Below are 54,044 nucleotides of genomic sequence, written 5' to 3'. Positions count from 1 at the left end.
ACGCCACCTGCTGCTCGGCGTTGAGCCACCGGGTCTCAGTCGTCATCGTCACGGGAACAGTGTACCGGGAATGTAGTTGACTTTTAAACCGTTGATGCCTACTGTCGTAGTCAACAGGTTGAAATTTGAACTTCCCAGCGACTGCGTCGCCCCCGACCAGTACGTCCCCACGTAAGACCCGAGAGGAACCCATGAGCGAGACCGTCACCACCGGCACAACCCCGACCAGCACCATCCCCGGCCTGGTCGCCGGTACCTACGCGATCGACGCAGCCCACAGCGAGATCGGCTTCACCGTCCGGCACCTGATGACCAAGGTCCGCGGCACCTTCCAGGAGTACACCGGCGAGATCAACGTCAAGGACACCCTGGAGGAGTCGACCACCAACGTCAGCGTCGAGCTGGCCTCGGTGCACACCCGTAGCGAGCAGCGCGACGGCCACCTGCGGTCCGGTGACTTCTTCGACGCCGAGAACAGCCCGAAGATGACCTTCGTCAGCACCGCCCTGAAGCCGGAGGGTGACGACTACATCCTGGCCGGCGAGCTGACCATCAAGAACGTGACCAAGCCGATCGAGCTCGCCGTCGAGTTCCTCGGTGTGGACCAGAACGCCTACGGCCAGACCATCATCGGCTTCGAGGCCTCCGCCCAGATCAGCCGCAAGGAGTGGGGCATCGACTTCAACGTGCCGCTCGAGGGTGGCAAGCTGCTGATCGGTGACAAGGTGGACATCCACCTCGACGTCCAGGCTGCGTTCCAGGCCTGACCTCACGCATCAAGGCCCCGCACCTGACCGGTGCGGGGCCTTTGCTATGCCTGGACCATCCGGTGGGCCAGGTCGGCGTACAGCTTGCCCAGCGCCTCCGGGTCACCCCGGTGTGGCGTGTACCACCGGGCCACGTCGATCGACAGCGACAGTACGGCGAGCGTCGTACCGGGCAGGTCGTCGACCGCGAACGACCCGTCGGCGACGCCGGCGTGCAGGACCTCCTCGATCTGGGCGGAGATCGCGCGCCGGATGGCGGCCACCTCGGCCAAGTGGTCGGGTGTCAGGGCTGCCAGCTCGTACTGGACGACTCGCGCGATGGTGTGGTGCTGCGCGTGCCAGGCCGTGAAGGCGGACACGAGAGAGCGCAGCCGATCGGCGGGCGTCGTGTCGGTGTCGGCAGAGCGCAGTACGTCGAGAGCCGCTTGGTGGCCGTAGCGGCTGATCTCGAAGAGCAGCCGCTCCTTGGACGGGTAGTGCACGTAAAGCGCGGCCGGGCTCATCCCCGCCCGGGATGCGATGTCGCGGGTCGTGGTGGCCTGGAAGCCCCGCTCGGCGAACGCGTCGATGGCGCCGGTCAGCAGCCGGCGCGCGGCGGCCGGCTGGACATGCTCCCAGACGAGTGGGCTGGTGACTGCGGACACGTTGACACCCTGCCTCAAGTTCGCGAAGCTAAGCAAGCGCTTAGCCATTTGTCTCAAATCCACGGGAGGCCCCATGGAACGCGTCATCTTCACCGAGGACCACCACGCCTTCCGGGCCAGCGCGAAGGAGTACTGCGACCGCTCCCTGGTGCCGCGGATGGAGCAGTTCCTCGAGGAGAAGACGATCGACCGGTCGGCCTGGCTGGAGGCCGGCAAGCAGGGCTTCCTCGGTCTCGACGTCCCCGAGGAGTACGGCGGTTCGAGTGTCGGCGACTACCGCTTCAACGCGGTGTTCGCCGAGGAGGTGTCCAAGGTCTCCGCGTCGCTGTCGAGCTGCTTCGGCATCCACTACGACTGCGCGGCGCCGTACCTGGTGGATCTGGGCACCGAGGAGCAGAAGCAGCGCTGGCTGCCGAAGTTCTGCGCCGGTGAGTCGATCGCCGCGATCGGCATGACCGAGCCGTCCGGCGGCTCCGACCTGGCTGCGCTGAAGACGACCGCGAAGCGGGTGGACGGCGGCTGGGTGGTGAACGGGTCGAAGACCTTCATCACCAACGGCGACATGGCCGACCTGGTGATCACCGCGGCCCGGACCGACCCGGCCAAGGGCGCGAAGGGCATCAGCCTGTTCGTGATCGAGGAGGGCATGGACGGGTTCGCCCGCGGTCGGAAGCTGGACAAGGTCGGGCAGACCGAGTCCGGGACCTCGGAGCTGTTCTTCGAGGACGTGTTCGTGCCGGACGCCAACGTGCTCGGCGAGGTGGACCGCGGCTTCATCCACATGATGGAGCGGCTGGCCCAGGAGCGGGTCGGCGCCGCGGTGTCGAACATCGCGCAGGCCGCCCAGATCCTGGACGAGACGATCGAGTACGTGAAGCAGCGCAAGGCGTTCGGCCAGTCGGTCGGCTCGTTCCAGTACAACAAGTTCCTGGTCGCCGAGCTGGTCACCAAGGCCGAGGTCACCCAGGCCTACGTCGACAACGCGATCGTCGCGCACGACGAGGACCGGCTGTCGGCCGTGGACGCGGCGAAGGTGAAGTGGTGGAGCGCCCAGGTGCAGAACGAGATCCTGGACGCGTGCGTCCAGCTGCACGGCGGCTACGGCTACATGAACGAGTACCGGGTGGCACGCGCCTGGCGGGACGCCCGGGTCACCAAGATCTGGGCCGGCTCCAACGAGATCATGAAGGAACTCATCGGCCGCGACCTCGGCCTGTAGGAAGGACCTGGCAATGCCTGAAGCAGTCATCGTGTCCACCGCGCGTTCGCCGATCGGCCGCGCGTACAAGGGGTCGCTGACCAGCATCCGGCCGGACGACCTCGCCGTACAGATGATCAAGGCGGCGGTCGACAAGGCCGGGCTGACCGGGGACCAGATCGAGGACCTGGCGGTCGGTTGTGCGGAGCCGCACGACGAGCACGGCGGCAACATGGCCCGCCGGATCGCGGTGCAGCTCGGCTGGGACAACACGCCGGCCACGACCGTCAACCGGTTCTGCGCGTCGTCGACGCAGACCGCGCGGATGGCCTTCCACGCGATCAAGTCCGGTGAGGGCGACATCTTCGTCAGCGCCGGGGTCGAGTGCGTGTCGCGGTACAAGAACTTCGGCTCCGCCGGGGTCGGTGACCCGAGCTCGTTCAACGAGGCCTTCGCCGAGGCCGTGCAGCGGACCGAGAAGTACGCCGAGACGAACGACACCTGGCACGACCCGCGCGAGGACGGGCTGCTGCCGGACATCTACATCGCGATGGGCCAGACCGCCGAGAACGTCGCGACGCTCAAGGGCATCACCCGGGCCGACCAAGACGCATTCGGGGTTCGCTCGCAGAACCTGGCCGAGAAGGCGATCGGCAACGGCTTCTTCGAGCGCGAGATCGTGCCGGTGACGCTGCCGGACGGCACCGTGGTCAGCCAGGACGATGGCCCGCGGCCGGGCACGACCCTCGAAGGCGTCAGCGGACTCAAACCGGTCTTCCGCCCGGACGGCACGGTGACCGCCGGCAACTGCTGCCCGCTGAACGACGGCGCCGCCGCGGTCGTGATCATGAGCGACACCAAGGCCCGCGAGCTCGGCCTGACCCCGCTGGCGCGGATCGTCTCGACCGGCGTCAGCGGCCTGTCGCCGGAGATCATGGGCCTCGGTCCGATCGAGGCGTCGAAGCAGGCGCTGGCCCGGGCCGGGATGAGCATCGGCGACATCGACCTGGTCGAGATCAACGAGGCCTTCGCGGTCCAGGTGATCGGCTCTGCGCGGGAGCTCGGCATCGACGAGGACAAGCTGAACGTGCACGGCGGCGCGATCGCGCTCGGCCACCCGTTCGGGTCGACCGGTGCGCGGATCATGACCACGCTGGTGAACGGGCTGCAGTTCGAGGACAAGCAGTTCGGGCTGGAGACCATGTGCGTCGGTGGCGGCCAGGGCATGGCCGTGATCCTGGAGCGCCTCAGCTGATGTCGTTGCAGGACCGTACGGCGATCATCACCGGAGCATCCCGCGGGATCGGGCTGGCCATCGCGCAGCGCCTGGTGGCCGATGGCGCTCGCGTCGTCATCACCGGCCGTACCCAGGAGACGCTCGACGCTGCCGTCGAGTCCCTGGGTGGCCGGGAGCACGCGATCGCGGTCGCCGGCAAGGCGGCCGATCCCGAGCACCGGGCCACGGTGGTCGCCGCTGCGGTGGCGACGTACGGGTCGGTGGACCTGCTGGTGAACAACACCGGCATCAACCCGATCTACGGCAAGCTGCTCGACGTCGACCAGGCCGTCGCGGCGAAGATGGTCGACACGAACGTGCTGGCCACGATCGCCTGGGTGAAGGCCTGCCGGGACGCCTGGATGCGCGCCCACGGCGGGTCCGTGGTCAACCTGTCCTCGGTGGCCGGCCTGGCGCCGTCACCGGGGATCGGCTGGTACGGCGCGACCAAGGCGATGCTGTCCCGGGTGACGGCCGAGCTGGCGGTCGAGCTGGCCCCGGAGATCCGGGTCAACGCAGTGGCTCCGGCGGTGGTGAAGACCAAGTTCGCCGGAGCCCTCTACGAAGGCCGTGAGGACAAGGTCGCGTCGACGTACCCGCTGAAGCGGTTGGGCACACCGGAGGACGTTGCCTCGCTGGTGTGGTTCCTGCTGTCGGACGAGGCGTCCTGGATCACCGGCCAGACCATCACGATCGACGGCGGCCTCACCCTCAACGGCGGGATCGTCGGCTAGAACCTACGGCTGACGTCCTTGCCACCCGGCAAGGCGGTCGTACGGCGACGCGTCGTCGGCAACCGGTACGACGGGGCCGAACGGGACATGCCCGCCACGCGTGTCCGCCGGGATGAACTGCTGGACGAGCGGCATGCAGTGCAGCGCCAGCGTGTCGTCGAGCAGGCTGGTGCGGTCCGTCGCCTTGGCCAAGTCCCATGAGTGGGTCGTCAGCTCGCCGGTGTAGGCGGCGATGGCGGCGGCGCCGGGCAGCGTGCCCCAAGGGAGCTTGCAGATCCGCGTCAGAACAGTGTCGTCCGAGAGGGTGGCGTCGAGTGCGGTGCGGCGTTCCTTCCAGGTCGTCGGGACATCGTCGACGCCGGTGGTGATGTGCGGGATCTCCAGTGGGTCGCCGCCGGTCAGCGCACGGTCGATGCGGGCTACAACGGTGAGCAGATGGCCGAGCAGGGTCCGGACGTCGTACTCCGGGCACGGGGTGGGGAGGTCCAGCTCGTCGGGTCCGACGGTGGCGATCATGCGCTGGGTCTGGTCCAGGGCACGGGCGAGCATCGGGCGTGGGTCGTTCACGAGATTGGTCATGGAGACAGCCTCGCGGGGGATATAGGACATCTCCTGTCGCATATTCTGAAGTCGTGCGAGCCGACCGGTTGTTGCAGATCATCCTGCTGCTGCAGCGGCATGCGCGCCTGAGTGCACGAGAGTTGGCTGAGCGGCTGGAGGTCTCGACGCGGACGGTCATGCGTGACATGGAGGCGTTGTCGGCCGCCGGCGTACCGGTGTACACCGAGCGCGGGCGGAACGGCGGCTGCGTGCTGCTGCCCGGGTACCGCGCTGACGTAAGCGGTCTGACGCCGCGGGAGGCGCAGGCGTTGTTCGCGTGGTCGGGGCGGGCCGCGTTGTCGGAGGAGCTTGGGCTGCGGGACGCGTTGCAGTCCGCGATGGGCAAGCTGTCGTCCACGTTGCCTCTGGAGTTGCAGGGCGATGCGGAGGCGTTGTCGGGGTCGATCGTGGTGGACCGGCGGCGGTGGTTCGCAGAGGCCGAGGACACCGGGGCTCTGCCGGTGCTACGGCAGGCGGTGGTGACTCGTCGGCGGGTGCGGCTGTTGTATGCGTCCGCGAGTGCGGGGCGGCCTCAGCGCCGTACTGTCGATCCTTGGGGGCTGGTCGAACAGGCTGGGCGTTGGTATCTCGTGGCAGCGCATCGTGGAGTGGCCCGGATGTATCGCGTGTCGCGCGTGCAGGAGGTCGACGTACTGGAGGAGGTCGCTGACCGGCCGGCGGAGCTGGACGTGCAGGCGGAGTGGGAGCGGCTGCGATCCGGCTTGGAGCAGAACATGCCGGTCGGGGTCGAGGTGGTCGTGCGGGTGCGGCCCGAGGCGGTCGATCAGGTACGGCGGATCGCCTCACCGATGCTCGTGAAGGGGGAGCAGGCGCGAGACGTGCCGTCGGACGACGGCTGGCCGCGTCTGGCAATGCACTTCCGAGTGCGAGAGGCGGCGTGTGGAGTGCTGCTCGGGTTCGCCGACAACGTCGAGGTGCTGGAGCCGCCAGAGATTCGCGCACGGATGCTCGAGCTCGCCACGGCGGCGGTGCGGACCTACGGCTGAGCCGGCCGGGTGGCGACGAAGCGCTGCCGGACGATGATGTTGCCGTCGGCATCCTCGTCCTCGTTGCGCCAGTGGAAGCCGGTCTCGGTGATGCCGGTGAAGATCCAGCGAGTCTTGGTGGCCAGGGGTTCGCGGGACTCGAGCCGGATCGAGTCGGCCTCCGCGCGGGCGATGAACGTCATCACGAACGCGGCCTTCGGACCCATCCAGGTCGAGCGGAACGCGTCCAGCTCGGGATCGTGGATGCGGATCGACAGGCCCCACTCGCCGTCGCCGTCGGTGGCCCGGGCGGCCCGGCTCGGCGTGATCCAGATGTCGGCGACCGCGCGCCCGTCGAGGACCCAGGCGAAGTGCCACTCACCCTTGGTCTGCCGGGTCAGGTTGCCGTCGTCGTCGTACCAGGTGACGTCGAGGTCCCAGCTCCCGATCAGCGGGGCAAAGGGCTCAAAAGCCTTCTCGTACTCGTCTCGCGGGCCGTCGGACACCATCAGGCCGGCGAAGACCTCGGCCGCGGTCGCACCATCTGTCACGCGCATAGTGGCTATTTACGCCTGACGCCCAACGGTCCGTCAAGGGCCTGCGGACTGCCCGCCGCCGGTGACCACGTCGTGTCCCAGCACGATGGCACTTCCGGCGGTCGGGGCGATCAGTCCGACAGCACCGAGCCACTCTAGTGCCAGTCGGCTACACGGCAGAATCACAGCGAGCGCGCAGCTGTTGCGATCGCGTTGCTGTTCGCCTCAGGTGGTTAATCCGTGGCGGGTGACCGGTGTGCTGGTTAGGGTCCGGGCATGGCGAACCCCGTGAGGATCAGGCCGGCTGTCGGCGACGACGCCGACGGTGTGACGGCGGTACGGCGCGCGGTCTACGAGTACAAGGTGATGTCGCCGGCCGCGACCCGGCACCTGATCACCGTGTCCGCGCCGGCGGAACGCTTCCTCGCCCTGGTCGCGGAGATCGACGGCGAGCTGGTCGCCTGGGGATCGGCCGCGTTGAACATCTGGACCAGCGAACCGGGCCAGAGCCACACCTCGATCTTCGTGCACCCGAAGCACCGCAACAACGGCATCGGAAGTGCCTTGGCCGAGCGACTGCACCAGCACCTCGGCGAGGTCGGCGCCGTCCGGACGCGAGCCTTCGTGCATCCCGACGGCCTCGAGTTCGCGCGGAACCGTGGGTACGACGGGACGCGCCAGATGCACTACTCCCGCGTCGATCCGCGCGTGCTGCCCGAGCTGCCGCCGACGCCGGACGGCATCGAGCTGGTGTCGATGGACCAGCTGGACCCGCGGCAGGCGTACGTCGCCGACTCGGTCGCCACGCTGGACGAGCCGAGTGACTCGCCCCTGGACTCGATCGACTACGACCAGTGGCTCGAGGAGATCTGGAACGGTCCGGCTCTGGACAAGGCGCTCAGTGTCGCGGCGGTTGCCGGTGACGAGGTGGCCTGTTTCACCGCGGTCGAGACCGACAGTGATCGCGCGTGGTCGGGCATGACCGGGACCATCCCGCCGTACCGGGGTCGGGGGTTGGCCAAGCTGGTGAAGTCGGTCGCGCTGCGTCGCTGCGCGGCGGCCGGGATCACCGCTGCGTACACGTCGAACGACGACGAGAACGGCCCGATGCTTGCCGTCAACAACTGGCTCGGCTACCGCCGGATCCAAACGGAAATGGGACTCCTGCGTCCACTTGTCGGTTAGGCCGCGCCTGCTGGCCCCGTGCCTACGGCGCGGGACCAGCAGATACGACCAGGTGATCAACGCGTTAAGAATCCGCGATGAGACAGAGCTGTAACGGCTTTCCGGATTCGGTGCGTGCCGGGATCGGGTTATCTTCCGGGGAACTTCGCCGAAGGAGTTCGCATGGAGATCAGGCCTGCCGAACCGGGGGATGTCGAAGGCGCGATCGCGTTACATGACGCGCATGCGCCGTACCTGGTGGTCACTGCGTCGGCGCTGCGGCGCGGACTCTCCGCTGCTCCCGTGCCGGGCCGGGGCACCTTCGCCGCGGTGGAGGCCGGCGAGGTGGTCGGCTGGGCGTCGACCGGGCTGATCGCGGGATCGGACCCGCTGGACGGCGAGTTGCGCATCCTGGTCCGGCCGGACCACCGCGGCCGGGGGATCGGGACGAAGTTGCTGACGGCAACGCACGAGGAGCTGCGCTCGGCCGGGGCGAGGAGCGCCCGGGTGTTCGCCGAGCCGTCGACCGCCGAGTGGGCGGCCCGCTGGGGCTACCGGCAGACGCGGCAGGTGCACTACGCCGGGATCGACCCGCGGAAGGCGCCCGACCTCCCCGGCGTGCCGTCCGGGGTGGAGTTGGTGCCGCTGAACGAAGTCGACCCGCGCAGCCTCTACGAGGCGGACGTGGTCGCGCAGCGCACGAAGCCGGGCGACGCGAAGATCACCTCCCGGCCGTACGACGACTGGCTCGACGGAGTGTGGACGTCGCCGGCTGTGGTGCTCGACCTGAGTATGGCGGCGGTGTACGACGGCCGGGTGATCGCATTCACCCTGGGCATCGGCGACCACACCAAGATCTGGTCGCGGATGACCGCGACGATGCCCGAGTTCCGCGGCCGCGGCATGGCCAAGCTGGTCAAGTGCGCCGCCCTGCGCCGCGCCGCCGACGCGGGCGTGCAGGCCGCCTACACCGCCAACTACGACGGCAACACCCCAATGCTCGCGGTCAACGAGTGGCTCGGCTACTACCGCGTCGCCACCCACGCCGTCCTGATCTGCCCCCTCTAAGGCACCAGCAGTACGACGGTTTCCGCGACGCAGGCGGGCTTCGTCGAGTTCTCCAGCTCGATGACCCAGTTCAGCGAGACCTGGATCCCGGCCGGGGTCTCGGACGTGTTCGAGATCGACGCGCTCGCCCGGACGCGGGAGCCGACCGGGACCGGCGCCGGGAACCGGACCTTGTTCACGCCGTAGTTGAGCTTCGCGGTGACGCCGCTCACCGAGAACAGTTCGTCGCCGAACCGCGCGATCAGGCTGAGTGTCAGGTAGCCGTGCGCGATCGTCCCGCCGTACGGGCCCTTCTTGGCGCGCTCGACGTCGACGTGGATCCACTGGTGGTCACCGGTCGCCTCTGCGAACTGGTTCACCTGCTCCTGGGTGATCTCCAGCCACTCGGTCTCGCCCAGCTGGGTGCCGACCGCGTGCACGACATCGTCGATGCCGGTGAAGGCCTGTGCCATCTGTTCGCCTCAGTTCTGCGTTAGTTGCGAGGTCCGCCGGCGACGTACAGCACCTGGCCGGACACGAAGCCGGCCTCCTCGCTGCAGAAGAACGACGCGGCCGCGGCGATGTCCTCGGGCTTGCCGGTCCGGTTCACCGGGATGGTCGCGGCGGTGGCCTTCTTGAACTCCTCGAAGTCGACCCCGACCCGGGCCGCGGTGGCCGCGGTCATGTCGGTCTCGATGAACCCGGGCGCGATCGCGTTCGCGGTGACGCCGAACTTGCCCAGCTCGATCGCCAGCGTCTTCGCCAGCCCCTGCAGGCCGGCCTTGGCGGAGGCGTAGTTCGCCTGGCCGCGGTTGCCCAGCGCCGAGGTCGAGGAGAGGAAGACCAGCCGGCCGTACCCGGCCTCGACCATGTGCGCCTGGACCGCGCGGGACATCAGGAAGCTGCCCTTCAGGTGCACCGACATGACCGTGTCCCAGTCGTCATCGGACATCTTGAACAGCAGGTTGTCGCGCAACACGCCGGCGTTGTTCACCAGGATGGTCGGCTTGCCCAGCTCCGCGACCACCCGCTCGACCGCCGCCGCGACCTGGTCGGCCTTGCTGACGTCGCAGCCGACCGCGATCGCCGTACCGCCCGCCTCGGTGATCGCCTTCACGGTCCCGGAGCAGGCGCCCTCGTCCAGGTCGAGGACGGCAACCGCGTTCCCGTCCGCGGCGAGCCGTTGCGCCACGGCCGCGCCGATTCCCCGGGCCGCCCCGGTCACAATCGCCACCCGCTGGTCGGTCATCCACGTGCTCCTAACGGTCCATGGTCGTGCCGGGGATGACATTACCCACGCTGTGTCACGCCGGAAGTACCCCGGATGCAATGATCGCCGTGTGGATCATCACAACCGCCACGTCTACCACTGCCCGCTGCGCTGGGGTGACCAGGACGCGCTCGGCCACGTGAACAACGGCCGGTACGTCGACTACCTGCAGGACGCCCGGGTCGACTTCCTGTTCCGGACCGCCAAGGAACTCGGCGCCGACGACCTGGAGACCGGCCTGCTGGTGGCCCGGCACGAGGTGCAGTACCGCGCGCCGCTGCACTTCCGGCCCGAACCGGTCCGGATCGAGCTGTGGATCAGCGAGATCAGGGCCGCCTCGTTCACGGTCGACTACGAGATCCTGGACGCCGAGCCGGAGCGCCGGACCTACGTCGAGGCCCGCACCAAGCTGGTCCCGTTCGACTTCGCCGCCAACCGCCTCCGCCGGATCAGCCCGGTCGAGCGCGCGGCCCTCTCGAAGCTGGTGGGCTCGTGACCTTCACGCACCCGGTTCTGGTCCGCTGGTCCGACATCGACTCCTACGACCACGTCAACAACGTCCGGTACTTCGACTACCTGCAGGAAGCCCGGATCGCGTTCCTGTCCGAGATCATGGGCACGACCGGCGACTTCTTCGCCGATCACCCGGTCGTCCTGGTCAGCCAGACCGTCGACTACCTACGCCCGATCCTGCTCCGGCACCCGCCGTACGACGTCGACGTCTGGGTGGAGTCGGTCGGCGCGTCGTCGTACACGCTGGGGTCCCGGATCGTCGACCGCAGCGGCAGCGGCGAGGACGTGTACGCCAAGGCGGTCTCCGTGCTGGTCACCGTGGACGGAAACACCCACGCCAAAAGGCCCATCGCGACCGCAGAACGGCATGCCCTGCTCGAACACGTTGTGACCACTTGAGACACTGGGACGGTTATGACTGAGCAACTGAGCTTCTACGACGCTGTCGGTGGGGCCGAGACGTTCCGCCGGCTGGTGGCGGCCTTCTACCGCGGTGTCGCCGCCGACCCGGAGCTTCGCCCGCTGTACCCGGAGGAGGACCTCGGCCCGGCCGAGGTGCGCTTCCGGATGTTCCTGGAGCAGTACTGGGGTGGCCCGCGGACGTATTCCGAGCAGCGCGGGCACCCCCGGCTGCGGATGCGGCACGCCCCGTTCGCCGTCACCCCGAGCGCCCGGGACCGCTGGCTCGGCCACATGCGTGCCGCGCTGGACGAGATCGCGCTGCCACCAGATCGGGACGAGGAGATCTGGACCTACATGGTGATGGCCGCGCACAGCATGGTGAACACCGACGAACCGCAGTACCCGGGCGCGATCGACGTGTCCGGCCGCTGAATCTCTCTTTCGAAGGAGACAACACGAGCATGGCCGCTACCCGTACCGCCAAGGCCCACTGGGAAGGTTCGCTGCTGGAGGGGGCCGGTCAGACCAGCCTCGAGTCGTCCGGGCTGGGCACGTTCGACGTGACCTGGGCCGCCCGGACCGAGCCGGAGGCCAGCGGCAGGACCAGCCCGGAGGAGTTGCTCGGCGCCGCCCACTCGGCGTGCTTCTCGATGGCGCTGTCGCACGCCCTGGCGCAGGCCGGCAACCCGCCGGCGTCGCTGGACACCCAGGCCGACGTGACCTTCCAGCCGGGGGAGGGCATCACCGGTATCAAGCTGACGGTGGTCGGCAGCGTGCCGGGCCTGACCGCCGACCAGTTCGCCGAGTTCGCCGAGGGCGCGAAGAAGAACTGCCCGGTCTCCCAGGCTCTGGCCGCGACCCCGATCACCCTCGAGGTCAGCTTCACCGCCTGAGAACCACCGCACGCCGCCCGCGCACTGCGTTGCGCGGGCGGCGTGCTGCTGTGTGGGGCGAGTTGTCGTGATCCCGCCAGACCGGGTCTGACCGCGGGGCGCATACTGCGGCTGTGCTGGACGATGCGGTGCTGCTCGACAACCACCTGGCCTTCCTGGCCGCCCATCGAGGTCACATCAGGCGTGCGGCCGACGGGATCGAGGTGGTCGGCGCGGACGACTTCTTCTCCTGCTGGATCCCGCTGACCGCAGACGTGGACGTCCCGGAGGGTACGGCGGCGGTGCGGCTGGTGCCGTGGAGCGGCGAAGGCTGGGAGGAGCGCCTGACCGCGGCTGGGTTCGAGCCGGCCGAGGTGCTCGTCCACATGGAGGCGCCGGCCGATGAGGCGACCGGCGAGCCGCTCGAGGCGATCGCGTCGGACGAGGACGCGGAGGCCTTCGCGGAGGTGCAGGCGGATGCGTTCCTCGGTGAGGACGACGCGGACGTGGACTGGTGGCGGCAGGAGCTCCGCAAGATGGCGCTGCGCAACTACCGCGCGCCGGACCAGTCCCTCTACCTGCTGCGGGTCGACGGCGACCCGGCCTCGATCACGCTGGTGTTCCGCACGGCCGACGTCTTCGGCATCTACGCCGTCGCGACCAAACCGGCGTACCGGGGTCGCGGCTTGGCCTCGGAGCTGCTCGGCCAGGCGCGCCGGGACGCGGCCGGCGGGCGGCTCACCTTGCAGGTGGTCGAGGGCTCTGCGGCTGAGCGGCTGTACCTGAAGCTCGGCTTTCGGCCGGTGTTCCGGTCTCCGCACTTTCGTCGTCCGGCCTAGCCTCCTCGGCCCGCTCGGTGGCGCTGCCGACCCCGGACGGCGCCGAGCTGCCCGGGTCGCGGGTGGTCAGGTTGCCGACCCGGAGCACCTCGCCGTTACGGACGTACCAGGTGGTGCCGTCCTCGCCGCGCAGGGTGGTGATCCGCAGGCCGACCGCGACGACCACACCGGTCGCCTTCTCCATGTCGATCAGGTCGCCGACGCCGTACTGGTCCTCGAAGATCATGAAGACGCCGGCCAGGAAGTCTTTCACCAGCGTCTGGGCGCCGAAGCCGAGGGCGACGCCGATGATGCTCGCCGAGGCGATCACCGGCAGGATGTTGAAGCCGAGCTCGGCCAGCACCATCACCACCAGGACGGCGGTCAGCACGATCGTCACCGTGCTGCACAGCAGCGAGGCGATCGTCTCGGCGCGCTGCGACCGGCGCTGGCTGGCCAGCGTGTTCTCGACGAACTCCTGGCCGATCTTGGACTTCGAGAGCACTCCGGCGACCGCGCCGTTCCCGGTCCGGCGGGCGAACCGGCGGATCACCTTGTGCAGCACCCAGCGCAGCACGAGGAAGCCGATGATCAGGCCCGCGATCCGGGCCGGGACCATGACGATCTGGTCGGTCACCTCCAGCCTGCCGTCGTTGCCGTACCGGAAGAAGGTCGGGAACTGCTCGGGCAGCGAAAACAGGGGGTGACTGAACAAGGACACAAGGTAGCTGGTCAGAATAGGCATCTCGCCGCCCGATCTTAGTGAGAAAGACAAGGGAGACGCGATCGCATGCCCAGCCGGCTGGATGACGAGCTGCTCAGGCTCGTGAGCGCGGGCGTGCTGCGCCAGTACCAGGCCGAGGCGCTGCGGGATGCCGCCGACGCCGAGGTCGCTGCGGCGCTGGCCGACCCAGGCCGGGCGCGGCCGCAACCACCCGCCGAGCAGCCGGCCGCGAAACCCAAGCCGCCGCCGACGGCGAGCCACTCCAGTGCGCTGATCGAGGTGCTCGGCTACATCGGCGGGGCGTTACTCCTCGGCGCGGTCGCGCTGCTCACGGTGGCGAACTGGGGTGAGATGGGCCGAGCCGCCCGCGTGAGCACCGGGACCAGCGCGGCGGTGGTACTGCTCGGCGCCGCGGCCGTCCTCGGCGTCCTGCGCCGACGCGAACAGCTCAGCTCGGCGCTGGCCTCGCTGGGGTGCTGCGTCGCCGGCTTCGCCACGTACGTCGCGATCGAAGGCGAAACCGGCCGGATCGTCGGGGTCGCCGTCGCGCTGGTGCTGGCAGGAGCCGGACTCTGGTGGCTGGCGGGATCTTCGTTGCTGGTGGCAACTTTTGGGATCCTGGCCGTCGGTGTGCTGGTGATCACGGCAGATGTCCTGACTCCGGACACCGGCGGGTCCTCGAACACCGCCGGGATCGCCGGGACCGGGTTCATCCTGGTCGCTTTCGTGATGGGGATGCTCGGCCTGGTCCGCGATCAGATGACCGCGTGGTCGCTGGCCGGGGCGGCGATGTTCAGCTCATCGATCTGCTGGCTGATCCAGGAGCGGGGCGAGATCATGGCGCTCGCCGTCGGCACGGCCGGTCCGGCAGCTCTGCTGGTCGCGTACGGTCGCCGGCAGGCGTCGGCGTACGCAGTCGTCGGTTGCGCCATCCTGCTGGTCATCTGGCCGACTGCCCTCTACCAGCTCACCGACAACATGGCCGGCGTCGCCATCGGCCTGGTGATCGCGAGCGCTGTGCTGCTGGTCGCCGTACTGCTGCTCAGTCGTCGCCGCGCGAACGGGTAAACGGGTAACAGTCCGGCGCGCGGCGTTGCGCGGAAGGGCGGGTGATGCGGCAGACTCGCTGAGGTGACAGCTCCTACTCCGGCCCTTGTCGAGCTAGCGGTTGCCCATGGCGTGGCGACGGAGTACTGGAACTGGCAGGGCGAGCATGTGATCGTCTCCAGCGAGGTGGTGGCCGCCGTACTCGCGGCGCTCGGTGTGGACGCGTCCACGCCGGAGAAGGCTGCGGAGGCGCTGGAGGAGCACCGGCAGGCGCGTTGGCGTCGTACGTTGCCGCCGACTGTGGTGATGCGGGAGGGCTGGACGCCCTGGTTCGCCGTACACCTGCCGCACGGGTCCCCGGTCGAGGTGTGGGTGGACCTGGAGGACGGCGGTCACCGGCGAGACATCACGCAGCAGGACCGCTGGATCGAGCCGGAGTGGATCGATGGCGCGCAGGTCGGTGAGGCCACGTTCCAGTTGCCGGGCGACCTGCCGACCGGCTACCACCGGTTGTGCGCGCGGGTCGGCAGCAGTCCGGAGATCTCGGTCAGCACGCTGATCGTCACCCCGCGCAAGCTGGAGCCGGAGAAGCTGCACCGCACCTGGGGCTGGGTGCTCCAGTTGTACTCCGTCCGCTCTCGCCGCTCCTGGGGTATCGGCGACCTGCACGACCTCGCAGACCTCGCTGCCTGGTCCGCGACCGACCTGAGCGCCGGCTTCGTGCTGGTGAACCCGCTGCACGCGGCGGAGACCGCGGGCCGGATGGAGCCCTCGCCGTACCTCCCGGCCTCGCGGCGGTTCGGCAACCCGATCTACCTCCGCATCGAGGACATCGACGAGTACGGCGACCTCGCGCCGGCCGAACGGGATCGGGTCCGGGCGCTGAGCCTGCAGACCCGGGCGCTGAGCGAGGACCCGACCGCACTGGACCGGGACAGCGTGTGGGCGGCCAAGCGGGAGGCGCTGCAGTTGCTGTTCGGTGTCCGGCCGTCGATCGGGCGGATCGCGGAGTACGGCGCCTACTGCGACCGGGAGAGCCAGGGGCTGATCGACTTCGCCACCTGGGCCGCGATCGCCGACGTGCACGGGCCGGAGTGGAGCAAGTGGCCCGAGGAGCTGCGGGACCCGACCTCACCGGCCGTTGTTGCCTTCCGCAACGAGAACCCGGATGCGGTGGAGTTCCACTGCTGGCTGCAGTGGCAGCTGGACGACCAGCTCGCCCGCACCCAGGCCCGGGCGAAGGCGGCCGGCATGTCGCTGGGCGTCGTACACGACCTGGCTGTCGGTGTGCACCCGGACGGTGCGGACGCGTGGGCGCTGCAGAGCGTGCTGGCGCCAGGCATCCACGTCGGTGCGCCACCGGACGCGTTCAACCAGCAGGGGCAGGACTGGTCGCAGCCTCCGTGGCGCCCGAACGCACTGGCCGACACCGGGTACGCCGCCTGGCGGGACCTGGTCCGTGCGGTGATGCGGCACGGTGGTGGGCTGCGGATCGACCACATCCTCGGCATGTTCCGGCTCTGGTGGGTGACGTCGCCGGAGCGACCGACCGAGGGCACCTACGTCCGGTACGACCACGAGGCGCTGGTCGGCATCCTCGTTCTGGAGGCGATGCGGTCCGGCGTGGCTGTGATCGGGGAGGACCTCGGCACGGTCGAGCCGTGGGTGCGCGACTACCTGACCGAGCGCGGCGTGCTGGGCACGTCGGTCCTATGGTTCGAACGAGACGCAGACGGGGTTCCGCTGTCGCCTGAGCGCTGGCGTGAGCTGTGTCTGGCGACCGTGACCACGCATGACCTGCCTCCGACCGCCGGCTACCTCGCTGGGGACCACGTGCAACTGCGCAACGAGCTCGGTCTGCTGACCAGGCCGTTCGCCGAGGAGCTCGAGGTCGACGAGGCCGAGCGGGACTCCTGGCTGAACGCATTGCGCGAGCGGCACCTGCTGAGCAACACCGACGGCGACGTGGAGCGCATCGTCGAGGCATTGCACCGGTACGTCGCTCACACGCCGGCGAAGCTGGTCGGTGTAGCGCTGACGGATGCCGTGGGCGAGCGCCGTACCCAGAACCAGCCGGGGACCACCGACGAGTACCCGAACTGGCGGGTCCCGCTGAGCGGTCCGGACGGCTCGCCGATCCTGATCGAGGACCTCCCGAACAACCAGCGCCTGCGCCGACTGATCGGCGCATTGAACATTTAGTCACCACTCGATCACGAGCTGTTGACAATAGATTTGAACGGTTGTTTTCTATTTATCGAGAAGGCGCCTTCCTTCACTGTCTTTCCGCCCCAACAGTCGAAGGAGTTGTCCGCATGCTCCGACTACGCAAACTCAGCCTCGCCGGAATCGCCGTCGGCGCCTTGGCGCTGACGGTCAGCACCTCGGTCCCGCTGGCGTACGGCCACGGCTACACCACCGGACCGACCAGCCGGGCCAAGCACTGCCAGAACGGCACCGTCCAGAACTGCGGCCAGATCCAGTGGGAGCCGCAGAGCGTCGAGGGCCCGAAGGGCTTCCCGGCGGCCGGGCCTGCTGACGGCAAGCTCTGCTCGGCCGGGCTGGCCCAGTTCGCCCAGCTCGACGACCAGCGCAACGGCGCCTGGCCGGCGGAGCAGCTCACGGCCGGCCAGAGCAACAACTTCCGCTGGTACCTGACCGCACCGCACGCCACCACGGACTTCAAGTACTACATCACCAAGCAGGGCTGGGACCAGAACGCCCCGCTGACCCGCTCGGCGCTCGACCTGAACCCGTTCCTGACCGTCACGATGAACGGCGGCCGGCCGGCCAACAACGTCAGTCACCCCGGCACCGTGCCGAGCGGCCGGACCGGACGGCACATGATCCTCGCGGTCTGGACGATTCACGACACGGCGAACGCCTTCTACCAGTGTTCGGATGTTCGTTTCTGATTCAGCCGGACGTTTCGTCAATATCTTTCCTGGGAAGTGCACTCCCTGAAATATCCGCCCCGTATTTCAAGGAGTGTCCCCATGAAGACTGTGCTCCGACGCGTGCTCGTACCGCTGGTCGCCGTACTGGCCGGACTGCTGCCCGGTGTGGTCGCGGTCGAGCAGGCCGCCGCGGTCACCAAGATGACGCACGCGCAGGCGACGTCGATCTTCCGGGCCGCCGGGATCACCTGGTCGTCCAGCGGCAACTGCTCCGACTGGAACAACCCGACCTGCACCTCGTTCACCAACATCAACGACACCACCGTGTACGGCGTCCGCACGCTGAAGCAGGCGAGTGGGTGCGCGATCAACCTGACCGGTGGCACCGAGGTCGGCCACGCGAGCGGGACGTACAGCCACCGGAACGGCTACAAGGTGGACTTCTCGCTCTACACCTGTGTCGGGAACTACATCCGCAACACCTTCACCCGGATCGCCGACCGCGGTGACGGCGCTGCCCAGTGGCGGAGTGCGGCCGGCAACATCTACGCCCTCGAGAGCAACCACTGGGATGTGACCTACTACAACTGCGGCGGCTGCTGAAAGCAGAAGGAAGGCAGCCGCGCTTCGCGCGGGGTAGGAGGTTGTCGAGAGGCCCTCAGCGAGTGCGGGGAGCCGGGGGACTAGGCTCTGCGGTGTGATCACTGAAGTTTCCGGCCACACCCTGCTGGTGTTCGTCGGCATCCCCGCACTGGTCATCGCGGTGGTGACGCTCCTGGTCTTCGCGTCGTCGATCGCGAGCGGACCGCGTTACCGCCCAGGCCTGTCCTGGTGGGCCCCGCCGGTCTGGATCAACGGGCCGACCGCCACCAAGCCTGACCCCGCCCACCTGCCCGAGCTGCCCGGCGCTCCGGGGACCACCGCGACCGCCGGCGCCGGCGTCGCCCGTTCGACCGGAGGCGCAAGTGCCAGCTGGTGACGCTTTCACCCCTGATCAGCTCTACGACATCGAGCGGGCGGTCCGGCACGCCGAGGAGGTCTCCGGCCTGCGCTTCTCCGTGTACGTCGGCGGCGCCGACTCCGAGACTCGGCCGTTCGCGCTGGAGCTGCTGAACGAGCTCGACGACCCGGACCGCACCGTCCTGGTGTACGTCGACCCGGCCGGCCGCCGGCTGGAGATCGTCACCGGGTCACTCGCGAAGCGGCAGCTGTCCGACGCGTCGGCCGGCCTGGCTGCGCTGGCCATGCAGACGTCGTTCGCCACTGGTGACCTCACCGGCGGTCTGGTCACCGGCGTACAGCAGCTGGGCGAGCACGCGCACCAGGCTCCGCTCCTGCACGCGAACGAGCCGCACAAGCAGTGAGCCCGGTGCTCCAGCCGACTCGCATCGCGCTGGGCGATCTGGTCCTGCGACCGTTCGTGGCAACGGACGAGCCGGCGGTCGCCGAAGCACTGCGGGATCCGGGTGTCCTTCGCTGGACCGCGGGTACGGCGGTGATCCGCACACCCGCGGACCTGCGGGCGAAGCGCTGGCTGGAGTCGCGCATCGACGGCTGGTCGCGTGGCAGCGCGGTGTTCGCGATCGCGGACGCCGCGAGCGACTACGTGCTCGGCACAGTGTCGGTCCGCGACGTCAACCGGGTGCCGGACCAGGCCGTGGTCGCGTACTGGGTCAGCCCGGCCGCACGCGGCCGCAGGCTTGCGGCACGGGCACTGGACGCAGCATCCCGCTGGGCCTTCGCCAAGGACGGACTAGGGCTGCACCGCCTGTCCCTGGACCACGCCTTGGTCAACGAGGGCTCATGCAGGGTCGCAACGCGCGCCGGCTTCCAACTGGAAGGCACCATGCGCGACTATTTTGTCGAACCCACCGGCCAACGCCACGACTCCCACCTGCATGCCCGGTTGGCGACCGATCAGCCCGCGGGCGTGCCGGCCGGTTCGTAGGTGGGGCAGGCGGAGTTGCTGTAGACGCGCTGGGTTCGCGGGTCGGAGCACAGGTCCAGCATCTGCGCCGACGACGTACCGGGGCCGAGGTAGACCATCCAGGTGTCGGTGACCGGCTCCATCGAACTGTTCGCGATCCCGCGGTACTGCCCGTTGACCAGCATCGCCTTGGCTGGGATGCCGGCGGTGATCAACTTGACCGCGGTCGCCTTCGCGAGGGGCTCGGCGTCGAGGCCGCCGTCGGTCCCGTACTTCTCCATCACCACGATCCACTGGCCACGCTTGAAGACCGGTGAGGCGGGACCGGTGTCGGGTGTCGGGCTCGGCGCGATCGCCTTGGCCTTCGGTGCGGAGGTGGCCGGCGGTTTGCGGTCCGCCTTGGCCGTGTTGCCCGACGCGGACGGATCCGAAGTCTGTGCCGGCGCGCTCGCGGCCGGCGCCCCGGCTCCGCCGTCCGCCCTCCCGCTCCGGAGCGCGTCGTCGGCGGGTGGTGAGGACGATCCTCTGGTCAGGATGAACGCGAACACGGCGACCATCGCGGCGGCCGCCACGATCGCCGCGCCCACCGCGCTGTGCGATCGCTGGGGTTTGCGTGCGTGGCCCTGCTGAGGGTCGGTGCGCTGCCGGGAAGGGCTCTTGTGTTGTCTCCGGGCGGCGCGGGCGGGCGGCCTCCGGTGATCCACGGGTGTCACGGCAAGGGTCCCTCCCCAGATTCCCCTGTGGCGGTTAACTGCGTGCAGCTTAAACCGAACCAGCAAGTAAATGAGTACTGCTCACGTGATCAGAATCTCCTTCTGCAGAAGCGAATCGCGGCCCGCAGTCGGCTCCTCACTGTACGCCGAAGAACAATCGTTTGACCTTCACGGGTAGCGTTCGCGCTACCACTGTCCGGGACCGCGGGCGATGGTGAACGATCCCCGGCGCTGACAGCCTCCAGGCAAGTGCTTGACCTACTGGAGGGCGGCGGATCGTCCGTCCGCTGAAGCTGAAGGACACCTACTTCCCCGGGACGGACCCACGGATCGCCGGGCCGCAGGCCCGCGGGTACACGCGGTTCACGCCGGGGGAGTACACCGACACCACCGAGCTGATCGACGCGGACGCGTCCGGCGGCTACATCTCGACCGTGAAGGATCTCGACGTCTTCGTGCCTGCCCTGTTCGGCGGACGACTGCTGAAGCCGGCGCAGCTCCGGGAGCTGATGCGGACGGTCGGTGTGGACGAGACGGCTGAGCAGATCTGGCCGGGGGCGCGGTACGGACTGGGCCTGTTCTCGCGAGACTTGCCGTGCGGCGGCTCGGTGTGGATCCCGGGCGGCGACCAGATCGGTACAAGACCCGGCTCGGGGCGACCGCGGACGGCCGGGAGAGTGTGGTCGTCTCGATGTCGACCCAGCTCAACGACTCCATGGAGGCCCTGTTCAGCCAGGAGCGGACCGCGAAGACGCTCGTCGACAACGCGATCTGCGACTAGGTCCCGGAGGGGATGCCGTCGTGTTTCGGCTGCGGGCGGGTGTCGAGGGCGTCGTCGAGCCAGGAGTCCACGTCGACCTCGGCGCCGAGGATGTGGTTCACGTAGGCCGCGCGTTCGTGGCTGAGCACCTCGAGCTCCCACACGCACGGGGCCGCGCCGATCGGGGCGGGCCGCAGATCGTCGACATCCATCCCGCTGAAGATGCTCAGCCGGGACTGGAAGTCCTTCGCCCAGCTCTGCACGACCAGGTAGATCCCGTCGTCCCCGAGGTGCAGTACGACGACGCCGAGCCCGACTGCTCCCATCGCGTCGTCGAACTCGAGCTGCCGGGTGGCCGTGGCTTGCGCGACCTCGACCATCTGGTCGTCCCATTGCCGTCCGCGCGCGGTGATGACGTACGGCTTCACCAACCGGTGCGGGTAGCGCCAGGGCATCAGTGGGGTGACAGGGCGAGGACGGTACGCCTCTGCGAGTCCGGTCAGCGCTACGGCTGCCGCACCTGCCAGGGCGGGGTCAGAAGCGGGCACCGACCCAGTTTTACCGGTAGCCGGTCCAACACAACACCGCCGGTCTCACCCAGACCGGCGGTGTTGTGGTCGAGACCTCAGCTGGCGTCGCGAGCCTGCGCCGCCAGCGCGCGGGTCAGGTCGGCCTGGGCCTCGCTGACATAGCGCAGGGTCGGAGCGTCCACCGCAGACGACTCAGTCGACAGCCAGGACGACAGCGCGTCGAGCGTCGGCTGCTCCGGGAGGTTGCGCGGCGACAGGTAGACCAGCACGTTCTCGCCCATCGACGAGCCGAGCCGCGTGTACACGTCCTTGGCCGCGCTCAGGTACTTGTCGACGTACGGCCGGAGCAGGTCCTCCTGGCCGGGCTGCTGGAAGCCGAGGATCGTCCGGAACTGCGTCTCGTTCGGGGTGTCCCCGGACTCGACCGCGATCCGCCACGCCTCTTCCTTGGCCTCGGCGGTCGGCCGGGCGGCCCGTGCCTGCGCGGCGCGCTCCTGCCCGGTGATCGTGGTGTCGCGGGTGAGCTCGTCCTCGATCTCGTCGGCGCCGATCCGGCCGAGCCGGGCCAGCGCGACGATCAGCGTCCAGCGCAGGTCGGTGTCGACCACCAGACCGGTCGGCAGCTCCCGGTCGTCCAGCCACGCCACCAACCTGTCTGCACCGGAGTCGGAGAACACCGCGGAACTGTACGCGCGAGCGAACGCGAGCTGGTGGTCGCTGCCCTGCTCGGCGCCGGACAGCAGCTCGGCGAGCGCCTGCTCGAACTGCGCCCGCAGCGCCGGCCGGTTGTCCGGGGCTGCGTACAGGTTGATCGCGTTGGTCGCCTGGGCGAGCAGCGAGCGGACACCGGTCAGGTCGGTCTCGGCCTTGATCCCGCGCAGCACGATGCCGACGTACTGGCTGGCCGGCATCTCCGCGTCCCGGGTCATGTCCCAGGCAGCGCCCCAGGCCAGGGCCCGCGGCAACGACTCGGGCAGTTGGTCGATCGACTCGACCAGCGTCGCCCGGGACCGCTCGTCCAGCCGGATCTTGGCGTAAGTGAGGTCGTCGTCGTTCAGCAGCACCAGGTCCGGCTGGGTCGCGCCGACCAGCTCGGCGAGCTCGGTGCGCGGCCCGTCGATGTCCACCTCGAACCGCTCGGTCCGCACGAGCCCTTCCCCGGTACGGCGGTACAGGCCGACGGCCAGCCGGTGCGGTCGCAGGACCGGGAAGTTCTCCGCGGCGGTCTGCTCGATCGCGAACGACGTGAAGGCGCCCTCGGAATCGACCGCGAAGTCGGCCCGCAGCGTGTTGACGCCGGCCGTCCGCAGCCAGCGCTCGGTCCAGTCGTCCAGGTCCCGCCCGGACGCCTTCTCCAGCGGCTTCAGCAGGTCGGTCAGCTCGGTGTTGCCGAACGCGTGGTCGGAGAAGTACTCCTTCAGCGCGGCGATGAAGGTGTCCTCACCGACGAACGCGACCAGCTGGCGCAGCGTCGAGGCACCCTTGGCGTAGGTGATGCCGTCGAAGTTCACCTCGACCGCGTGGAAGTCGACCATGTCCGCCGCGATCGGGTGCGTCGAGGGCAGCTGGTCCTGGCGGTAGGCCCAGTTCTTCCGCGCGTTGCAGAACGTGGTCCAGGCGCCGGCGTACTTGGTCGTCGCGACCGCCTGCGCCCAGTGGCTGGCCCACTCGGCGAACGACTCGTTCAGCCACAGGTCGTCCCACCAGGTCATCGTGACCAGGTCGCCGAACCACATGTGCGCGAGCTCGTGCAGCACTGTGTTGGAGCGGGCCTCCATCTCCGCGTGCGTGGTCCGGCTGCGGAACAGGTACTCGTCCCGCAGCGTCACGCAGCCCGCGTTCTCCATCGCGCCCATGTTGTACTCCGGCACGAACGCCTGGTCGTACTTGTGGAACGGGTACGGCGTCCCGAACGCCCGCTCGAACAGCTCGAAGCCCTGCTTGGTCACCTCGAACAGGTCGTCGATGTCGAGCGCGTCCTTCAGCGACGGCCGGCACAGCAGCGACAACGGGTAGCTGCCGTGCGGACCGTCGTACGAGTCGGTGACGACGTGGTACGGACCGGCCACGACCGCGGTGATGTACGTCGAGATCCGCTCGGTCGGCGGGAACTCCCAGCGCGCCAGCTCCTCGCCGTTCTCACCCTGGTACGGCGTGGGCTCGGGCGTCGGCGCGTTCGAGATGACCACCCAGCGCGCCGGGGCGGACACGGTGAAGGTGAAAGGGGCCTTGAGGTCCGGCTGCTCGAAGGTCGTGAACACCCGGCGGGCGTCCGGCACCTCGAACTGGGTGTAGAGGTAGGTCTCCTTGTCGGCCGGGTCGACCGAGCGGTGCAGCCCTTCACCGGTACGCGAGTAGGTGCAGTCCGCAACCACGACCAGCTCGTTGCGCTCCGCCAGCCCGTCCAGCTGGACGCGGGCGCCGTCGTACACCGTGTCCGGGTCGAGTGAGCGGCCGTTGAGGGTCACCTCACGCACCTTCTCCGCGATCAGGTCGGCGAAGGTGTCCGCGCCGGCCTCGGCGGCGAACGTGAGGGTGGTGACCGACCGGAAGGTCGGAGCGCCGCTCGGGGCGTTGGTCAGGTCCAGCTCGACCGCGTAGCTGACGTCGCTGACCACCCCGGCACGGGTACGCGCCTCGTCGCGCGTCAGGTTGGTTCCAGGCATGTCGGCATCCTATGCACCTGGCTGCCGGGATGGCTGAGGGTTTCCCCGCGACATTGGGTATTGGATACCAAGCCGGTATCTGACGCCGGATCCCGTTCCTTCAACTTTGTATGATGGTGAATATGACTGCCTCCGCCGATTTCTGGTTCGACCCGGCCTGCCCCTGGGCCTGGATGACATCTCGCTGGATGCTCGAGGTCGAGCAGGTCCGCGATGTGACGACGACCTGGCATGTGATGAGCCTGGCCGTCCTGAACGATGGCCGTGACCATCTCGACGAGAAGTACAAAGCCAATCTCCGCAACCTCTGGGGCCCGGTCCGGGTCCTGATCGCCGCCGAGCAGGCGCACGGCAACGAGGTGCTGCTGCCCCTCTACACCGCGCTCGGCAATCGAATCCATGTCGACGGCCGCGGCGTGGGCGACGGCAAGGGTGACGTGGTGCAGGAAGCCCTGGCCGAGGCCGGCCTGCCGGCTTCGCTGATCGAGGCCGCCGAGACCGACCACTACGACGACGCCCTCAAGAAGTCGCACCACGCCGGCATGGACCTGGTCGGGATGGAGGTCGGCACCCCGGTCATCTCGGTCGAGGGCGCCGCCTTCTTCGGCCCGGTCGTGACGCCGGCGCCGAAGGGCGAGGCCGCCGGCAAGCTCTGGGACGGCGTCCGGCTGGTGGCCGGCACCGAGGGCTTCTTCGAGATCAAGCGGACCCGGGACCGCGGCCCGATCTTCGACTGATTTCGGTCTGTGGTTCAAGGCTTGTTTGCGGCCGGGCCAGTTGGTGAAGGTTGCTCACCGATGACTTCGTCCACCTGGTGAGTAGGTTTCCGATGACGTTGACCGTGCCGACCGGAGTGACGGCCGGTGTCGCCGTGTACGACCGCGACACCGGCCTGTTCCTGCAGCAGCACAACGCGGACCACCGGTTCCGGTCCGCGTCCGTGGTGAAGTTGCTCATAGTGCTCGACTACCTCTGGGACCATGCTCCGGCGTACGGCGTGCCGGCGAGCGACCGGACTCGGCTCGAGGCGATGCTGCGCAGCAGCGACGACGACGCGGCGAGCCACTACTGGGACGAGCTCGGTGGCGGCTCGATAGTCGACCGGATGGTGAAGCGGCTCGGCCTGACCCACACGGCCGGGCCGCCGGCCACCCATCCGGGGTTCTGGGGGTACGTCGCCATCACGGCCGCGGACACCGTCCGGATCTATCGATACATCCTGGAGCAGGCGCCGGCGCCGGTCCGGGAGTTCGTGATGGACCTGCTGCACCGGGCCACCCGGTACGGCACGGACGGCTTCGACCAGTACTTCGGGATCGCGTCGGTGTTCGCGCAGGACTTCAGCATCAAGCAGGGCTGGTCCGGGTTCCTCGGGTCGAGCGGCTACCGCAGTGACAAGGCCAAGCCGGTGGACAGCCCGGTGGATCTGGTCAGTGACGCGTTGCACACCACCGGGACGGTCGGGCCGGGCGACCGGACCATCGTGGCGGTGTTCACGCTGCATCCGGCGGGGACGCCGTACGAGCAGGCGTACGCCGAGGTGACCCGGCTGACCGGGGCGCTGACCGTGCCCGGCGTGCCGGACCGTCGGTAGCAGGTGCAAGACTTCTGGCCATGCGAGTGCACATCGGCTCCGACCATGCCGGCTTCGAACTGAAGAACCACCTGGTCCAGCACCTCACGGCTGCCGGGCACGACGTCGTCGACCACGGCCCGGCCGTGTACGACGCCGTCGACGACTACCCGCCGTACTGCCTGCGGGCCGGTGAGGGGGTGGCGAAGGAGGACGGCAGCCTCGGCATCGTGATCGGCGGCTCCGGCAACGGCGAGCAGATCGCGGCCAACAAGGTGAAGGGGGTCCGGGCGATCCTGGCCTGGAGCACCGACACCGCGCGGCTCGGGCGCGAGCACAACAACGCGAACGTGATCAGCGTCGGGGCGCGGATGCACACCGAGGACGAGGCGACCGGGTTCGTCGACACCTTCCTGGCCACCGACTACTCCGGCGAGGACCGGCACACCCGCCGGATCGCCATGCTGTCGGACTACGAGTCGACCGGCGAGCTGCCGCCGCTGTCCTGATCCTTGTCGTCGCCATGATCCTTGTCGTCAGCCGCCGGCGGCAGCACCGGCCGGCGGTTGACCGGCTGTCGCCGGCGGGACACGTCCCGGGCCCGCATCGAGCGGCCGGTGCCGACGACCGCCGGAGTGGGCGGACCGCTGCGGCCGCCGCCCTTCGCACCACCTGTCGTCCCCATAAGAGGAATCATGCCTGAAGGTCACACCCTGCACCGGCTGGCGAACGACGTCTGGGACGCGTTCGGCGGCCGCCCGGTCCAGGCGTCCAGCCCGCAGGGCCGGTTCGCCGACGGCGCCGCGCTGCTGAACGGACACGTTCTGCGCCAGACCGAGGCCCACGGCAAGCACTTCCTCGCCGATTTCGAGGGTGCCGGCTGGCTGCACATCCACCTCGGGCTGATCGGCAAGGTCGACTTCGGCCCGGCGCCGGTCCCCGAACCGGTCGGCCAGGTCCGCCTCCGGTTGCAGAACGAGACGTCGTACGCCGATCTGCGCGGAGCGACCGTGTGTGAGGTGCTGACCGATCCCGAGCGCGAGACGTTGCTCGCGCGGCTCGGCCCGGACCCGCTGCGCGACGACGCCGATCCCGACCTGGCCTGGAAACGAATTCACCGCAGCAAGCTGCCGATCGGGCAGTTGCTGATGGACCAGGAGGTCCTGAGCGGTGTCGGCAACGTGTACCGCGCCGAGGTGCTGTTCCGGGCGAAGCTGCACCCGATGACGCGCGGTCACCTGGTGAAGAGGCGCGAGTGGCAGGGTATGTGGGACGACCTGCTCGAGCTGATGAAGTACGGCGTCGAGACCGGGCGGATCGACACCGTTGCCGACGACCACACTCCCGAGGCGATGGGGCGGGACCCGCGCCAGGACGACCACGGCGGCGAGGTGTACGTCTACCGCCGGCAGGGGCAGCGCTGCCATGTCTGCCACTCGGTGATCCGGACCGAGATATTGGCCGGGCGCAACTTGTTCTGGTGCCCCAGGTGCCAGCGCACCGGCCTCACTCGCAAGAGCTGACAGCCATCAGTTGTGTTACGAGTGGATGCGCGGACCGGGGAGTCCCGTTATCTTCTTCACACCATGAACAGGAGCCGCGGTCTCGCTGAGGTACGACGGCTCAGCCGCAGGGCTGAAGCACTGGCACGGCGCGCGCGCCGTTCGCACCAGATGGCGTTCGTCGTTTTGCTGCTGACGGCACTCGTCAGCAGCGCTTGCAGCCTTGCGTGGCCGAATCACGTGCCGGCCTCGCTGCTGGTCGTCCCGCTGCTCCTCGGCGGTCTGCTGCTGCGCTTCCGGCAGTTGGTGGCGCTGACCCTGATCACGTTGGCCGCCGGTTCCTACATCGTGATGTCGCGGCCGCCGGACCTGCCGAAGACCGGGTTCGTCCTGGTGCTCGGGATCGTCGGCTGGATCGTCATCACCTCGGCGAAGGTCCGCAGCCGGCTCGGCGTCCCGGGGACGCGCAGCGAGTCGATGCTGACGGAGTTGCGTGACACGCTCACCGCCCAGGGCGTGCTGCCGGACCTGCCGTCCGGCTGGTGGGCCGAGGCCGCGATCCGGCCCGCGGGGACCTCGACGTTCTCCGGCGACTTCGTCGTCTCGACGACCCGTGGCGACGTGCTGGAGGTCGCGCTGGTCGATGTCTCGGGCAAGGGAATCGACGCGGGTACGCGAGCGCTGCTGCTGTCCGGTGCGTTCGGTGGACTGCTCGGCGTCGTACCGGTGGTGGAGTTCCTGCCGTCGGCGAACCGGTACATGCGGCGGCAGGACTGGGACGACGACTTCGCCACCGTCGTCCACGTCGCGGTCGATCTGAAGAGCGGGGACTTCGACGTGCGGACGGCCGGTCATCCGCCGGCGATCCAGTTCGACGCGTGGTCGGGGCGGTGGCTGACGAAGGAGTCCGACGGGCCGCTGCTCGGGCTGCTGGAGGCGCCGGAGTTCGAGGTCAACCACGGGCAGTTGAAGCCGGGCGACGCGTTGTTCCTCTACAGCGACGGGATGGTCGAGACGCCGCGGCGCGACATCGGGCGGGGCACCGACCGGCTCGCCGGGCACGCGGAACGCCTTGTCGCACAGGGCTTCGAGGGCGGCGCGGCCGAGCTCGTCGCGGCGGCCGGTGGTCCGGGTGACGACTCCGCGATCGTGATCATCCACAGGACGGCGCACGGCTAGCGGGGGCGGTCCGCCGATGGCGTAGCCTGCTCGGTCGTGACGATGGACAAGGATGTCTCCTTCGATGCGAACTCGGACCTGAGTGCGCCCGACGTCTCGTTCGAAGAGCTGCTCGCGATGATGCCGGACTCGGTGCGCGAGGTGTTCCCGCCGTACCGCTGGCAGCTGGAGAAGCTGTGGGAGCTCGATCTCAAGGTCGAGCCGGTCGAGGTCGCCGACCTGGCCTGGATGTTCGACCTGCCGCTGTGGCAGCTCGACGGCGAGCGGTTCAAGGTCACGCCGAACCAGGTCGCGGCCACCCCGATGAACTTCCGGGCCCACTACCAGCGGGTGATGGACGCCGACCTCGACCACCCGGTCAACCTGGTCGCCTACCGCGGCCGCCTGGTCGTGCTGGACGGCGCCCACCGGTTGCTGAAGGCCCACTTCCTCCGCCGCCGCTGGGTCGAGGCCACCATCGCCACCGCCACCCAGCTCCAATCCTGCGCGGTCTGAGCGTGATGTGCAAGTCGTGACTTGCACATCGATCGGTTGAGTGGCAGGGTGGAGGTATGGACAGCAGGGTGGAACGTGAGGTGTATGTCGATGCGCGGCCCGAGGTGGTGTGGGCGGCGGTGACCCACCCGGAGAACTTCGCCCGGTGGTATGCGTTCGGCGGTGCGGAGATCGACCTGCGGCCGGGTGGGCGGCTGGTGATGCGCTGGGACGAGCACGGGGAGTATCGCGGGTTCGTGGAGAAGGTGGAGCCGGGCCGGCGGTTCGCTTACCGGTATGCGGTGGATCCGGGCGTGGATGTCGCGCTGGGGAACTCGAACCTCGTCGAGTTCACCATCACGCCGGAAGGTGAGGGGACCAGGTTGCACGTGGTGGAGAGCGGATTCGATCGGCTGGACGTGTCGGTCGAGGAGCAGGCGAAGCGGGCCGAGGAGTCGGCGCAGGGTTGGGACGGTGGTCTCGCTGCGCTCACTGAGTTGGCGCCGACGCTGTGACCGCCGTACATGTCGAAGGGGTGCTCGAGGCGTTGGGTGACCCGACACGGCGGGTCGTCGTGGAGTTGCTCGCCGCGACGGGTGGTGGGACGGCCACCTCGCTGGCGGGGCAGTTGCCCGTGACCAGGCAGGCGGTCGTGCAACATCTCGCCGTACTGCGGGAGGCCGGTCTGGTGGAGAGTCGGCGTGAGGGTCGTGAGGTCCGCTTCGAGCTTCGCCCCGCCGCTCTGACCGCGACCGCAGAGTGGATGGCAGACGTCGCGGCCCAGTGGGACAATCGGCTGCGGATCATCGCCGAGATCGCCGAGACCGCGCAGGTCGAGGCCCAACTCGACGCGCCGAGGACTATTGATGGGTGACGCGTCACCATTAGAATTGATGACATGACATCGAACAACGACGAGTACGCGCCGAGCCCGACCGACTGGGTGCGCACCCAGGTGGAGAAGGTCGAGGCGGCCGGGACCACCGAGGTGGTCGACATCATGGGGATGCGGGTCGTGCTGCTGACCATGCGCGGCGCCAAGTCGGGCAAGATCCGCAAGGTCCCGCTGATGCGGGTCGAGCACAACGGTGTGTACGCCGCCGTCGCCTCGCTCGGCGGCGCGCCGAAGAACCCGGTCTGGTACTACAACCTCAAGGCCGACCCGAAGCTCACGCTGCAGGACGGCGAGGTCGCCAAGGAGTACGTCGCCCGCGAGATCGAGGGCGCGGAGTACGACGAGTGGTGGGAGCGGTCGGTCGCGGCCTACCCGCCGTACGCCGAGTACCAGACCAAGACCAGCCGGAAGATCCCGCAGTTCGTCCTGGAGCCGGTCGGCTAGTCCCCGTGCTCTGTGCGCGGACGGTCGGTTAAGTCCGCGCACAGATCCGGCCCGGATGGGCAGGTGGTCACCGGGACAGGCCTCGGCTTGTGAGACGCTGGCCGGGGTAGTCCGGCGCGCTGCGTCGACCGAGTTCTGGGAGTCGTCCTGACCACACACGACGCGGTGCAGGAACCGTTCGTCGGGTCGACGCGGTTGCGTCTGGCCGGACTGGCACTGCATGCCTATACCGCGAGCGGAACGGTGCTCGCGCTGCTGATCGTCATCGCCGCCATCGACGGCGACGCCGTCCGGGCGCTCTGGCTCGGCCTGGCCGCGCTGGTGATCGACGGAACCGACGGGATGCTCGCACGCCGGCTGCGGGTGAAGGAGACCATCCCGTGGTTCGACGGCGCGATGCTCGACAACATCGTCGACTACCTGACCTACGCGTTCGCTCCGATCGTGCTGCTCTGGACCGGCGACTACCTGCCGTCCGGCGCCTGGGGCGCGGTCCTGGCCGCGCTGCCGTTGCTTGCCTCCAGCTACCAGTTCTGCCGGGTCGACGCGAAGACCGACGACCACTTCTTCCTCGGCTTCCCCAGCTACTGGAACGTGGTCGCCTTCTACGTCGTCATCCTCGGCCTCAGCCCGGTCACCACCGGCGTCATCCTGGTGGTCTGCTCGATCCTGGTGTTCATCCCGGTCAAGTACGTCTACCCGTCCCGGACCAAGGCGTTCCGGTCCATGAACCTGCTCACGACGGCGGTCTGGCTGGCGGCGTACGCCGTACTCCTCGCCCAGATGCCGGACCCGAACGCGATCGTGGTCGCGATCTCGCTGTCCTACCTGCTGTACTACGCCGTCCTCAGCCTGTACCTGACCTTCTGGGTGCCTCGGCGCAAGGCCGTGTGAGTGGTCCTAGGTCTCGGCGCGGCACTCGGTGCCGCCTTGCTGTTCGGTATCGCGTCGATCCTGCAGGCCGTCGGTTCGCGTGCGGTGCCGACCGAGTCGGAGCTTGACCCGCGGCGGCTCGGTGGATTCGTCGTCGCACTGCTCAAGCAGCCTGCGTTCCTCGCGGCGCTGCTGCTGAACCTGGCCGGCTTCGCGCTGCACTTCGTTGCCCTGCGCCTGCTTCCGCTCTACCTCGCCCAGGCCGGCATCGCCGTCAGCCTGGTCGTCACCGCCCTGCTCGCGACCCGGCTGATGTCGGACCAGCTGAGCGCGCTCGAGTGGTCCGCCGTGGTCGCAGTCTGCGTCGGCCTCGGCCTGCTCGCCGTCTCAGCCGGTCATGCGGGTGACAGCACCCGTCACCAGGGCCTCACGATCGGCCTCATCGTCGGCCTCGTGGTCATCGCCGTACTCGGCGCCATCGCCAGCCGCTCCCAGCACGGCGTCTCCACAGCGCTGCTGGGCCTGCTCGCCGGCCTCGGGTACGCCGGAGTCGCCATCTCAGCGCGGTTGCTGCAGGACGGCTCGATCGCCGAAGTCCTCCGCAGCCCGACCACCTACACCCTGGTCCTCAGCGGCGCGCTCGCCTTCATTCTCTACTCCCTGGCCCTTCAACGAGGCTCGGTAACCCTCGCCACCACCCCGATGATCGCCCTCCAAACCATCACCCCCGCCGCCGTCGGCGTCTTCGTCCTGGACGACGCCGTCCGCGCCGGCTGGTGGCCCGGAGCCGTCACCGGCTTCGTCCTGTCCGCCATCGGCTCGGTGATCCTCGTCCGCTTCGAATCCGTCAAGGACTGATCCGGGCCGGACCCCGCGGGGGTCCGGCCCGGATGCCAGGGCGACGGTCAGGTCGTCAGTTCACGATGATCCTGTCGACCTCGATCGTGATGCCCTTGACCAGTGGCGTGGAGGTGCCGGTCGTCACCGTGCCGGTACCGCGTTGCACACCCTTGATGTTCATCGAGTAGGTCATCGAACCGCCCGGAGCCCCAGGCGTGCTAGTCACCCGGTAGTCCGTGACCGGCGGGCCGGTGATCTGGCCGCCGGCCGTGCCCTCGAAGTTCTCGGCGCCGACCGTCAGGCCGTAGCCTGCGGGCGGACTGCCGGGAAGGTTGGCCGGGTCGTAGGCGTACGTGATGTCCTCGGTGCCGTTGACGCCGATCCACTGCTGGAACACCTTCAGGCTGGTCGTTCCGAACAGGTTCACCCGCCACTCCAGGACGACCCAGTCGCTCACCCCGTCGGTGAGGATGGTGGCGAAGACGCCCGGCGCCCCGGTGCCGTCGAGGTCGGTCCAGTACGACGCCAGCACGTTGTTCGGCCGGGCTGGGTCGGGCAGCGTCTGCGGCAGGAACTGCACGTCGTCCCCGGACGCTCCACCCACGACGGAGTACCCGTTGGAGGTGACCCCGATCTGGCTGTACGTCTGGCCGGCGTACACGAACGGCGGGACGTTGAAGTTGAGCGCCTGCTCGTCTCCGATCGGGGTCGGCGTGACCCCGAACGCGTCCAGCGGAATGTACCCAGCCAACGAGCCCGGCGCGATGCCCGGCGCGTCCGGCTGGCGCCCTGCCAGCGTTGCCGTCTTGGTCGCGACCTGCGTGCCGATCTTGGTCGCGCCAGTGACGCTGTTGAGCCGCAACTGCGAGCTCAGCGTGCTGACCGCGGTGACGTCCGTGGTCTGCAGGCTGTTGTTCTGCACGGTCACGGTGCAGGTCGACTGCCCGGTGTTGCGGGCGATGGTGGACGGAGTGCAGGTCTGGTCGACCGGCACGATGCCCTCCTGGCGGAAGAACGCCACCGGAAGGTGCAGGGCCCGGCTGCCGCCGACCTGCTTGAGGTTGACCTGGCCGAAGTACTGGCCGTCGGGCAGGGCGGGTGCGGTGATGGCGATCGTCAGCTTCTGCGTCTTACCGGGCTTCACCTGGAACGCCGGCGGCAGCACGCTGATGCTGGCGCCGTTGACCGTTGTGCCGGAGGCGGTGAAGGTGAGCGTCTGGTTCGTGACGTTCTTGACGACTCGCTCGGCAGTGATCACGCCCGGCATGGTCGGCGCGTTGACCGACGGCAGGTTCAGGTCGATCCGGTTCAGCGGGTCGGTGGCCGACGCGGCGTAGTTGGCCGCCGTCTCGTCCAGCGTCAGGCCGGGATTGCCGGCCTTGGTCAGGTCGATCCGGCCGCCGCCGTAGTCGAACGGGTCGGCCGGGGTGACGCGGTCGGGCTTGGTGACCGACGTCTTGGCGGTCGTCTCCAGCGCGGACTTGATCTGGCCCGGCGTCCAGGACGGGTTTAGGGCGAGGACCAGCGCAGCGGAACCGGCCACGTGCGGCGAGGACATCGACGTACCGGCGATCACCTGGTAGAGGTTCCCGGGCGGTCCCTCGGCCGGAGACTCCGGCGTCGGAGTCGCGCCGGCCATGATGTGCAGGCCGGGCGCGGTGACGTCGGGCTTGAGGAAGTCGCCACCGGGGCCACGCGACGAGAAGTGCGTCATCACGTCGCCCTGCCAGGTGGCCGTGGCGCCCTGCGTGAACGATGCGGTGGTGCCGGGGTGCGCTGCGAGGAATGCCAGCAGCGTGTCGGAGTCAGGCTTCTCGAGGTGCACGGTCGGCAACCAGTGGTTGTCGGTGAACACATCGGCCGGTGCGGCGTTGTACATGAGCATGCCGACGGCACCGCCCTGCCGGACGTTGAACCCCTTCATCACGCGGCCGGGGCTGAACTGGCAGGCGACGATCTTCCCGGCGAAGAGGCCTGCAGGTGCGGGCGTGTTGCACAGCGCGTTGTTGTACGGCGGCGCCGAGCCGAGGACGACCGGTGCCGCGGTGCTCAGGCCCGCCGTGATCGTCGCACCCGAGATGGTGGCAGTCTCGAGCGCGCCACCGGGATCGTTCAGCGTGACCGTCGAGCGGAAAGTACGGCTCTGCGTGGACGCGGCGACCGTGGTGACCCACGGGCTGCGGTGGTCGGTCGTGTTCGCGCCCGGACCGGAGTTTCCGGCCGAGGCGGAGACGAACACGCCGGCGGCGTACGCGTCGAGGAAAGCGAGCTCGACCGGGTCGCTGTACGGGTTGCTGCCGCCGGAGATCGAGAAGTTGATCACCCGGACGCCGTCGAGGATGGCCTGTGCGACGGCCTGGACGGAGTCGGACGGGAAGCAGCCCTCGGCGCCGCAGACCTTGTAGACCGAGACGGCCGCGGCCGGCGCGATGCCGGCGATCGGGCCGCGGTCGATACCGAGCGGGTTGGCGTTCGCGACCGGTCCACCGGCCGAGGTGGTGGCGGTGTGGGTGCCGTGGCCGTTCGAGTCACGCGCGCTGTCGGGGTAGACGTCGCCGCCGATCACCGCGTTGTACGTGTCGAGGAACGGCTGGCCGCCGATGAGCTTGCGGTTGCAGACGAACGGGTCCGCGGCCGGTGTCAACGGGTTGTCGCCGAAGTCGCACGTCCGCGGGGTGCCGTCCGCCTTCGGCGGCGGCGCCGGCAGCGTGCCGGGATCGGTGAAGGACGGGTGTTCCGGCCAGGCGCCGCTGTCGAGGATGCCGACGACGATGCCCTTGCCGGAGTTGGCCGAGCCCCCGAGCTGGCTGTAGATCGCCGGAGCCCCGATGAAGGAGGCACTGGAGTCGGTCAGCAGCTGCTGCGGATTGTCGGGCTGAACCGCCGCCACGCCGGGCAGCTTCAGCAGGTCGCGGGCCTTGTTCGCGGGCAGGCTGACGGCGACACCGCCGTACACGGTGCGCAGCTTCTGGCCGGCCTTCGCGCTCGGAACCCTCGTGCTCATGGCGGCGAGGAAGTCGTTCTCCATCGCGGTGACGTGTTTCAGGTATTTGGCCGAGTTGGCGCTCTTGGTGTCGAGCCGTTTGCCGGTGACCGAGGGGCTGGTGCCGGGCAGGCCCTTCAGGCCGCCGCGGTACGAGGCGAGCGAGTCGTAGTCGAGCTTGACGACGACCCGGACCTGCTTGGCCGACGTGCTGTTGACGAGATTCGGGTCGCTCTTGGCCAGCTGACCGCTGGGCGACTTGGCCCCGTTGACCGTACTGGCGACGGTCAGCGGCGTCGCCGTCCAGGGCCGGCCGTTCGGCGCGGTGGGGGACGGGTCGGCGGCTGACGCGCTCAGCGCCGGCAACGTGGCGGCGAGCAGCAGGCCGGCGGACAGGCCGGCCAGGGTGGTACGTCGAGTTGTTCGTCGGTGGATCGGTGACCTCATGCGCGGCCTCCTGTGAAGGCGGAAAGACGCCGTCACCACAAGGAGACAGACATGGGACGTCGGGCAGACGCCAGGTCGACGCAGCAGACCCCTCAGTCCTGTGACCGAACCCCCCCGGGTACCGGCGTACGGCAGGCACCCCCACGGTGCCGGCCTGAGCCGAGGCTATGCCAGAACTCCGACCCCGGCTAGACCTCAGCGGGTGGGCCACTTCCACGGTGGTTCGTCGAGCGGGCGCTGGCCGTCGATGGTGGTGGCGCCGTGGTCCTTGACGAGCTCGATGGTGTGGAGGTCGTCGGTCAGGGCGTCGAGGGCGGCCAGGAACGGGCGGGAATGGGTGACGACGATGACCTGGGTGTCCTTGGCGGCCGTGACGACCAGATTGGCGAGGGCCGGGAGGAGGTCGGGGTGCAGGCTGGTTTCGGGTTCGTTGAGGACCAGGAGCTCGGGTGGGCGCGGGGTGAGGAGGGCGGCGACCCAGAGGAGGTAGCGGAGGGTCCCGTCCGACAGCTCGGCGCCGGAGAGTGGGCGGAGCAGGCCGTGCTGGCGAAAGGCGATCTCGAAGCGGCCGGCGGTGCTGACGATCTCCACCCGGCTGCCGGGGAACGCCAGCTCGACCGCCTCGTCGAGGGCGCCCTTCGCGCCGATCTCTCGGATGGTCTGCAGCGCGGCCGCTAGGTCGGCGCCCTCCGGATCGAGGATCGTCGTCCGCGTGCCGATCTGCGCACGTCGAGCGGGTGCGTCGGTGTCGGTCCGGACGTGGTCGTAGAACCGCCAGGCCCGCATGCGTTCACGCAGAGCAAGTAGCTCCGGTGCCCGTTGCGGGTCGGCGAACTCGCTGAGCATGCTGTCGAAGGGCTGGAGCACATGCCCGCCGTCCTGCCACCGCCCGTCGCTGTCGCGGATGCGCGCGCCGCCACCGCCACGCTCCATCAGCAGCGCGGCCGGGCGCAGGAACGGGCCGGCCCACAACGACTCCCGCTTGATCTCCGGATCGAGGTTGAACGCCGACGGCTCGCTCCGCACGCCGCTGACCGGAATCGGCATCCCGAAGTCGACGGCGTACCCGTAGTCGTCCGACGCGAACCCCATCCGCAGCGCCACCGGCCCGGTCCGGACGGTGCCCTGAACCGGCCTGTCTTTGCGCACATGCTCCGGTCCTGCCCACAACGTCGACTGCAGGCCGCCTTCCCGGGCAAGCGCGGCTACGGCACCGTTACGAGAGGCGTCAGCGAGCAGGCGGAGCGCGCGGTAGAGGCTGGACTTGCCGGTCCCGTTCGCCCCGGTCACCACGTTGAGCCCCCGCAGAGGCATCACCAACCGCCGCAGCGACCGATAATTCTCCACCGCCAACGTAGTCAACATGCCCTCACGCTACCCACCCCCACCGACAGAACCCGACGGAAGACGGTCGCAGTTGGCCCGCAGGTTGCAGAGGGCAACAACTGGCAACCCGGTGATTGACTGGCGGGCGACGGAGGAGCATGCGTAGCGGGCGCGTGGGGAGGACCCCACGCGCCCGCTACCGCGGTTGAATCAGGCTAGGGACTCTTCCCAGGCTTGGTGGAGGCCGGCGTAGCGGCCGCCGGTGGTTATGAGGTTGTCGGGGGAGCCGTCTTCCATGATCTGGCCGTACTCGAGGACCAGGACGCGGTCCGCCGTCTCGACCGTGGACAGGCGGTGGGCGATGACGATCGCCGTACGGTCGGCCAGGATGGTGCGCAGCGCGCGCTGGATGAGCCGCTCGCTGGGGATGTCCAGGCTCGACGTCGCCTCGTCCAGGATCAGTACAGCGGGGTCCGCCAGGAACGCCCGGGCAAACGCAACCAACTGCCGCTGCCCGGCCGACAGCCTGCTGCCGCGCTTCTCCACCTGAGTCTCGTACCCTTCAGGCAGCGCCATGATGAAGTCGTGCGCGCCGATCACCTTGGCCGCCTCGACCACCTCGTCCAGCGTGGCGTCCGGCTTGCCGAACCGGATGTTGTCCGCGACCGTCCCGGTGAACAGGAAGTTCTCCTGCGTCACCATCACCACCCGCTGGCGCAGGTCGTCCTCGGTGAGGTCGCGCAGGTCGGACCCGTCCAGCAGCACGTGACCGCTGGTCGGGTCGTAGAACCGCGCCACCAGCTTGGCGATCGTGGTCTTGCCCGCACCCGTCGTACCGACGAGCGCGAGTGTCTGCCCCGCCGGCACGTCGAGGTCGAGGCCAGGCAGCACCGAGACGCCGTCGACGTACTGGAACTGCACCTTGCGCAGCTCCAGGTGTCCCCGGCTCTTGCCCGGTCGCACCGGCTTGACCGGCTCCGGTACGTCGGGCTTCTCGTTGAGCACCCCGGACAGCTTCTCCAGGGCCGCGCTCGCGGACAGGAAGGTGTTGTAGAACTGCGAGATGTCCTGCAGCGGCTCGAAGAACTGCCGCAGGTAGAGCAGGAACGCGGTCAGCACCCCGACCGTCACGTGACCGTGGTACGCCTGGTACCCGCCGTACGCCAGGATCGCGACGATGGTGATGTTGCCGACGCCCTTGATCGACGGCATGAAGATCGCGTTCAGCCGGAACGACTCGAGGTTGGCTTCCCGGTACTTGTCGTTGACGCCGTGGAAGATCTCCTCGTTGCGCGGCTCGCGGCGGAACGCCTGGACCGCGCGGATGCCGGTCATCGACTCGACGAAGTGCACGATGACGAGTACGACGGCCTCGCGGGTACGGCGGTACACCACGGCGGACCGGCGCCGGAACCAGGCGGTGATCAGGATCAGCGCCGGGAACGACAGCAACGCCAGCAGACCGAGCTTGAAGTCCAAGGTCAGCAGCAGGATCGCGGTGCCGATCAGGGTGAGCAGCGCCGTGACCAGACTGTCGAACCCGTTGGCCAGCATCTCGTCGATGACACCGACGTCCGAGGTGAGCCGGGAGATCACCCGGCCGGAGGTGTACTTGTCGTGGAACGCCGGGCTGAGCCGCTGGAAGTGGTCGAACACCCGGCGGCGCAGCCCGAGCAGGATGGTCTGGCCGAGCTTGCCGGACCGCATCAGGAACAGCTGCCGGGCGAAGGCCTGCACCAACGCCATCACGAAGACCGTGACCACGATCGTGATCAGGGTTCGTGGACCTTCGCCGGCGAGGATCGGCGGGATGCCGTTGTCGATGCCGAGGTGGACCAGGTACGGCACCGCGAGCCGGGCGGCGTTCTCGACCACGACGATCACGACCAGCAGCCAGATCATCTTGGAATACGGCCGGAGCAGCTCGCCGAGGAGTTTACGCGAGTCCTCCTTCAACCGGATGGTCGTTGCCCTCGACAACTCCCGGTCGCCCTCGTCCTCGAAGTACCCCCGCCAGGACTGTTCCGCCGACTTCTCCTCCTCGGCGTCGGACTCAGGAGGTGTCTGCTGCGTTGTCGTCATGCGTGCACCTCCTCTTCCTCGGCCGCGAGCTGCAGCCGGTACGCCGGTACGTCGGTCAGCAGCTCCTGGTGCGTGCCGACGTGGGTGATCGTGCCGTTCTGGAGCAGGGCTACCTTGTCCGCCAGCATCACCGTCGACGCGCGGTGCGCGACCACGATGCCGGTGGTGTCGGAGAGCACGTTGCGCAACGCCTCCTCGACCAGCGCCTCGGTGTGTACGTCGAGTGCCGACAGCGTGTCGTCGAGCACCAGGACGGCGGGCTTGGCGAGCACCGCCCGGGCCAGCGCAAGCCGTTGCCGTTGGCCACCGGACAGCGACATGCCCTGCTCGCCGACGCGGGTCTCCAGGCCCCACGGCAGGTCGTTGACGAACTCGGCCTGCGCGACCTGAAGGGCCTGCTCGATCTCTGCCTCGGTCGCGTCCGGCCGGCCGAGGGTGAGGTTCTCCCGGACGCTCATCGAGAACAGCGTCGGGTCGTCGAACGCGGACGCGACCGCGCCGCGCAGCGACTGCAGGGTCAGGTCCCGGACGTCGTGCCCGTCCAGCGTGATCCGCCCGCCGGTCACGTCGTACAGGCGTGGAACCAGTGCGGTCAGGGTGGTCTTGCCGGACCCGGTGGCGCCGACCAGGGCGAGCGTCGTACCGGGGGTGAGGTCGAGGTTGACGTCGTGCAGGACCTCGGGGGAGTCGGGGGAGAACCGGAAGCTGACGTTCTCGAACCGCAGGTGGCCGCGGGGGTTCGCCAGCTCCTCGTCGCCCGACTGGATGGTGGACCAGGTGTCCAGGATCTCGCTGATCCGGTCCGCCGCGGTCATCGACTCCTGCGCCATCGCCAGGATGGCGCCGAGCGACGTGACCGGCCAGATCAGCGACAGCATCAGCGTGATGAAGGCGACCAGGGTGCCGAGGGTGATCGCCTCCCGGCCGACGGCGAGCGCGCCGAGCAGCAGCACGACCACCAGGGTCAGGTTGGGGATCACGCCCAGGAAGCTCCAGAACCGCGACGCCAGCCGGACCTTGTCGACGGAGGTGTTGAACAGGGTGATGGCGCCGTCGTCGAACTGCTGCTGGACGTGCTGGCGCCGGCCGAACGCCTTGATCACCCGGAAACCGAGCGCGGATTCCTCGATCCGGGTGGCCAGGTCGCCCTGCTGGTCCTGGACCTTCCGGGAGATCACCAGGTACTTGCGCTCGAACTTGAGCGACACCACGATGATCGGCACCGCTGCCGCGAGCACGACGACACCGAGCGGCCAGTACAGCCGCAGCAGCAGGGTGGTGACGACCACAAGCTGGAGGATGTTCATCACCAGGAACAGCAGGCCGAAGCCCATGAACCGGCGGATGGTGGACAGGTCGGTGGTGACCCGGGAGAGCAGCTGGCCACTCTGCCAGCGGGTGTGGAACTCCATCGGGAGGGACTGCAACCGCACGTACAGGTCGTGCCGGAGGGTGGCCTCGAGGTCGCTGACCGTCCGGGACTGGGCCCAGCGGCGGACCCAGACCAGGATCACTTCGGAGATGCTGAGGCCGAGGGCGAGCAGTGCCAGCGGGACCAGCAGATCGAGCTCGCGGCGGGTGACCGGGCCGTCGATGATGGCCCTGGTGACGAGGGGGACGGTGAGGCTGACGCCGACGCCCAGCATGGCGGTGGAGAACATCGTCACCAAGCGCCAGCGGTGTGGTCGGAGATAGGGGCGGAGCCGCCAGAGGTTGCGGCTGCGTTCGGGTGCTCTGGTGGTAGGGGCTGCAATCGACGGCGCTTGGGCAGGTCTCTCTGAGGGCATCTGGACGGGCGCACTTCCCATCATGCTCGGATCGTGGGGGTTGCCACCGGAAAACGGCGCACTTTCCAGTATCGCCTACGGGTAAGCGCTTGTCCCTCGAATTCCATTCCCCGGCGATGAATAACCTCGTGTCGCAATAGGCGACCCCCGCCACCACGCGGTGACGGGGGTCACAGTGATTACGAATCGCGATAGGTCTACGGATTGACCCGCAGGAACGCGATGCCGTCGATCGTGGCCGGCGCCGTGGAGGTGGAGACGATCTTGACCGCGCCGGTCCGGAACGGCGTGATCGGCAGGTAGGTCACCTTGCGGGCCGTCGTGGTCGCTGCCAGCGAGACTGTGCCGATCTTGATGTTCGCGTGGTAGATGTCGACCCGGCCCTGCCCGGGTCCGTGGATCGCGACCAGGGCGATCCGGGCCCCGGCCTCCGCGGTCTTGGTCAGATATGCGCCGTTCGCCTTCAGGATCGACGTTGTGCCTTGGAACGCGAGCGTGCTGGTCGACCGCGTCACCGACCCGGCCGAGGTGAGGGCGCGGTCGTCCTGGGGCGCGACGGCGCAGATCTGCGGCGACCAGGCGGACAGGTTGCCCAGGTAGTCGCGGGAGCGGACCAGGAAGCACTCGTCCCAGCCCAGCCGCGGGGTCCAGGTAATCGACGTGATCTTGGTGTTCTGCCAGATCGGCGGGTAGATCCACTTACCCAGAGCAACGCCCGGTGCGGCGATCTTGTAGACCACGTCGTACGACTCCACGTCGGTGTCGTCCTTGTAGGCCCAGCGGAACGTCACCGGCGCCGTGACGGCGACCCGGTCGCCGATTCGGAGTGTCTGCAGCGTAGGCGCCGTACCGTCGACCTCGCTGCAGTACGACGTGCTCCAGGCGCTCACGTTGCCCGCGTAGTCGCGTGCCCTGACCTGCCAGCACGTGTCGGTGCCAATCGCTGCGGTGTAGCTCGCGCCCGTCGTCTTCAGGCCCTGCCACGAGGGGACTTGATTCCAGGCGCCGTACGGCGATGTGCGGTTCGGGCGCTGCTGGATGCGTAGGTCGTACAAGTCGACGCCGGTCGCGGGGGAGTTGGGGTCCTGCGGGTCGGTGTACGCCCACTCGAAGGACAGGCTCGTGTTGTCGCGGATGCGGTCGCCTGCCGACGCGCTGGTCAGCACGGGAGCGACCGTATCCGGGCGCTGCTGCGGGTCGGCGGTGAGCCAGCTCAGGGTGATGACGCGGGCCTTCGAGTCCGGGTCGGCGTACACGATCTTGGCCAGGCCGGAGCCGTCGGCGCGGATGGCGGCGGGCTGCCGGACCGGTCCGTAGGTGCGCTGGCCGAGGTCCGGGTCGTTGAGGTCAGTGACGAGGAGGTTCTGGTCGGTGGTCGTCTGGACCGTGAAGCCGTTGCCGAGCTCGGAGTCGGCGGCGACAGTGAGATTGCGCGGGGCCTGTGGGCCCTTCACGTCCACCACCTGGCCGCAGCCGTTCAGCAGGGCCCAGCGGCCGTTGACGCGGTCCCTTCCGACTGCGCAGTTGCTGGCGACCAGGACTGTCTTGACGGTGCCGGTGGCGAGGTCCTTGCCGGTGAGCTGTCCGGGGTCGGTGACCTTCCAGACCGTGCTGTCGGACATGGCGAACGGCGGGGCGTAGTCGGCCAGCTTGGTCTTGGTGGCGACGTCGTACACCTCTGCGGTCGCCGCGTTGGGGGTGCGGTGGGAGACGAGCTTGCCGCCCTTGCCGAGGATCACCTCGTCCGCTGCGGGGAACGTGAGGCCGCCGACCTTCGCCGTACCGGCCTGGAAGGTGAGCAGGGACGTGCCCTCGAGCTGGAAGGGCTTGGTGTCGTTCGTGCCGCCCGTAGCGGTCCAGGTCGCGCCGTTGTTGCTGGTCTCCCAGAGCGTCTGCTCGGTCCGGTCTGTCGTCACCACCCGCGCGCCGGACAGGCCGACGTCGCCGACCTGTGCCGTGGGCGTTCGGGGTGTGACCAGTACGCCTTCGCCCAGGTGCTCCGGTGGATCGGCTGCCATCACCTGACTCGCCAGCACCGGTACCAGAGCGATCGCACAGGCGACCGCGGCCGCCTTGACCCGCAACCTGACCACAAGAACCCCCTCGGCGCCGCTCCCCAGCGCGCCCGTCGACACAGGGCGGCACCCTAGCCAGTAACCACCGGTAACGGAAGCGCTTACCGGCCTGGTCCAGACTGTGTGCCGGGTTTCGCGGGTGGTGAACAGGCTCTGCCGGGGGCGAACAGGTGTAGTCGGGCGAATGTGCTCGGTGACAGGTTGCCGGGCATGGCTTGGGTCGTCAGGGGCGAGTTCCGGAAGCTGTGGGTCGGGCAGTTGGTGTCGGCGTCGGGGAGTGCAATCACCACGGTCGCACTGCCGCTGGTCGCCGTACTGACCCTGCATGCGTCGCCTGTGGAGATGGGTGTGATGGCGGCGCTGACTGTGGCCCCGCACCTCGTCTTCGGGTTGCCGGCCGGTGTTTGGGTGGACCGGTGGTCGCTGCGGCGGGTGCTGGTGGTGACGGACGTTGGGCGGGCAGTCCTGCTCGGGTCCATCCCGGCCGCGGCGGCTGTGGGTGCGTTGGGGATGTGGCAGTTGTACGTCGTGGCCGTGCTGGCCGGTGTGTTCACGCTGCTGTCCGAGACCGCGTCGATGACTTTGATGCCCGCGCTGGTGCCGCGTGACGAGCTGATCCGAGCCAACAGCGCGCACCTGCTCAACCTGAACGTGGCGTCGACAGCGGGGCCTTCTGTGGCGGGGTTGCTGGTGCAGGTGGTGACTGCGCCGTTTGCGATCTTGTTCGATGCGGCGTCGTACGTGGTGTCTGCGGTGGCGTCGTACCTGATCCGTGAGCCTCGGCGTGAGGTGGCTGAGCGGTCGGAGGTGCGGCTGACGGACGGGCTGCGGACGATCTTCGGCAGTCCGGTGCTGGCGCCGTTGGCGGTGTCCGCGACGGTCGGTGCGATTGCCGGCTCGTTGCAGGGGCCGCTGATCGTTCTCTACCTGGTCCGCGAGCTCCAGTGGGCGCCTGCGCTTGTCGGGGTGGCAATCACGGTCTTTGGAGCGGCCGCCATTGTCGGGTCGCTGATCGCGCCTGGGTGGATCCGCTTGGTCGGCATCGGGCGCGGTTACATCACAGGGCAGTTCATAGCGTCCCTGACCGGTGCTGCGCTGGCGGTCGGCTTCGCTCCGGTCGTTTTGCTGGGCCAGGCATTGGCCGGGCTGGGCATGTCGCTGTTCGCCGTTCCCCAGCGCACTCTGCGACAGTCGCTGGTCCCGTCCAGTTCCCTAGCTCAGGTCACAGCCACCTGGCGCACTCTGGTGATCGGCGGGCAGTCCCTAGGCGCCCTCACGTCGGGCCTACTAGCCACCACCCTCGGCCTCCGCCCCACCCTCTTCCTGTCCACGGCCGCCATGCTCATCGGCACGCTTGTCGCGGTCCTTTCACCCCTCCGCAAGGTTGCTGTCCTCGAGTGGGTGGGCGATCTGGCCGCCCGATGACCAGGAGAGGTCGGTGATGATGCGGGTGGTGGTGTCGTCGAGCGTGCTGGTGGAGTCGATGATCTGCTCGCCCGGTACGCCGAGGAGGTCGCACGGTTGGTACCAGTCGCGCAGCTTGTCCGCGGTGACGCCGTACGACGGCTTGGTGTGATGTCGCCGTACGGTCTCCTCGAAGGGGAGCTGGAAGTAGTACACGCCGGTGTGGCCGGCGTGGTCGGCGATCAGTTGGCGGACCATCGCGCCGTACGTCGGGCTGTAGAGGATGCCTTCGAGGATGACGTGGTAGCCGTTGTCGAGCGCGTACCGGACCGTCTGGTCGATCAAGCCTATGTTGGGCGCGGCCGGCCGGTCGTGCTCGCGGAGCAGGATTCGCCGCAGGTAGTCCTGCTCGACCCAAGCGACTCCGCGGCCGACTCGTCGCCGTACCTCCTGCGCTGTGGTGCTCTTCCCCGAGGCCGAATTCCCTCGAAGCACGACCAATCGCGACGACTCATCCCCGACCTTCGACACCTGGGAGACCCTACGCCTGTCAGCAGTCGGACGGCGGAGGCTCCCAGCCGGTCGCTTGAGCCCAGGCATCAGCCTGCTGGATGGTCTCCCAGATGAACGGCGTCTTCGCGTCGACGTAGTCCTGCCGCTGGTCCGGCGCCGAGAACCGCTTCGCCAGTTGGTATTTCAGCTCCGCGTAGGCATTTGCTCGCTCGGGATGCGTCCGCAGGAAGTCCCGGAACAACAAGGTGAACTGCTCGGAGAACGACCCCGCCCGCCGGACGTGCACATGAGTGCGGCGCTCACCCGGAGCCTCCCGGAAGTACCGCTTGGTCAGCTCAGGATTGCCCGCCCGGTAAACAAACCCGGCCCGCTCGATCGGCCCCCGATACGCCTCCAACGGCTCGAACGAAGCCACCGAAACCTGAACATCGATCACCGGCTTCGCATCAAGCCCAACCACAGCCGTCGACCCCACATGATCGATCCGCAGCCCCACCTCCCCGAGCTCCCCCCGAAGCCGCCGCCCCACCTCCCCGAACAACTCGACCCACCCCGGGTCATACCCGACGACAACAACCCCTTCACCCATCCTGCCCCCGATCCGAGAGCGCCTCGTCCTCGGTCACCGCGCTCGCCTGCCGACGCCGGAAGTAGTGCCGAACAGTCGACAGCAGCAGCCCGGCCACCCACCAGGTGAAGAACAAGGTCCCGACCACGACCTGGAACACGAAGTCCGCCGCCCCAAGGTCTTCCTGCACCCCGTAGACGACCCCGACAACCAGACCCACCACAATCCCGCACCACCACAACGGGTCCCTCTGCAACGGGCGATCGAAGAATGGCCGCGGAATCACCCGCACATGATCACACGACACCGTGAGCCCGTCCTCCTCTAGCGATGCCTGGATGATTTACCCGCATGCGGAGAAGAGAACGTCGCGCCCAGAACCTGGCCGCACGCGCGCACGTGATCCTCATTCACAACGCCCTGGCCAGCATCCGCACGATCGCCTACCTCCGACGAGACCCCGGCGCCATCGGCGGCGAAACCGTCGACGACCACCACGAACTGATCCGCTTACTGGCCAACACCGCCGCCAGCCTGCCCGGCTCCCTCCGCCCTGACACATGGCAGACGCCCACTGAAGCCCGGACATCTCGAACGACCAAATGCGCCGCTGGATGCACCAAACCCTGGCAACCGAAGGCATCCCCCTCAACGACCTCATCTCCTGACCCCCGACACGCCTCTACTGGTGTTGGACTTCCGCTCGTCGGCATTTACTTGCGCTGACCTGGGGCTAGGCGGAGCGGAGTGCGGAGCGGCACGGCAGGTCGTCCCGTTCTCAGGACAACTGCCGACCCAGGCCGGCACGGCGTCCCGGGTAGCTGATCGCCTCAGTCTTACTGAGCCTCTGCCAGCGCAAAGCTCCCAGCCGGCGTCAGAACCGTCACGATGACGGCGACGGCGCTCTCGTCTGGAAGGCAGAGGTCGAAGGCATCATCCAGGCCACGGAAGAAGGCCAGATCCTCGCCTTCCTCGATCCGCACGAGCTGACCTGTCGCCTCCCACCCGTGGTCCCCAACCGAGATCGTCACAGAGACCTCGAAAGCGGCCAGACAGGTCGACCCATTAGCCCACCACTCGAGCCGAGCAGCGCTCACAACTGAATCCACACAACGATCCTGGCACGGCGGCGGCGAGGGACTGCTCACCGTCTGGCCATGAGCCTCAACCTGTGCACGCCGAGTGTCCCCACTTGCCCCTGGCGGACCCACGTAATCGCTCGTTGGGTCGGACTGGGGTCAGCTCCTTCCGAGCGCATTGGGCAAGATGGCTCAGCTCGCAGCCCAACCACGAAGGGTCAGGAACGTGGATTACCGAGAGTTGCTCCGCACCGTGCGCCTTCGGCCGGGTATGTTCTTCGGGCGGTCGGAGCTGACCTATGACCAGCTTGTCAGCTTCGTCACCGGCTTGTCGTTTGGGCGACCGGAACTCCTCGCCGGTTTCAGGGAGTTCCTGGTCCTCAAGCTGAACGACGGCAACAACCTCGTGTGGCCCGCCCTGGTCACGCGGCTCGTGGTACCGCAGGCCGTTCGCCCGCTCAGTCCGGCGGATGACCGCGCTGCTGTGGAGGGCCTGTTTGATCTCCTGGACGAGTTCCTGGCTGAGACCACCACGATCGGCTCGCGCTGGATTGATCGCGAGTACTTCCTCTGGCTGCAGCAGCAGAGCTGGTACGACCTGGACCTGGAGAGATTCCGCAGCAGCCCGGCCCCCCAGATGCTCGGGTTGGACGAGGCGGCAGAGCGGCTCGGCGTGCAACGTTCCGCACTCTTCGACTTGATCGCGTCCCGGAAGTTGCGATCATTCCGTGTCGGTGCCGAGCTCCTGTTCGCCGAGCACGACATCTCCGAGCTCGAAAGTCAGCTCGGCCCGTCGCCTGCGCGGACCGGGCGTCTAGGCCTGAAACCCATCCCCACAGCACCCCCTGAGCGACCGCGACCGACCGCCAGTTAGGGCACGTGGAGGCACGACCTGGCGGCTCGCAGCTCGGACGGTGGTCGCGAGCCAAGGCTAGCCGTGAAGATGGACCGCATGAGTCAGAGTGCCGCACAAGCAGCCGCCTTCTTCACTGAGGTCAATCGGACAGGACGCCTCTGGACCGTGCGTGACGCTGGCGGCTACCCAGCCCCCAGTAACTCGCAAGGTCGGCGGGCTCAACCCTTCTGGTCCAGCGAGGCTCGCGTGCGCCGGATCATCAAACGAGTGCCTGCCTACTCCGGGTTCGACCCCGAGGAACTCGACCTTGCAAGCTGGCGTGAGCGCTGGCTGCCGGGCCTAGGGCAGGACGGGCTTCTCGTCGGCCTGAACTGGACCGGTGCACGTGCAGTCGGCTACGAGTTTACGGCGGCTGAGGTCATCGCTCGCCTTGACGCCACACCTGCCCCGTCCCCTTGATAGCTGCCAAACCCAGGCCAGCTGGTGCTCGTTCCGCCGAAGTCTGAAGCCTCCGAGCGCGACGTGACCATCCCGGCGATCCTCGGCCCGGTACTGGTCGAGCACTTGGAGGAGTTCGTAGGGCTGCGTCGGATGCGCTGGTGTTCACGGGGGAGCGCGGCAGTACTCCCAAGCGGGGAAGCTGGCGTACGACGGTCGAGTGGACAACTTGTGTTGCGGAGGCTGGCCTGCCGGCTGGGGTCAGTTCCATGACCTGCGTCACACGGGTAACCACTGGCCGCGATGAGTGGCGCGTCGACCAAGGAGCTGCTGCATCGGATGGGGCAGTCGACGATGCGAGCCGCGCTCATCTATCAGCACGCGACCGATGAGCGGGCACGGGAGATCGCCGACCGACTGAACGAGCTGGTGGAGCGCCAGCTCAAGGCCGCGACCGAGGGCACGCCCGATGACGACGAAGGGACCGCCGGGGCGCTGGTCCCAACCAGTTAGGGCACGTGGAGGGCACGCCGCTCGAAGTAGGTCTCCGCATGACGAAGGCCCCTAGCCTCAGATTCCCTGTGGTTAGGGGCCTTTCGCGTTTCGAGCGGGTGACGAGAATCGAACTCGCGTAGCCAGTTTGGAAGACTGGGGCTCTACCATTGAGCTACACCCGCGGTGCTCGGACATGATTCCACATGGGGGTCGGGGGTTGGCAAACCGGTTAGCAGATGCGTAGCCGGATGGGGGCGGTTCCTGATTGGACGAGGACCTGCTCGTCGGCTTCCCAGGTGATCAGGGCCCCGGGTTCCACGTCGTACGGCGGGCTGTTGAGCGCCTCGATGCTCAGCACCATGACGTCCTGCGGGTCGACTCGGGCGAGCGCGGACGGCGCCGCCAGGTTCGACGCGGCGGTACGGCGTTGCAGCAACGAAGCCGATTCCGTCAGGTCCAGCTAGCGCTCGCCTTGGGTGAAATGCGGCGCCGCGGTCGCGAGCGAGTCGTCCTGCGGTACGCCGGGATCGCCGGCCAGCAACCGTGACACACCCTCCTCGAGCACCGCGTCGAGGAGGGTGGCCCACAGCTCGCGGAGACCGCGGGCGCTGAGCGGCTCGGGCAGCGGGACCTCGCGCTGGGACATGATCGCGCCGGTGTCGAACGACGCCGCCGTACGGTGCAACGTGGCTCCCGCAGTCCGGTCACTCGCATAGATCAGCCGCTGCGGGTTCGGACCACGCCCCCGCGGCAGCGCGGAAGGGTGCAGATTCACAGCGCCGTACGGCGGAATGCCCGTCAACTCCGGCGGGATCAGCCGGGGAGGGGTCGCCGAGATCACCAGGTGAGGCTGTACGGCGGCCACCGCGGGAGCCGCGATCGCGACCAGTTGATCAGTCGGGAGGCACGGCCGACCCAGGTCCGGGACCTGCTCCGCGAGCGGGTTCTGATCACTCCCGTAACGACGGATCGCCTCCTCCGCACTCGGTGTGACGACCAGGGCGAGCTCGTGGCCGCACCGCGCCGCCCAGTCGGACACCAATCGGTATCCGGACATCGAGGCATGCAGGCTCACGATCCGGATGACGGCCTCCTGAGCCGGTATGGGAGGGTGATTTCGCGTGCACCGGGTCGGGTCGACTAGACTCGGGCGGTCACTGCGGGGCGTAGCGTAGTGGCTAGCGCGCCTGCTTTGGGAGCAGGAGACCGCAGGTTCGAGTCCTGTCGCCCCGACAAACCCCCTGCAGCACCCCTGCAGCGCGGGCTGTCCCCGTGCTGTGAAGTCATCGATCAAGGAGAACCGCCACCGTGAAGAGCACCGTCGAGTCCATGAGCCCGACGAAGGTCCGGCTCATCGTCGAGGTGCCGTTCGAGGAGCTCAGGCCGAGCCTCGACGCGGCGTACCAGAGCATCGCGAAGCAGATCACCGTGCCCGGCTTCCGCAAGGGCAAGGTGCCGCCGCAGGTGATCGACCAGCGGGTCGGCCGCGGGCCGGTGCTCGAGGAGGCGATCAACGACGCGCTGCCGAAGCTGTACTCGCAGGCGGTGCAGGAGAACAAGGTCAAGGCGATCGGCCGGCCCGAGGTCGACGTGACCGAGTTCAACGACAAGGAGAGCCTGCAGTTCTCCGCCGAGGTCGAGGTGCGCCCCGAGATCACGCTGCCGGACCTGGACGGCCTCGAGGCCGAGGTCGAGGACATCGCGATCTCCGACGACGAGGTGGACGAGCAGATCGAGGCATTGCGGCAGCGGTTCGGCTCGCTGAACCCCGTCGAGCGCGCGGTCGTGGACAAGGACTTCATCACCATCGACCTGTCCGCCAGCAAGGACGGCGAGAAGGTCGAGGAGGCGCAGGCGAGCGGCCTGTCGTACCAGGTCGGCAGCGGCCAGCTGCTGGACGGGCTGGACGAGGCAGTGATCGGGCTGAACGCGGGTGAGAGCAAGACCTTCGTCACCCAGTTGGTCGGCGGCGCGCTGAAGGGCGAGGACGTCGACGTTGCGGTGACCGTGACCGCGGTCAAGGAGCAGGAGCTGCCGGAGTTCGACGACGAGTTCGCGCAGACCGCGTCCGAGTTCGACACCGCCGACGAGCTGAAGGCGGACGTGCGTGGCCGGCTGGAGCGCGGCAAGCGGCTCGAGCAGGCCGGCGAGGCGCGCGACGCCGTACTCGAGAAGATCCTGACCCTGGTCGAGGTGCCGGTGCCCGAGGGCCTGCTGGTCGACGAGCTGGCCGCTCGGAAGGAGAACCTGGAGCAGCAGCTCGGGTACTCCGGGATGACGTTCGAGCAGTTCCTGGAGAGCGAGGAGCAGTCCCAGGACGAGTTCGACGAGGACCTGAAGAAGCGCTCCGAGGACGCGATCAAGGCCCAGTTCGTGCTGGACCTGGTGGCCGAGCAGCAGGAGCTGAGCGTCAACGACCAGGAGCTGACCGAGCACATCGTGCGGCACGCGCAGCGTTCCGGCGTCAGCCCGGACCAGTTCGCCCAGCACGCGGTCGAGAACAACCTGGTGCCGAGCCTGGTGTCCGAGGTCGTCCGCGGCAAGGCGCTCGCGCACCTGGTCGAGAACGCGAAGGTCACCGACGCCTCCGGCAACGTGGTCGAGCTGAAGACCCTGCAGCCGGACGGCTCCTACGCCGACCCCGCGGCCGAGCAGGCCGACGAGGCTGCGGAGGCCGCGGCCGAGGAGCCCGCGAAGGCCTGACAAGCAGTACTGCGCGACGGCCCGGATCCCCTGTGGATCCGGGCCGTCGTCATGCCTGCCCCGAACCCGCCGAAACCGCCGGAAGTGAGCGGTCCTCAGTCGGCTGAAAGTGATCTGAAAGCGGCGTTCCCTAGCGTTGCCGGTGCACCGTCAAACCGCTCTGGGGGAACGCCTGATGACACCGAGCCTGCCGTCCGACAAGCCGTGCCTCTGGCTGCCGGGACAGTCCGGTTTCCACCTGCTGTCGACGCGCCGCCCTCCCCGGCTCCGCGTGCGGACGCACTGGGAGCGCCGGAAGCCGGCCGGATCCGGGTCCGGGTCCGACGAGCAGTACGACGTACCGGTCATCGAGCCGCCGACCGCTCAAGCGCCTGGTGAGCGGCTCGGCGGCGGGCGGGACGCGGTGGCGCTCTGCGGCTGGTGAGCGGGCCACCCAGCCCCAGAGCGCCCACCGAATGCCGCCGGACGAATTCGCTCAGGGCAGACACGGTGCGCCGTGAGCGAACACCCCTGGCCCAGCCTTAGGTCTGTCGCCGCCGCCAAGTAATGTCGGCTTCGTGAACGAGACATTTGCAGCCAGCCCCACCGCCGCGGGCGGCAACGGATCCGGCGGACTAGACGACCACATCTACCAGCGCCTGCTGCAGAACCGGATCATCTTCCTGGGGTCCGAGGTTCGCGACGACAACGCGAACGCGATCTGCGCGCAGATGCTGCTCCTCAACGCCGAGGACCCCAACAAGGACATCTGGCTGTACATCAACTCGCCGGGTGGCTCAGTGGACTCCGGCATGGCGATCTACGACACCATGCAGTGGATCTCCAACGACGTCGCGACCGTCGGGATGGGCCTGGCCGCCTCGATGGGCCAGTTCCTGCTCTGCGCGGGTGCGAAGGACAAGCGGTTCGCGCTGCCGCACGCGCGGATCATGATGCACCAGCCGTCCGGCGGTATGGGCGGTACGGCCAGTGACATCAAGATCCAGGCCGAGCAGTCGCTGCACATCAAGGCGCAGCTGTTCCGGCTGATCGCGGAGCACACCAGCCAGCCGCTCGAGCAGGTCGAGAACGACGCCGACCGCGACCGCTGGTTCACCGCCGAGCAGGCCAAGGAGTACGGCTTCATCGACCACGTGGTCGCCAGCGCCGCCCAGCTCACCTCCGGCAGCCCGAACTCCTGATCTCCCACTCCGTCAGTCAAAGGACGCACGCATGAACTACTTCATCCCGCAGTGGGAGGAGCGCACGTCGTACGGCATGCGCCGGATCGACCCCTACACCAAGCTGTTCGAGGACCGCATCATCTTCCTCGGCACGCCGATCACCGACGAGATCGCGAACGCGGTGATGGCGCAGCTGCTGTGCCTGCAGTCGATGGACTCCGACCGTGACATCAGCATCTACATCAACTCGCCGGGTGGTTCGTTCACGGCGCTGACCGCGATCTACGACACCGTCCGCTACATCAAGCCCGACGTCCAGACGGTGTGCCTCGGCCAGGCCGCGTCGGCCGCCGCCGTGCTGCTCGCCGCCGGTACGCCGGGCAAGCGGCTGGCGCTGCCGAACAGCCGGATCATCATTCACCAGCCGGCCACCGAGGGCACCTACGGCCAGTCGAGTGACATCGAGATCCAGGCGAACGAGATCCTCCGGCTGCGGGCGCTGCTGGAGAAGATGATCTCCGAGGCCAGCGGCAAGTCGCTGGAAGAGGTTTCGCGTGACATCGAGCGGGACAAGTTCCTGACTGCCGACCAGGCCATCGAGTACGGCCTGATCGACGACGTCCTGCAGACCCTGAAGACCCCGGTTCCGGCCGGCGTCTGACAGGTCTGACCCGGTTCGACGGTGCTGTCAGAAGGGGTGGCCAGAGGCTCCCGGAGCGGAACGCCGCCTTGTCAAGGGCAAGGCGCGTTCGCCACCGGCGTAGTCACAACGCGGCGTCGGGCGCGGCGTTTGGGCCTCCGGCGCGGTACCGTCGAATCGGGATCCGGGGCCCGTCGTACGGCACCCGGCCCGAGCGGCCTACGCCCCCTTGGCCCAGGTTCGACTGCTCAGAGAAGGGATCTGTCCCGGTGGCACGCATAGGTGACGGCGGCGACCTGCTGAAATGCTCGTTCTGCGGTAAGAGCCAGAAGCAGGTCAAGAAGCTCATCGCCGGTCCCGGCGTTTACATCTGCGACGAATGCATCGATCTCTGCAACGAGATCATCGAGGAAGAGCTGAACGAGGGCTCCGAGGTCGGCCTCACCGAGCTGCCCAAGCCGCGCGAGATCTACGACTTCCTCAACGCCTACGTCGTCGGGCAGGACGTGGCCAAGAAGGCCCTCGCGGTGGCGGTGTACAACCACTACAAGCGGGTCCGCGACGGCCAGGGCAGCTCGAGCGCCGGCCGGCACGCGAAGGACGAGGCCGTCGAGCTGGCAAAGTCGAACATCCTGCTGATCGGCCCGACCGGCTGCGGCAAGACGTACCTGGCGCAGACGCTGGCCCGGATGCTGAACGTGCCGTTCGCGATCGCCGACGCCACCGCGCTGACCGAGGCCGGGTACGTCGGTGAGGACGTCGAGAACATCCTGCTGAAGCTGATCCAGGCGGCCGACTACGACGTAAAGAAGGCCGAGACCGGGATCATCTACATCGACGAGGTCGACAAGATCGCCCGCAAGAGCGAGAACCCGTCGATCACCCGGGACGTGTCCGGCGAGGGCGTGCAGCAGGCGCTGCTGAAGATCCTGGAAGGGACGACGGCCTCGGTGCCGCCGCAGGGTGGCCGCAAGCACCCGCACCAGGAGTTCATCCAGATCGACACCACCAACGTGCTGTTCATCGTCGGCGGCGCGTTCGCCGGCTTGGACCACATGGTCGAGCAGCGGGTCGGCAAGAAGACCCTCGGCTTCAACACCTCCCGCGAGCCGGAGAAGCCGAAGGAGCTCGGCGGGTACGCCGACGTGATGCCGGAGGACCTGCTCAAGTTCGGCCTGATCCCCGAGTTCATCGGCCGGCTCCCGGTGATCACCACGGTGTCCCCGCTCGACCGCGAGGCCCTGATCAAGATTCTGTCGGAGCCGAAGAACGCGCTGGTCAAGCAGTACCGGCGGTTGTTCGAGATCGACAACGTGGAGCTCGAGTTCACCGACGACGCGGTAGAGGCGATCGCCGACCAGGCGCTGCTGCGCGGCACCGGCGCCCGCGGCCTGCGCGCCATCATGGAAGAGGTTCTCCTCAACGTGATGTACGAGGTGCCCAGCCGTGAGGACGTCGCCAAGGTCGTCGTCACCGGCGAGGTCGTCCTGGAGAACGTGAACCCCACGCTGATCCCGCGCGACCAGATCGAGCGCAAGCGCGAGCGCCGCGAGAAGACTGCCTGAGTCTGTACTCGAGGAGGCCGGGTCCGCTGTACGGCGGAGTCCCGGCCTC

Annotated in this window: 61 protein-coding genes, 2 tRNA genes and 2 pseudogenes (1 of these 65 only partly in view); 42 read left to right on the top strand and 23 right to left on the bottom strand. The window is 68.5% G+C overall.

Annotated elements, in window-relative coordinates:
- Positions 1–46: the beginning of a MarR family transcriptional regulator gene (locus tag ACIBGM_RS05395; RefSeq protein WP_360519863.1), read on the bottom strand. Its footprint begins 413 nt before the window's first position; 46 of the gene's 459 nt are visible here — the first part of the coding sequence; the start codon lies at positions 44–46; its stop codon lies off the left edge, out of view.
- A 145-nt stretch (positions 47–191) separates the two neighbouring features.
- On the opposite strand from ACIBGM_RS05395, the gene ACIBGM_RS05390 reads away from it, so the two are divergent.
- Positions 192–767, top strand: coding sequence for a YceI family protein (locus ACIBGM_RS05390; RefSeq protein ID WP_396384564.1), 576 nt, complete (start codon positions 192–194; stop codon positions 765–767).
- 44 nt (positions 768–811) lie between these two features.
- Here the strand turns inward: ACIBGM_RS05390 and ACIBGM_RS05385 are convergent, their stop codons facing one another.
- Positions 812–1,411: a TetR/AcrR family transcriptional regulator gene (locus tag ACIBGM_RS05385; RefSeq protein WP_396384563.1), complete on the bottom strand. Its 600-nt coding sequence runs from the start codon at positions 1,409–1,411 to the stop codon at positions 812–814.
- A 73-nt stretch (positions 1,412–1,484) separates the two neighbouring features.
- Here ACIBGM_RS05385 and ACIBGM_RS05380 point away from each other — a divergent pair, with 73 nt between their 5' ends.
- Genes ACIBGM_RS05380 through ACIBGM_RS05370 form a run of 3 tightly spaced genes read left to right on the top strand, consistent with a single transcriptional unit; the run spans position 1,485 to position 4,619 of the window.
- On the top strand, positions 1,485–2,630 hold the full coding sequence (locus tag ACIBGM_RS05380; RefSeq protein ID WP_360519798.1) for an acyl-CoA dehydrogenase family protein: 1,146 nt from the start codon (positions 1,485–1,487) through the stop codon (positions 2,628–2,630).
- Between the two features lie 13 nt (positions 2,631–2,643).
- On the top strand, positions 2,644–3,864 hold the full coding sequence (locus tag ACIBGM_RS05375; protein ID WP_360519796.1) for an acetyl-CoA C-acetyltransferase: 1,221 nt from the start codon (positions 2,644–2,646) through the stop codon (positions 3,862–3,864).
- Complete coding sequence (locus ACIBGM_RS05370) at positions 3,864–4,619, top strand: SDR family oxidoreductase (protein WP_360519795.1); 756 nt, start codon at positions 3,864–3,866, stop codon at positions 4,617–4,619. Before ACIBGM_RS05375 ends, ACIBGM_RS05370 begins: the two co-directional genes overlap by 1 nt.
- A gap of 3 nt (positions 4,620–4,622) precedes the next feature.
- Here the strand turns inward: ACIBGM_RS05370 and ACIBGM_RS05365 are convergent, their stop codons facing one another.
- Positions 4,623–5,198: a TIGR03086 family metal-binding protein gene (locus tag ACIBGM_RS05365; RefSeq protein ID WP_396384562.1), complete on the bottom strand. Its 576-nt coding sequence runs from the start codon at positions 5,196–5,198 to the stop codon at positions 4,623–4,625.
- Between the two features lie 53 nt (positions 5,199–5,251).
- Between ACIBGM_RS05365 and ACIBGM_RS05360 the strand changes: the two genes are divergently transcribed.
- Positions 5,252–6,226, top strand: a complete 975-nt coding sequence (locus tag ACIBGM_RS05360) for a helix-turn-helix transcriptional regulator (protein ID WP_396384561.1) — start codon at positions 5,252–5,254, stop codon at positions 6,224–6,226.
- On the opposite strand, the gene ACIBGM_RS05355 is transcribed toward ACIBGM_RS05360, so the two are convergent.
- Positions 6,217–6,756, bottom strand: a complete 540-nt coding sequence (locus tag ACIBGM_RS05355) for a hypothetical protein (protein WP_396384560.1) — start codon at positions 6,754–6,756, stop codon at positions 6,217–6,219. The genes ACIBGM_RS05360 and ACIBGM_RS05355 overlap by 10 nt on opposite strands.
- Before the next feature lie 261 nt (positions 6,757–7,017).
- Between ACIBGM_RS05355 and ACIBGM_RS05350 the strand changes: the two genes are divergently transcribed.
- Both ACIBGM_RS05350 and ACIBGM_RS05345 read left to right on the top strand, forming a co-directional pair.
- A complete protein-coding gene (locus ACIBGM_RS05350; protein WP_396384559.1) occupies positions 7,018–7,926 on the top strand; it encodes a GNAT family N-acetyltransferase in 909 nt (302 codons plus the stop codon).
- A gap of 162 nt (positions 7,927–8,088) precedes the next feature.
- Complete coding sequence (locus tag ACIBGM_RS05345; protein ID WP_360519785.1) at positions 8,089–8,973, top strand: GNAT family N-acetyltransferase; 885 nt, start codon at positions 8,089–8,091, stop codon at positions 8,971–8,973.
- Here ACIBGM_RS05345 and ACIBGM_RS05340 read toward each other — a convergent pair.
- Together ACIBGM_RS05340 and fabG are read right to left on the bottom strand one after the other, a co-directional pair.
- Entirely contained in the window at positions 8,970–9,425 is a 456-nt protein-coding gene (locus ACIBGM_RS05340) for a MaoC family dehydratase (protein ID WP_396384558.1), read from the bottom strand. The two genes, ACIBGM_RS05345 and ACIBGM_RS05340, sit on opposite strands and share 4 nt — an antisense overlap.
- Positions 9,426–9,445: 20 nt before the next feature.
- Positions 9,446–10,201, bottom strand: coding sequence for a 3-oxoacyl-ACP reductase FabG (gene fabG / locus ACIBGM_RS05335; protein ID WP_360519781.1), 756 nt, complete (start codon positions 10,199–10,201; stop codon positions 9,446–9,448).
- A gap of 91 nt (positions 10,202–10,292) precedes the next feature.
- On the opposite strand from fabG, the gene ACIBGM_RS05330 reads away from it, so the two are divergent.
- The 5 genes from ACIBGM_RS05330 (at position 10,293) to ACIBGM_RS05310 (ending at position 12,848) form a co-directional block, all read left to right on the top strand.
- Positions 10,293–10,718 (top strand): thioesterase family protein, encoded by a 426-nt coding sequence (locus ACIBGM_RS05330; RefSeq protein WP_360519779.1) that lies wholly within the window; start codon positions 10,293–10,295, stop codon positions 10,716–10,718.
- A complete protein-coding gene (locus ACIBGM_RS05325; protein ID WP_396384557.1) occupies positions 10,715–11,134 on the top strand; it encodes an acyl-CoA thioesterase in 420 nt (139 codons plus the stop codon). The genes ACIBGM_RS05330 and ACIBGM_RS05325 overlap by 4 nt, the downstream gene beginning before the upstream one ends.
- Positions 11,135–11,149: 15 nt before the next feature.
- On the top strand, positions 11,150–11,569 hold the full coding sequence (locus ACIBGM_RS05320; RefSeq protein WP_360519775.1) for a globin: 420 nt from the start codon (positions 11,150–11,152) through the stop codon (positions 11,567–11,569).
- Positions 11,570–11,598: 29 nt separating this feature from the next.
- Positions 11,599–12,030 carry an OsmC family protein gene (locus ACIBGM_RS05315; RefSeq protein WP_360519773.1) on the top strand — a complete coding sequence of 144 codons (432 nt, stop codon included), beginning with the start codon at positions 11,599–11,601 and terminating at the stop codon, positions 12,028–12,030.
- A 113-nt stretch (positions 12,031–12,143) separates the two neighbouring features.
- Positions 12,144–12,848: a GNAT family N-acetyltransferase gene (locus tag ACIBGM_RS05310; RefSeq protein WP_396384556.1), complete on the top strand. Its 705-nt coding sequence runs from the start codon at positions 12,144–12,146 to the stop codon at positions 12,846–12,848.
- Here ACIBGM_RS05310 and ACIBGM_RS05305 read toward each other — a convergent pair.
- Positions 12,748–13,548 (bottom strand): mechanosensitive ion channel family protein, encoded by an 801-nt coding sequence (locus tag ACIBGM_RS05305; RefSeq protein WP_360519861.1) that lies wholly within the window; start codon positions 13,546–13,548, stop codon positions 12,748–12,750. The two genes, ACIBGM_RS05310 and ACIBGM_RS05305, sit on opposite strands and share 101 nt — an antisense overlap.
- 69 nt (positions 13,549–13,617) lie before the next feature.
- On the opposite strand from ACIBGM_RS05305, the gene ACIBGM_RS05300 reads away from it, so the two are divergent.
- From ACIBGM_RS05300 to ACIBGM_RS05270, 7 genes are all read left to right on the top strand, one after another.
- Entirely contained in the window at positions 13,618–14,619 is a 1,002-nt protein-coding gene (locus tag ACIBGM_RS05300) for a hypothetical protein (RefSeq protein WP_360519770.1), read from the top strand.
- 63 nt (positions 14,620–14,682) lie between these two features.
- Positions 14,683–16,800 carry a 4-alpha-glucanotransferase gene (malQ, locus tag ACIBGM_RS05295; protein WP_360519768.1) on the top strand — a complete coding sequence of 706 codons (2,118 nt, stop codon included), beginning with the start codon at positions 14,683–14,685 and terminating at the stop codon, positions 16,798–16,800.
- Positions 16,801–16,913: 113 nt separating this feature from the next.
- Complete coding sequence (locus ACIBGM_RS05290) at positions 16,914–17,513, top strand: lytic polysaccharide monooxygenase (protein WP_360519766.1); 600 nt, start codon at positions 16,914–16,916, stop codon at positions 17,511–17,513.
- A gap of 81 nt (positions 17,514–17,594) precedes the next feature.
- Positions 17,595–18,098 carry a hypothetical protein gene (locus ACIBGM_RS05285; RefSeq protein WP_360519764.1) on the top strand — a complete coding sequence of 168 codons (504 nt, stop codon included), beginning with the start codon at positions 17,595–17,597 and terminating at the stop codon, positions 18,096–18,098.
- 94 nt (positions 18,099–18,192) lie between these two features.
- Positions 18,193–18,474: a hypothetical protein gene (locus tag ACIBGM_RS05280; protein WP_360519762.1), complete on the top strand. Its 282-nt coding sequence runs from the start codon at positions 18,193–18,195 to the stop codon at positions 18,472–18,474.
- On the top strand, positions 18,461–18,859 hold the full coding sequence (locus ACIBGM_RS05275) for a DUF5130 family protein (RefSeq protein WP_360519760.1): 399 nt from the start codon (positions 18,461–18,463) through the stop codon (positions 18,857–18,859). The genes ACIBGM_RS05280 and ACIBGM_RS05275 overlap by 14 nt, the downstream gene beginning before the upstream one ends.
- 5 nt (positions 18,860–18,864) lie before the next feature.
- The gene (locus ACIBGM_RS05270; protein ID WP_360519758.1) at positions 18,865–19,443 is read left to right on the top strand and encodes a GNAT family protein; all 579 of its coding nucleotides are present in this window, start codon (positions 18,865–18,867) and stop codon (positions 19,441–19,443) included.
- On the opposite strand, the gene ACIBGM_RS05265 is transcribed toward ACIBGM_RS05270, so the two are convergent.
- Positions 19,413–20,009 carry a hypothetical protein gene (locus ACIBGM_RS05265; protein ID WP_360519756.1) on the bottom strand — a complete coding sequence of 199 codons (597 nt, stop codon included), beginning with the start codon at positions 20,007–20,009 and terminating at the stop codon, positions 19,413–19,415. The genes ACIBGM_RS05270 and ACIBGM_RS05265 overlap by 31 nt on opposite strands.
- Before the next feature lie 401 nt (positions 20,010–20,410).
- Between ACIBGM_RS05265 and ACIBGM_RS05260 the strand changes: the two are divergent.
- Together ACIBGM_RS05260 and ACIBGM_RS05255 are read left to right on the top strand one after the other, a co-directional pair.
- Positions 20,411–20,704: pseudogene (locus ACIBGM_RS05260) on the top strand (peptide hydrolase); the annotation flags it as partial.
- Between the two features lie 26 nt (positions 20,705–20,730).
- Complete coding sequence (locus ACIBGM_RS05255) at positions 20,731–20,916, top strand: hypothetical protein (RefSeq protein WP_396384555.1); 186 nt, start codon at positions 20,731–20,733, stop codon at positions 20,914–20,916.
- Here ACIBGM_RS05255 and ACIBGM_RS05250 read toward each other — a convergent pair.
- Both ACIBGM_RS05250 and pepN read right to left on the bottom strand, forming a co-directional pair.
- The gene (locus ACIBGM_RS05250) at positions 20,913–21,443 is read right to left on the bottom strand and encodes a hypothetical protein (RefSeq protein WP_360519754.1); all 531 of its coding nucleotides are present in this window, start codon (positions 21,441–21,443) and stop codon (positions 20,913–20,915) included. The genes ACIBGM_RS05255 and ACIBGM_RS05250 overlap by 4 nt on opposite strands.
- 77 nt (positions 21,444–21,520) lie before the next feature.
- Positions 21,521–24,091, bottom strand: coding sequence for an aminopeptidase N (gene pepN / locus ACIBGM_RS05245; protein ID WP_396384554.1), 2,571 nt, complete (start codon positions 24,089–24,091; stop codon positions 21,521–21,523).
- 122 nt (positions 24,092–24,213) lie between these two features.
- On the opposite strand from pepN, the gene ACIBGM_RS05240 reads away from it, so the two are divergent.
- The 3 genes from ACIBGM_RS05240 to ACIBGM_RS05230 all read left to right on the top strand — a co-directional run bounded on the left by ACIBGM_RS05240 (position 24,214) and on the right by ACIBGM_RS05230 (position 26,173).
- Complete coding sequence (locus ACIBGM_RS05240; protein ID WP_360519750.1) at positions 24,214–24,828, top strand: DsbA family protein; 615 nt, start codon at positions 24,214–24,216, stop codon at positions 24,826–24,828.
- Positions 24,829–24,920: 92 nt separating this feature from the next.
- On the top strand, positions 24,921–25,685 hold the full coding sequence (locus ACIBGM_RS05235; RefSeq protein WP_396384553.1) for a hypothetical protein: 765 nt from the start codon (positions 24,921–24,923) through the stop codon (positions 25,683–25,685).
- A 20-nt stretch (positions 25,686–25,705) separates the two neighbouring features.
- Positions 25,706–26,173: a ribose-5-phosphate isomerase gene (locus ACIBGM_RS05230; RefSeq protein WP_360519746.1), complete on the top strand. Its 468-nt coding sequence runs from the start codon at positions 25,706–25,708 to the stop codon at positions 26,171–26,173.
- Here the strand turns inward: ACIBGM_RS05230 and ACIBGM_RS05225 are convergent.
- A complete protein-coding gene (locus tag ACIBGM_RS05225; protein WP_360519744.1) occupies positions 26,137–26,349 on the bottom strand; it encodes a hypothetical protein in 213 nt (70 codons plus the stop codon). The genes ACIBGM_RS05230 and ACIBGM_RS05225 overlap by 37 nt on opposite strands.
- Positions 26,350–26,359: 10 nt before the next feature.
- Here ACIBGM_RS05225 and ACIBGM_RS05220 point away from each other — a divergent pair, with 10 nt between their 5' ends.
- From ACIBGM_RS05220 to ACIBGM_RS05185, 8 genes are all read left to right on the top strand, one after another.
- The gene (locus ACIBGM_RS05220; protein WP_396384552.1) at positions 26,360–27,187 is read left to right on the top strand and encodes an Fpg/Nei family DNA glycosylase; all 828 of its coding nucleotides are present in this window, start codon (positions 26,360–26,362) and stop codon (positions 27,185–27,187) included.
- Positions 27,188–27,250: 63 nt separating this feature from the next.
- Positions 27,251–28,345: a PP2C family protein-serine/threonine phosphatase gene (locus ACIBGM_RS05215; protein WP_396384551.1), complete on the top strand. Its 1,095-nt coding sequence runs from the start codon at positions 27,251–27,253 to the stop codon at positions 28,343–28,345.
- Between the two features lie 42 nt (positions 28,346–28,387).
- The gene (locus tag ACIBGM_RS05210) at positions 28,388–28,840 is read left to right on the top strand and encodes a hypothetical protein (protein ID WP_360519857.1); all 453 of its coding nucleotides are present in this window, start codon (positions 28,388–28,390) and stop codon (positions 28,838–28,840) included.
- A gap of 56 nt (positions 28,841–28,896) precedes the next feature.
- Positions 28,897–29,334, top strand: a complete 438-nt coding sequence (locus ACIBGM_RS05205; RefSeq protein WP_360519738.1) for an SRPBCC domain-containing protein — start codon at positions 28,897–28,899, stop codon at positions 29,332–29,334.
- Entirely contained in the window at positions 29,331–29,693 is a 363-nt protein-coding gene (locus ACIBGM_RS05200) for a metalloregulator ArsR/SmtB family transcription factor (RefSeq protein WP_360519736.1), read from the top strand. Before ACIBGM_RS05205 ends, ACIBGM_RS05200 begins: the two co-directional genes overlap by 4 nt.
- A 24-nt stretch (positions 29,694–29,717) precedes the next feature.
- Positions 29,718–30,158 carry a nitroreductase family deazaflavin-dependent oxidoreductase gene (locus ACIBGM_RS05195; RefSeq protein ID WP_396384550.1) on the top strand — a complete coding sequence of 147 codons (441 nt, stop codon included), beginning with the start codon at positions 29,718–29,720 and terminating at the stop codon, positions 30,156–30,158.
- Between the two features lie 165 nt (positions 30,159–30,323).
- Positions 30,324–31,052, top strand: coding sequence for a CDP-alcohol phosphatidyltransferase family protein (locus ACIBGM_RS05190; RefSeq protein WP_360519732.1), 729 nt, complete (start codon positions 30,324–30,326; stop codon positions 31,050–31,052).
- Positions 31,053–31,889: a hypothetical protein gene (locus ACIBGM_RS05185; protein ID WP_360519730.1), complete on the top strand. Its 837-nt coding sequence runs from the start codon at positions 31,053–31,055 to the stop codon at positions 31,887–31,889.
- Between the two features lie 55 nt (positions 31,890–31,944).
- On the opposite strand, the gene ACIBGM_RS05180 is transcribed toward ACIBGM_RS05185, so the two are convergent.
- The 5 genes from ACIBGM_RS05180 to ACIBGM_RS05160 all read right to left on the bottom strand — a co-directional run bounded on the left by ACIBGM_RS05180 (position 31,945) and on the right by ACIBGM_RS05160 (position 42,631).
- Positions 31,945–35,301, bottom strand: a complete 3,357-nt coding sequence (locus tag ACIBGM_RS05180) for a S8 family serine peptidase (RefSeq protein ID WP_396384549.1) — start codon at positions 35,299–35,301, stop codon at positions 31,945–31,947.
- Between the two features lie 195 nt (positions 35,302–35,496).
- Entirely contained in the window at positions 35,497–36,666 is a 1,170-nt protein-coding gene (locus ACIBGM_RS05175; protein ID WP_360519726.1) for an AAA family ATPase, read from the bottom strand.
- A 171-nt stretch (positions 36,667–36,837) separates the two neighbouring features.
- A complete protein-coding gene (locus tag ACIBGM_RS05170) occupies positions 36,838–38,709 on the bottom strand; it encodes an ABC transporter ATP-binding protein (protein WP_396384548.1) in 1,872 nt (623 codons plus the stop codon).
- Positions 38,706–40,370 (bottom strand): ABC transporter ATP-binding protein, encoded by a 1,665-nt coding sequence (locus tag ACIBGM_RS05165; RefSeq protein ID WP_396384908.1) that lies wholly within the window; start codon positions 40,368–40,370, stop codon positions 38,706–38,708. Before ACIBGM_RS05165 ends, ACIBGM_RS05170 begins: the two co-directional genes overlap by 4 nt.
- A 323-nt stretch (positions 40,371–40,693) precedes the next feature.
- Positions 40,694–42,631 carry a hypothetical protein gene (locus tag ACIBGM_RS05160; RefSeq protein WP_396384547.1) on the bottom strand — a complete coding sequence of 646 codons (1,938 nt, stop codon included), beginning with the start codon at positions 42,629–42,631 and terminating at the stop codon, positions 40,694–40,696.
- 150 nt (positions 42,632–42,781) lie between these two features.
- Here ACIBGM_RS05160 and ACIBGM_RS05155 point away from each other — a divergent pair, with 150 nt between their 5' ends.
- Complete coding sequence (locus ACIBGM_RS05155) at positions 42,782–43,996, top strand: MFS transporter (RefSeq protein WP_396384546.1); 1,215 nt, start codon at positions 42,782–42,784, stop codon at positions 43,994–43,996.
- On the opposite strand, the gene ACIBGM_RS05150 is transcribed toward ACIBGM_RS05155, so the two are convergent.
- The 4 genes from ACIBGM_RS05150 to ACIBGM_RS05135 all read right to left on the bottom strand — a co-directional run bounded on the left by ACIBGM_RS05150 (position 43,940) and on the right by ACIBGM_RS05135 (position 46,039).
- Positions 43,940–44,506, bottom strand: coding sequence for an AAA family ATPase (locus tag ACIBGM_RS05150; RefSeq protein ID WP_396384545.1), 567 nt, complete (start codon positions 44,504–44,506; stop codon positions 43,940–43,942). The two genes, ACIBGM_RS05155 and ACIBGM_RS05150, sit on opposite strands and share 57 nt — an antisense overlap.
- Before the next feature lie 19 nt (positions 44,507–44,525).
- Positions 44,526–45,077 carry a GrpB family protein gene (locus tag ACIBGM_RS05145; RefSeq protein ID WP_360519716.1) on the bottom strand — a complete coding sequence of 184 codons (552 nt, stop codon included), beginning with the start codon at positions 45,075–45,077 and terminating at the stop codon, positions 44,526–44,528.
- Complete coding sequence (locus tag ACIBGM_RS05140) at positions 45,070–45,279, bottom strand: hypothetical protein (protein ID WP_360519714.1); 210 nt, start codon at positions 45,277–45,279, stop codon at positions 45,070–45,072. The genes ACIBGM_RS05145 and ACIBGM_RS05140 overlap by 8 nt, the downstream gene beginning before the upstream one ends.
- A 613-nt stretch (positions 45,280–45,892) precedes the next feature.
- Positions 45,893–46,039, bottom strand: a complete 147-nt coding sequence (locus tag ACIBGM_RS05135; protein ID WP_396384544.1) for a hypothetical protein — start codon at positions 46,037–46,039, stop codon at positions 45,893–45,895.
- A 322-nt stretch (positions 46,040–46,361) separates the two neighbouring features.
- On the opposite strand from ACIBGM_RS05135, the gene ACIBGM_RS05130 reads away from it, so the two are divergent.
- From ACIBGM_RS05130 to ACIBGM_RS05120, 3 genes are all read left to right on the top strand, one after another.
- Complete coding sequence (locus ACIBGM_RS05130; RefSeq protein ID WP_360519710.1) at positions 46,362–47,009, top strand: helix-turn-helix domain-containing protein; 648 nt, start codon at positions 46,362–46,364, stop codon at positions 47,007–47,009.
- A gap of 69 nt (positions 47,010–47,078) precedes the next feature.
- Positions 47,079–47,450, top strand: a complete 372-nt coding sequence (locus tag ACIBGM_RS05125; RefSeq protein WP_360519853.1) for a DUF2750 domain-containing protein — start codon at positions 47,079–47,081, stop codon at positions 47,448–47,450.
- Between the two features lie 282 nt (positions 47,451–47,732).
- Positions 47,733–47,942, top strand: coding sequence for a hypothetical protein (locus tag ACIBGM_RS05120; RefSeq protein ID WP_360519708.1), 210 nt, complete (start codon positions 47,733–47,735; stop codon positions 47,940–47,942).
- Positions 47,943–48,035: 93 nt separating this feature from the next.
- On the opposite strand, the gene ACIBGM_RS05115 is transcribed toward ACIBGM_RS05120, so the two are convergent.
- From ACIBGM_RS05115 to ACIBGM_RS05105, 3 genes are all read right to left on the bottom strand, one after another.
- Positions 48,036–48,106, bottom strand: a tRNA-Gly gene (locus ACIBGM_RS05115).
- Between the two features lie 47 nt (positions 48,107–48,153).
- Positions 48,154–48,360 carry a hypothetical protein gene (locus tag ACIBGM_RS05110; protein ID WP_360519706.1) on the bottom strand — a complete coding sequence of 69 codons (207 nt, stop codon included), beginning with the start codon at positions 48,358–48,360 and terminating at the stop codon, positions 48,154–48,156.
- Between the two features lie 24 nt (positions 48,361–48,384).
- Positions 48,385–48,981: a formyltransferase family protein gene (locus ACIBGM_RS05105; protein ID WP_396384543.1), complete on the bottom strand. Its 597-nt coding sequence runs from the start codon at positions 48,979–48,981 to the stop codon at positions 48,385–48,387.
- Positions 48,982–49,084: 103 nt separating this feature from the next.
- Between ACIBGM_RS05105 and ACIBGM_RS05100 the strand changes: the two genes are divergently transcribed.
- From ACIBGM_RS05100 to clpX, 6 genes and pseudogenes are all read left to right on the top strand, one after another.
- A tRNA-Pro gene (locus ACIBGM_RS05100) sits at positions 49,085–49,157 on the top strand.
- Between the two features lie 75 nt (positions 49,158–49,232).
- The gene (gene tig / locus ACIBGM_RS05095; RefSeq protein WP_360519702.1) at positions 49,233–50,627 is read left to right on the top strand and encodes a trigger factor; all 1,395 of its coding nucleotides are present in this window, start codon (positions 49,233–49,235) and stop codon (positions 50,625–50,627) included.
- A 175-nt stretch (positions 50,628–50,802) separates the two neighbouring features.
- Positions 50,803–51,051, top strand: a complete 249-nt coding sequence (locus ACIBGM_RS05090) for a hypothetical protein (protein ID WP_396384542.1) — start codon at positions 50,803–50,805, stop codon at positions 51,049–51,051.
- Between the two features lie 133 nt (positions 51,052–51,184).
- Positions 51,185–51,808: a ClpP family protease gene (locus ACIBGM_RS05085; protein ID WP_396384541.1), complete on the top strand. Its 624-nt coding sequence runs from the start codon at positions 51,185–51,187 to the stop codon at positions 51,806–51,808.
- A gap of 25 nt (positions 51,809–51,833) precedes the next feature.
- Positions 51,834–52,451, top strand: a pseudogene (locus ACIBGM_RS05080) (ATP-dependent Clp protease proteolytic subunit); the annotation flags it as partial.
- Positions 52,452–52,699: 248 nt separating this feature from the next.
- Positions 52,700–53,995, top strand: a complete 1,296-nt coding sequence (gene clpX, locus ACIBGM_RS05075; RefSeq protein ID WP_360519696.1) for an ATP-dependent Clp protease ATP-binding subunit ClpX — start codon at positions 52,700–52,702, stop codon at positions 53,993–53,995.
- Positions 53,996–54,044 lie beyond the last annotated feature (49 nt).

The organism is Kribbella sp. NPDC050470, from assembly GCF_044458365.1.
Classification (GTDB): domain Bacteria; phylum Actinomycetota; class Actinomycetes; order Propionibacteriales; family Kribbellaceae; genus Kribbella.
Note: the sequence above shows the minus strand (reverse complement) of the source record. Positions and strands in the feature narration are given on the sequence as shown.

Excerpts from the sequence above, each read along its gene's own strand:
- ACIBGM_RS05390 (WP_396384564.1), top strand. The coding sequence starts at position 192 with ATGAGCGAGACCGTCACCACCGGCACAACCCCGACCAGCACCATCCCC.
- ACIBGM_RS05380 (WP_360519798.1), top strand. The coding sequence starts at position 1,485 with ATGGAACGCGTCATCTTCACCGAGGACCACCACGCCTTCCGGGCCAGC.
- ACIBGM_RS05375 (WP_360519796.1), top strand. The coding sequence starts at position 2,644 with ATGCCTGAAGCAGTCATCGTGTCCACCGCGCGTTCGCCGATCGGCCGC.
- ACIBGM_RS05370 (WP_360519795.1), top strand. The coding sequence starts at position 3,864 with ATGTCGTTGCAGGACCGTACGGCGATCATCACCGGAGCATCCCGCGGG.
- ACIBGM_RS05365 (WP_396384562.1), bottom strand. The coding sequence starts at position 5,198 with ATGACCAATCTCGTGAACGACCCACGCCCGATGCTCGCCCGTGCCCTG.
- ACIBGM_RS05350 (WP_396384559.1), top strand. The coding sequence starts at position 7,018 with ATGGCGAACCCCGTGAGGATCAGGCCGGCTGTCGGCGACGACGCCGAC.
- ACIBGM_RS05345 (WP_360519785.1), top strand. The coding sequence starts at position 8,089 with ATGGAGATCAGGCCTGCCGAACCGGGGGATGTCGAAGGCGCGATCGCG.
- ACIBGM_RS05340 (WP_396384558.1), bottom strand. The coding sequence starts at position 9,425 with ATGGCACAGGCCTTCACCGGCATCGACGATGTCGTGCACGCGGTCGGC.
- fabG (WP_360519781.1), bottom strand. The coding sequence starts at position 10,201 with ATGACCGACCAGCGGGTGGCGATTGTGACCGGGGCGGCCCGGGGAATC.
- ACIBGM_RS05320 (WP_360519775.1), top strand. The coding sequence starts at position 11,150 with ATGACTGAGCAACTGAGCTTCTACGACGCTGTCGGTGGGGCCGAGACG.
- ACIBGM_RS05315 (WP_360519773.1), top strand. The coding sequence starts at position 11,599 with ATGGCCGCTACCCGTACCGCCAAGGCCCACTGGGAAGGTTCGCTGCTG.
- ACIBGM_RS05300 (WP_360519770.1), top strand. The coding sequence starts at position 13,618 with ATGCCCAGCCGGCTGGATGACGAGCTGCTCAGGCTCGTGAGCGCGGGC.
- ACIBGM_RS05290 (WP_360519766.1), top strand. The coding sequence starts at position 16,914 with ATGCTCCGACTACGCAAACTCAGCCTCGCCGGAATCGCCGTCGGCGCC.
- ACIBGM_RS05285 (WP_360519764.1), top strand. The coding sequence starts at position 17,595 with ATGAAGACTGTGCTCCGACGCGTGCTCGTACCGCTGGTCGCCGTACTG.
- pepN (WP_396384554.1), bottom strand. The coding sequence starts at position 24,091 with ATGCCTGGAACCAACCTGACGCGCGACGAGGCGCGTACCCGTGCCGGG.
- ACIBGM_RS05240 (WP_360519750.1), top strand. The coding sequence starts at position 24,214 with ATGACTGCCTCCGCCGATTTCTGGTTCGACCCGGCCTGCCCCTGGGCC.
- ACIBGM_RS05235 (WP_396384553.1), top strand. The coding sequence starts at position 24,921 with ATGACGTTGACCGTGCCGACCGGAGTGACGGCCGGTGTCGCCGTGTAC.
- ACIBGM_RS05230 (WP_360519746.1), top strand. The coding sequence starts at position 25,706 with ATGCGAGTGCACATCGGCTCCGACCATGCCGGCTTCGAACTGAAGAAC.
- ACIBGM_RS05225 (WP_360519744.1), bottom strand. The coding sequence starts at position 26,349 with ATGGGGACGACAGGTGGTGCGAAGGGCGGCGGCCGCAGCGGTCCGCCC.
- ACIBGM_RS05220 (WP_396384552.1), top strand. The coding sequence starts at position 26,360 with ATGCCTGAAGGTCACACCCTGCACCGGCTGGCGAACGACGTCTGGGAC.
- ACIBGM_RS05215 (WP_396384551.1), top strand. The coding sequence starts at position 27,251 with ATGAACAGGAGCCGCGGTCTCGCTGAGGTACGACGGCTCAGCCGCAGG.
- ACIBGM_RS05210 (WP_360519857.1), top strand. The coding sequence starts at position 28,388 with ATGGACAAGGATGTCTCCTTCGATGCGAACTCGGACCTGAGTGCGCCC.
- ACIBGM_RS05205 (WP_360519738.1), top strand. The coding sequence starts at position 28,897 with ATGGACAGCAGGGTGGAACGTGAGGTGTATGTCGATGCGCGGCCCGAG.
- ACIBGM_RS05195 (WP_396384550.1), top strand. The coding sequence starts at position 29,718 with ATGACATCGAACAACGACGAGTACGCGCCGAGCCCGACCGACTGGGTG.
- ACIBGM_RS05180 (WP_396384549.1), bottom strand. The coding sequence starts at position 35,301 with ATGAGGTCACCGATCCACCGACGAACAACTCGACGTACCACCCTGGCC.
- ACIBGM_RS05175 (WP_360519726.1), bottom strand. The coding sequence starts at position 36,666 with ATGTTGACTACGTTGGCGGTGGAGAATTATCGGTCGCTGCGGCGGTTG.
- ACIBGM_RS05170 (WP_396384548.1), bottom strand. The coding sequence starts at position 38,709 with ATGACGACAACGCAGCAGACACCTCCTGAGTCCGACGCCGAGGAGGAG.
- ACIBGM_RS05165 (WP_396384908.1), bottom strand. The coding sequence starts at position 40,370 with ATGTTCTCCACCGCCATGCTGGGCGTCGGCGTCAGCCTCACCGTCCCC.
- ACIBGM_RS05155 (WP_396384546.1), top strand. The coding sequence starts at position 42,782 with ATGGCTTGGGTCGTCAGGGGCGAGTTCCGGAAGCTGTGGGTCGGGCAG.
- ACIBGM_RS05145 (WP_360519716.1), bottom strand. The coding sequence starts at position 45,077 with ATGGGTGAAGGGGTTGTTGTCGTCGGGTATGACCCGGGGTGGGTCGAG.
- ACIBGM_RS05125 (WP_360519853.1), top strand. The coding sequence starts at position 47,079 with ATGGACCGCATGAGTCAGAGTGCCGCACAAGCAGCCGCCTTCTTCACT.
- ACIBGM_RS05120 (WP_360519708.1), top strand. The coding sequence starts at position 47,733 with ATGAGTGGCGCGTCGACCAAGGAGCTGCTGCATCGGATGGGGCAGTCG.
- ACIBGM_RS05105 (WP_396384543.1), bottom strand. The coding sequence starts at position 48,981 with ATGTCCGGATACCGATTGGTGTCCGACTGGGCGGCGCGGTGCGGCCAC.
- ACIBGM_RS05090 (WP_396384542.1), top strand. The coding sequence starts at position 50,803 with ATGACACCGAGCCTGCCGTCCGACAAGCCGTGCCTCTGGCTGCCGGGA.